Source organism: Cellulosimicrobium sp. I38E, from assembly GCF_001647255.1.
Lineage (GTDB): Bacteria > Actinomycetota > Actinomycetes > Actinomycetales > Cellulomonadaceae > Cellulosimicrobium > Cellulosimicrobium cellulans_E.
The window spans coordinates 1-57328 of sequence record NZ_LUAZ01000027.1; the positions used below are offsets into that span (position 1 = coordinate 1).

Genomic DNA, 57328 nt, shown 5'->3' on the forward strand with positions numbered 1-57328 from the left:
GCCGTGGACGCTCCAGGTGCGTCAGGGGCTCGGACCGGGGACGGAGCCGGGCGAGGGCTGCCGCGGGGCGCGGTGGCGAGACCCGTCAGGGCGAGGGGTCGGTCGTGACGTCCGCTCCGATGCCACCCAGGATCAGGTCGGCGAGCTGCACGGCGTCGAGCCTGTCACCGCCCGAGAGGTGCGGCAAGGCGTTTCCGAAGACGAGGGAGAACACGGCGCGGGCCGCGAGCCCGGGTTCTACGCGCAGCTCCGCGCCGTGAGCGGAGAGCTTGCGCTCGATCGCGCCGACGATCTCGCGCGCGGAGCGCTCGCGCGCGTCGAAGCCCGCCCGGCGGGCGTCCGGGCCGTCCCCGGCCCGCATGCGGCGTACCGCCTCGGCGCGGTCCGCGGTCGCGCGGTCGGGCACCGCGTCCCCGTTCGGGCCGGCCGCGCGCCCTGCGGAGTGACGGTGCGGGTCGAGCACCTGGTGCGCGGCGGCGAAGATCCGCATGCCGACGCGCTGCGCCTCGAGCAGGAACTCGACGATGCTCACCACGAGCGGGCGCAGACCGTCGTCGTCCGGGAGCAGGCCGATCGCCGCGACCGCGGGCGCCGGGTCGAGCGAGCGCACGACGGCGGCGTGCAGGATCTCGTCCTTGTCCGCGAACGCGCGGAACAGCGTGCCCTCCGCGACGCCCGCGGCGTCGGCGATCTGGCGCGTCGTCACGGCGGCGCCGTGCTCGACGAGCAACGGGATCGTCGCGGCTGCGATCGCGTCGCGACGCTCCTCGCGCGACAGCGGACGGGCGCGCGTGCGCTCAGGGGCAGGCACGCCGGGCGCTGCCTCGGAAGGCGCGTCGGGCGCCGCCTCGGGCGGTGCGTCGGACGGGAGGGAGACCGGTGCCACGACCTCGACGCTAACTGAGTGAGCACTCACTCTCAACCTCGTCCGCTCACGGCGAACCGCTCGCGGCCTGTGGGAGCGTGGCGCCCCTCAGGGTCCAACGGACCGGGAGGGCCGGGCGCTGCGGAACTGGCCGCGCACGACGAAGCCCCCGCACCCGGGTGGGTGCGGAGGCTGCGTCGTGCGTCCCAGCCGGGCTGCACTGCGGGTCGCGGACGCGGTACCGCGATCCGTCGGTGCTGCGGTCCGTCAGTGGCGCGGCGGGAACGACGGCGGTCCGCCCGCGGGCGGCTCGTCGGCGGGCGGCTCGTCCGTCGCCGGAGCGTCCTCCACGATCGGCTGCGGGGGCGGCGCGTACTGCGAAGCTCCGCCCAGCGGGCGCGGCGTCGCGGCACCCGGCTCCGGCGGGCCCGCGCGGTGCTCGCCGGAGCCGCCCGGGTGCTGACCGCGCTCCGTCTGCGGGTCGAACGGGAGGCCGGACCGCGTCCCCGCGCTCGTCGCGTCGGCGGTGGCCGCCTCGGCCTGCCGCCGCGCCTCCGCCAGCGCCTCCGACGGGTCGGTGAGCGACGGCACGCCGAACTTCACGCGGTCGCGCTCCCGCTCGCGGCGCGCCTCGGCGCTCGCCTCGGCCGCCTCCGCGTCCTGGGCGGGCGTCGCGCCCGGCACGCCCCCGCCGTCGATCCCCGGCACGCCGCCGAAGCCCTTGGCGATGGACCCGAGCGCGGCCGTGAACTCCGTCGGCACGACCCACAGCTTGCTGGCGCTGCCGTTCGCGATCTGCGGGAGCATCTGGAGGTACTGGTACGCGAGCAGCTTGGGGTCGGCGTCGCCCTCGTGGATGGCGTCGAACACCTGGAGGATCGCGCGCGCCTCGCCCTCCGCGGTGAGGATCTTCGACTGCGCGTCACCCTCGGCCCGGAGGATCGCCGCCTGCTTCTCACCCTCGGCCGTGAGGATCTGCGACTGCTTGACGCCCTCGGCGGTGAGGATGGCGGCTCGGCGGTCACGCTCGGCGCGCATCTGCTGCTCCATCGAGCCCTGCACGCTGGGCGGCGGGTCGATCGACTTGAGCTCGACGCGGTTGACACGGATGCCCCAGCGACCGGTCGCCTCGTCGAGGACGCCGCGGAGCTGGCCGTTGATCTGGTCACGGCTCGTGAGCGTCTGCTCGAGGTCCATCGAGCCGATGACGTTGCGGAGCGTCGTGACGGTGAGCTGCTCGATCGCGGTGATGTAGTTCGCGATCTCGTAGACCGCCGACTTGGGCTCCGTGACCTGGAAGTAGATCACCGTGTCGATGCTGACCACGAGGTTGTCCGACGTGATCACGGGCTGCGGCGGGAACGACACGACCTGCTCGCGCAGGTCGACCGAGGCGCGCACGCGGTCGATGAACGGCACCAGCAGGTGCAGGCCCGGCTCGAGCGTGCGCGAGTACCGGCCCAGGCGCTCGACGATGATCGCGACCGCCTGCGGCACGATGCGCACCGCCTTGACGAGCGCGACGATCACGAAGATCAGGATCAGCGCGAGGACGACGTACGCGAGGATCGTTCCGGGACTGGGGTCGTTCATCGACTACCTCCTGGTCGTCGGCGCGACCGGTCGCCCGGCGGCGCGTGCGGGTCGTGCCGGTCGGTCACGACCCGGTCGGGTGCTGCGCGGGCAGCGGCGCGACGACGGCCGTCGCGCCGTCGATCCGGACGACGCGCACCTCCGTCCCCACGGGGATCTGGGGGGCGTCCGGCTCGGTCCGCGCGGTCCAGACCTCGCCGACGAGCTTCACGCGACCGCCGAACTCGCTCACGCGGTCGACCGCGAGCGCCGTCCGGCCGACGTGAGCGGCGACGTTCGTCTCGGTGAGCGGGACCCTGGAGCGCAGGTGCCGCAGCAGCCACGGACGCAGCGTGAGCAGCAGGATGACGCTCACGACCGCGAACGTGACGATCTGGAGCCAGAGCGGCCCTCCGGCCGCGTTCACGCCCGCCGCGGCGAGCGAGCCGCCGGCCAGCATGATGAGCACGAGGTCGAGCGAGATGATCTCCACGAGACCGAGGAGCAGCGCCGCTCCGACCCACCACAGCCAGTCCATCTCGACCCCCGTTCCCACGTGCGCGCTTTACGTGTACTTTACCGAATTTCCGCCCGCGGTGCACGCATCCCGACGTACCTGGTCGACGACGGGTGCGTCACACCCGCGCGGCGCGCGCCATCCAGCGCCCGCCACCGTGCGCGACGAGGAGCGGCATGCCGAACGCGTCGCTGAGGTTCTCGGCCGTGAGAACCTCCTCGACCGGGCCGGCACTGTGCACCACCCCATCCTTGAGGAGGAGCAGGTGCGTGAACCCCGGCGGGATCTCCTCGACGTGGTGCGTGACGAGCACGAGCACGGGCGACGCGGGGTCGCCCGCGAGCTCGGACAGCGCGCCGACCAGCTCCTCGCGCCCGCCGAGGTCCAGGCCCGCGGCCGGCTCGTCGAGGAGCAGGAGCTCGGGGTCGGTCATGAGCGAGCGCGCGATCTGGGTGCGCTTGCGCTCGCCCTCCGAGAGGGTGCCGAACAGGCGGTCCGCCAGGTGGTCGACGCCGAACGCGGCGAGCAGGTCGCTCGCGCGCTCCGCGTCGAACTCCTCGTACTCCTCGCGCCAGCGGCCCGTGACGCCGTACGCGGCCGTCAGGACGACGTCGCGCACCGTCTCGTCGCCGGGGATCTGCTCCGCGAGCGCTGCGGACGCGAGCCCGATGCGCGGCCGGAGCTCGAAGACGTCGACGCGGCCCAGCCGCTCGCCGAGGATGTCGGCGGTGCCCGCCGTGGGGTGCATCCGCGCGGACGCGACCTGGAGGAGCGTCGTCTTGCCCGCGCCGTTGCGGCCCAGCACGACCCACCGCTCGCCCTCGTTCACCTGCCAGTCCACCGCATCGAGGATGGTCTTGGGGTGACGTCGGACGGTGACGCCCTTCAGGTCGAGAACCGCGCTCATGGTCACCGACCCTATAGGTTGGCCGTCGTGGTCTCACACTCGTCCGAAGGTCCGCACGACGCCTCCGGTCCCGGTCCCGGACCCGGCTCCGCCTCGAGCGCCGGCGCCCTCCCCCGCAGCGCGCTCCTCGCGCTCTGGCTGCGCGCGGTACGCCTCGGCGACGACGACGGTCTGGCCCGCCTGCTCCGCGCGGTGCAGCGCGACGACGAGCCGCACGTCGCGTCCGGGGCCCTGGGCGACCTCCGGCTGGAGGACCTGGCCGGCGCCTGGGCCGGCGACGCACGCGAGGTCGTGGCGCTCGCCCCGGTCCCCGGCGACGTCGCCGGCGTCCCGCCGGAGGCCGCGGCGCGCGCGACCGACGCCGGCGAGTGCGTCGTCGTCACCACGTCCTCCGGGTCGTGGGCGCTCGTGCCCGAGGTCACCGAGTTCGGCAGCGACCTCGAGCCCGGTCACCTCGTCACCTGGCACGTGTCCTCGGTCGGGCCCTGGAGCACGCGCGTGCTCGGCGCCCTCGGCACGCTCGCCGAGGCCGAGCGCGACCTGCGCACCGCCCTGCTCCTCGCGACCCGCGCCCTCGACGAGCTCGACGTCGCGCGCTGGCGCGACGACGCCGCGGGCGCCATCGCCGACCTGCGCGCGGGCGGCGCCCCGGCCTGGCAGCTCCCCGCGACCGTGCCGCCGCGCGCCGTCCAGGTGCTGACCCAGGCCGTCCGTCTGCGCGCCATCGTCGACCTCGCCACCGCCGACGACGGCGGGTCCGTCAACCTCTGGCAGGCCGACCAGCGCTCCACCGCCCTGCGCGAGGTCGACCGCGCCTCCCGCCACGCCGTCGGCGCCGCCACCCTCTGGATCGCTTCCTGACGCTCCGCGAGATCGACCCGTGCGTCGTGAGATCGACCTTCTGAGGGTCGATCTCGAACGCTGGGGTCGATCTCGCGAGGGGTGCCGTGCTCAGGCACGAGGCGTCCCGCCTGCCGGTCGCCGGGGCGCCTCACGCGGAGGTGGACGTCGGGCTGCGGGAGGTGGGTGGCGATGGCAGGAGAGAGGACGACGCGCGCATCGACCTCGGGTGCGTTGATCAAGGTGGCGCTGCGGGGCCGAAGGTGTTGCGGTCCATCCCGATAGATTGAGGGCGTGCGCGAGGAGCATCTGTTCGGTATCCACCTGTACCCGGCGACAGCGGGAGCGGACGTCGTTTCCGGGACTCGCGAGATCGGCAGCGTCCACGATGGAGAGTTCCTGGTCATGGAGGACAGCGACGGGACGACATCGGTGTGGGACGTCGCAACAGGCGAACGTTCACCGCTCAACCGCGACCGGAGGGCCACCGAGGGCTTCCTCGAGGCCTTCGCGGAGTATCTGAGCTCCGGGCCGCCTGCCCCGACACCGGTGACGATGACGGCTGGGCAGGCCGCGGAGCGTCTTCGTGCTTTCCGGGAGGGGCAGGTTCGACCTCGCGTCCTCCCGGCAGGCAAAGGGCTCTCTCACCGCACACGGCTGAGGAAGCTCCGCAAGCGGCTCCACGCGATCGATCGCACCGCGACCGGGCCGGACTCATGGTGGAGCAGCCTCATCGAAGAGGCGGAGAACGACCTGCTCTGAGGGCGCGGTAGCGGATCTGCTGCTGGGCGCCGAAGACGATCGGCTGTCCGGGCCTTCTGCGGTTGGTCCGGCCCCGGGTGGTTGGCCGCGTCAGTCGGGCAGGTTGTCGGTGACGAGGCGGGATCGGGCTTCGTAGACGCGCAGGGGGTCGGCGGTGCTGGTGGTGGTGGCGGTGCCGGTGACGTCGGTCCAGGTGGGGGTGCCGGTGATACGGAACTGCCCTGACCAGGTCGTGGTGAGCGCGATCTGGACCTGGTCGGCGGGCTGGTCGTACGTGTGCGCGACGGTGTGGTGGGGGTAGGCCGCTCCCGGGTCGGTCGTGGTGAGCGGGGCGGTGCCGTCGCCGTAGTCCCAGGTGAACGAGCGCGGAGTAGCGCGGATCTGGACCGCGATGCCGAGAAGCGTCGTTTCCAGCGTCTGCTCGGTGGGCTGCGTGTAGGTGATGGTGGGGACGTTGACCAGGGTCCACCCGTCCGGGGGCTGCACGATCACCGGGGACGGCGCGATCGTCAATGTCGCAAGCGCGCGGGCGGCTTCGTCGGCCAAGTCGGCGGGGGTGACGCACGACTGGTCCGCGATGGGCTCGCCGGTCGCAGACCACGCACCCGGCGTACCGTCGGCGCCGATCTCACGGGTCTGACGGTACAGAGCGCCGAGATAGAACGAGTCTGTCTCGCACTCGAGTTGCTCTCCCTCCACGAGCCTTTGGGAGTCTGCGCAGCCCTGCGAGAGATCAGACGTCGGGTCGTCCAGCCCGTCGAACAGGTCGCACAATCTCTGCGTCGAGCGGAAGTATCGCTCCGTCGCCGGGCCTCCGGTCCCGTCACCGGCCTCAAACGTGCCACCACCCCGCGTCGCGCGTTCCGCTTCGATATTGATCGAATCACCCTTGGACTGGCCGACGATGCCTCCGTAACCGGGGTCGGACGCATACCGCACTGCATGACTAACCGCATTTGGGACCGATGCGAGTCCCACTGCTAGTGCCACGGTCAGCGCGGCATGGGCGCGAACTCGATGGCGAATCACTGGTCTAGCTCAGCGATCGCGACGACGACCCACGCTTTGTCGTTCCTGCCCATCTCGACACGCCGTACAACGCTCTGGTCCTCCCCGGCGTGAATTTCCTCGCCTTCAGGACTCAAGATTGCGAATTCCGCCTGATTCAGGGTGACGTCAAGGGGGAAGATCCCAGTTGCTTCGTCGCGAGCGTAGAGCTCCGGCCTTTCGACGGTGGCCTCAACGCCCCCGCCTGCGAATCTGTCTCCACGTTGTTTGATCGTCCTGGCCTGAGCGACAAAGTCCGCGCACGATTGGCAAGTGGGATGAGACATGGCTTCCCACTCGGTGGTGTCGCCGGTCGCCATGACGTACGGGTACAGCTCGAGGAAGTACTCCGCCGCTGCCGCTGCGCCCTCGGCGTCGTCACGCTCCATCGCCGCGGGACGTTCCGGCTTCACCGGGCCGGTCTCGGTCGGCGTGGGCTCGGGCGTCTCCGACGGCGAGGCCACGACCGGCTCCTCGACCGTCGGCGACGGACCGGGATCGCCGCCCCCGGTGCACCCGGCGACCACCCACCCCAGGGCGACGACGGCACCCACGGCGAGCGACCGCCGTCGGGCACGGGACAGCACACGAGAACGACGCACGAGACCCCCTGCAGATCGATGCGAACCACCGCACGCCACGGCCATGAGGCGTGCGGGCTGCCAGCAACCTAGCGAAACCGCGCGCCGGGCGAAACCCGCACGTCCTGCCTTGTGGACAACCCGCCGCACGCCCCGGCGCGGCTCAGGAGCGCGACGTCACGTACGCGTCGAGGTGCGCGAGCGACGACGCCATGCCGGCGGCGTGGTCCTCCGGCGAGATGCCCGACGGCACGCCCGTGGCGCGGACGGTGACGCGCGCCCCGTCCCCAGCGGGCTCGACGGTCCAGGTCATCGTCATGGTCCCGGCGAACGCCGGGTCGTCGGACGGGAAGTCGACCTCCTGCACGACGCTCCGGCCGGGCACGAGGTCGACGATCGCGACGTCCACGACGTCCGTCCCCTCGCCCGTCTTGCCAGGATCGGCGTGCGGGTCGTCGTAGGCGAGGACCATGCGGTAGCTACCGCCGGGGCGCAGGTCGAACCGCTCGAAGCGGCCGGTCATGCCCTCGGGAGGGAGCCACGCGACGAGCGCGTCCCGGTCGACGAAGGCCTGGTAGACGTCGCTGGGCGCGGCGGCGACGAGGCGCGACGCCTCGTCGACCCGGCCGGATCCCGCGGCGGTCACGACTGCCCCAGCACCGTCCGGTAGACCTCGAGGGTGCGGTCCCCGATCGCGTCCCACGCGAAGTGGTCCTCGACGCGCTGCCGAGCGGCGCGGCCCATCGCGGCGGCGCGCTCGGGGTCGCTCACGACCTGGGTCAGCGCGGTCGCGAGGTCCGCGACGAACCGGTCGGCGTCGAGCGGGGTGCCAGTGCCGTCGTCCGCCTGGTCGATGGGCACGAGGAGGCCGGTGACGCCGTCGTCGACGACCTCCGGGATGCCGCCGGTCGCGGTCCCGACAACGGGCAGGCCGACGGCCATGGCCTCGAGGTTGACGATGCCGAGCGGCTCGTACACGGACGGGCACACGAACACCGTGGACGCGGCGAGCACGGCGACGAGCTCGGCGCGCGGGAGCATCTGCTCGATCCAGACGACGCCGCTGCGCTCGGCCTGGAGCTCGGCGACGGCGCCGCTCACCTCGGCGGCGATCTCCGGCGTGTCGGGTGCGCCGGCGCACAGCACGAGCTGGACGTCGTCGGGCAGCGAGCGCGCCGCGCGCAGCAGGTAGGGCAGGCCCTTCTGCCGCGTGATCCGGCCGACGAACACGACCGCGGGGCGGTCGGGGTCGATCCCGAGGTCGCGCACGACCCGCGCGGCGACGTCGGTCTGCGTCCCCGGCTCGGGGCGCCGCCAGCCGTCGAGGTCGATGCCGTTGTGCACCACGTGGACCTTCGCCGGGTCGACCTGGGGGTAGACCCGCAGGATGTCGTCGCGCATCCCGCCCGACACGGCGACGATCCCGGCCGCGCCCTCGTACGCGGTGCGCTCGGCCCAGGAGGACAGCGCGTACCCGCCGCCGAGCTGCTCGGCCTTCCACGGTCGCAGCGGCTCGAGCGAGTGCGCGGACAGCACGTGCGGGACGCCGTGCAGCAGCCCGGCCAGGTGGCCGCCGAGGTTGGCGTACCAGGTGTGGGAGTGGACGAGGTCGGCGCCCGCGACGTCGTCGGCCATCTGGAGGTCGACGCCGAACGTGCCGAGCGCGGCGTTCGCCCCCGAGAGCACGCCCGGGACGGAGTAGCCGGTCACGCCGTCCTCGCCGCGCGGGCCGTCGAAGCAGCGCACGCGCACGTCGACGTGGCGGCGCAGGACCGCGGACAGCTCGGCGACGTGCACGCCGGCGCCGCCGTAGACGTGCGGCGGGTACTCACGGGTCAGCAGGTCCACTCTCACGCGCCACACCGTAGCCGAGTCGCCCGCCGCGGTCCCGCGATGACCGTCGGCGGGCCCGTCTCGCTGCGGGCGCGAGGGCGCGCGCCGACGCCACGAGCGAGCGCGCGGACGCGCCGCGCCCAGGATGCGGCTCCCTGCTGCGTGGCACCGCCCCGAGGGGCTACGGTCTGGGCATGGCCGCCGCACCACGAGTCCTCGCCATCGTCCTCGCCGGGGGCGAGGGCAAGCGCCTCATGCCGCTGACCGCCTCGCGGGCCAAGCCCGCGGTGCCGTTCGGAGGCATCTACCGCCTGGTGGACTTCGCGCTGTCCAACCTCGTGAACTCGCACTACCTGCACATCATCGTGCTCACGCAGTACAAGTCGCACAGCCTCGACCGTCACATCACCAAGACGTGGCGCATGTCGTCGCTCCTCGGCAACTACGTGGCCCCGGTGCCCGCGCAGCAGCGCGTCGGCAAGCACTGGTACCTCGGCAGCGCCGACGCGATCTACCAGTGCCTCAACATCATCGACGACGAGCGGCCGGACATCGTCGTCGTGGTCGGCGCCGACCACGTGTACCGCATGGACTTCTCCCAGATGGTCGACGCGCACGTCGAGTCGGGCGCGCAGCTCACCGTCGCGGGCATCCGCCAGCCGATCTCCATGGCGGACCAGTTCGGCGTCATCGAGACCGACCCGAAGGACCCGACGAAGATCGCGGCGTTCCGCGAGAAGCCCAAGGACCCGGTCGGCCTCGCGGACTCGCCCGACGAGGTGCTCGCGTCGATGGGCAACTACGTCATCGACACCGACGCGCTCATCGACGCCGTGACGTCGGACGCGGCGAACGCGGACTCGCGCCACGACATGGGCGGCGACATCGTGCCCGCGTTCGTCGAGAAGGGCACGGCCGCGGTCTACGACTTCATCCGCAACGACGTCCCGGGCTCGACGGACCGCGACCGCGACTACTGGCGCGACGTGGGGACGATCGACTCGTACTACGACGCGAACAAGGACCTCATCGCCGTCACGCCGGTCTTCAACCTCTACAACGAGGAGTGGCCGCTGCACACGGGCTACACGGGCCTGCCGCCCGCGAAGTTCGTGCACGCGGGCCGCGGCCGCCTCGGGCACGCCGCGGACTCGATCGTCTCCCCCGGCGTGATCATCTCGGGCGCGACGGCGGTCGGCTCGGTCCTCTCCCCCGGCACCTACCTGCACTCGTGGTCGTCCGTGTCCGACTCCGTGCTCATGGACGGCGTGCAGGTGCACCGCCACGCCCAGGTCCACCGCGCGATCATCGACAAGAACGTCGTCGTGGGCGAGCAGGCACGCATCGGCCTCGATCCCGAGCAGGACCGTGCCCGCGGGTTCACGGTCACCGAGTCCGGCATCACGGTCGTCCCCAAGGGGACGGTCGTCGAGTGACGCCCCTCCCCGCCGGCGTCGTGCCCGACGCCGTCCGCGTCGCGCTGCCCGTCGACGCGCCCGCCGAGGTGCCCGGCCCGGGCACCGACGAGACCGACACCGCGAGGAGCCCCCGCGTGACCCCCGACCCCCCGAGCGGCCCCGTCCGGCTCCTCGTCATGGACGTGGACTCGACGCTCATCGAGCAGGAGGTCATCGAGCTCCTCGCCGACCACGCGGGCACGCGCGCCGAGGTCACCGAGGTGACCGAGCGCGCGATGCGCGGCGAGATCGACTTCGGCGCCTCGCTGCGCGAGCGCGTCGCGACCCTCGCCGGCGTGCCCGTCGAGGCGTTCGCCGACGTCCGGGCGCGCGCGACGTTCACGCCGGGCGTGCGCGAGCTCGTCGCCGAGGCGCACCGCCGCGGGTGGGAGGTCGGTCTCGTGTCGGGCGGCTTCGAGGAGATCGTCGCGGACCTCGCGGCCGAGCTGGGGATCACCCGCTTCCGCGCGAACCGGCTCGAGGTCTCCGACGGCCGGCTCACCGGTCGCACGACGGGCCCGGTGGTGGATCGCGCCGCGAAGGAGGTCGCGTTGCGCGAGTTCGCGGCCGAGCTCGGCCTGCCGATGAGCGCGACGATCGCCGTGGGCGACGGCGCGAACGACCTCGACATGATCGGCGCCGCGGGCATCGGCGTCGCGTTCGCCGCGAAGCCGGTCGTCCGGGCCCAGGCGCCCTACGGCGTCGACGGGCCGCGCATCGACGCCGTCCTCGACGTCGTCGACCGGGTGGACGCCACCCGCTGAGGCGCGCCCCGCACGCGAGAGAGCCCTGGTCCGCACGGACCAGGGCTCTCTCGTGTCACGAGCAGGACGGGACCGTCAGGACGGGCGACCCACGTAGGTGAGCAGGGCCCCGCGAGGCACCCAGGAGTCCCAGGCCGTCGCGGACTCCAGGACGGAGTACGTCGCGGTCGGCACGCCGACGCGCACCTGGGCGAGCGCCCCGCCGTCGGAGGACGGGTCGGCCAGGTGCGACGCCGTCGCCGCCATCGTGGGCTCGTGCCCGACGACGAGCAGCGTGCGCACGCGCGAGTCCGTCGACCGGACGAGGTCCAGCACGTCGGTCACGTCGGCCGCGTAGAGGTCGTCGCTCACGACGACGTCGGGGTCGACGTCGCCCAGGTGCGCGGACAGGAGCTCCCAGGTCTGACGCGTGCGGAGCGCCGACGAGCACAGCACGCGCTCGGGGACGAGCCCCGTCTCGCGCAGCGCGCCGCCGACGCGCACCGCCTGCCGGCGGCCGTTGAGGGCGAGGGGGCGCAGCACGTCGTCGACGCTCCCGCCGCCGGGTTCCGCCTTCGCGTGGCGCAGGAGGACGAGACGGCGCACGCCGCCGTCGGTGGTCTCCGCGCCCATGCGCTCCTCCTGAGTCACTGCCCCATGGCGTGCACGCCGCCGTCGACGTGCACGATCTCACCGGTCGTCGCCGGGAACCAGTCGGACAGGAGCGCCACGACCGCGCGCGCGGCGGGCTCCGCCGTCGTCTGGTCCCAGCCGAGGGGCGCGCGCTTGGGCCAGCCGTCCTCCATCTGCTCGAAGCCGGGGATGGACTTGGCGGCCGTCGTGCGGATCGGGCCCGCGGAGACGAGGTTGGCACGGATGCCGTCCGGGCCGAGGTCGCGCGCGAGGTAACGGTTCGCGGACTCGAGGCCGGCCTTCGCCACGCCCATCCAGTCGTAGACCGGCCACGCGAACTGCGCGTCGAACGTGAGACCCACGACGGCCCCGCCGTCGGTCATGAGCGGCTTCGCGGCGACCGCGAGCGACTTGTAGGAGAACGTCGAGACCTGGAGCGCGGTGGCCACGTCCTCCCAGGTGCCGGAGAGGAAGTTGCCGCCCATGACGCTCTGCGGGGCGAAGCCGATCGAGTGCACGACGCCGTCGAGGCGGTCCGTGTGCTCGCGGAGGGCGTCGGCCAGGCCGGCGAGGTCGTCGTCGTTCGTCACGTCGAGCTGCACGACGGGCGCCTCGACGGGCAGGCGCTTGGCGAAGGCCTGCGTGAGCTTCATCTGGCGGCCGAACGAGGAGAGCACGACCTCGGCCCCCTCCTCCTGCGCGAGACGCGCCGCGTGGAACGCGATCGAGGAGTCGGTGAGCACTCCGGTGATCAGGAGCTTCTTGCGGTCGAGCAGACCCATCGGTTTCCTTCCGTCGTGCACCCGCCGTGCGGGCGCGCTGAGGCTGAGCGTACTGAAAGAGAGGGGGCGCGGGCGCGCCGATGACCGTGCCCGTGACGAGGCCCACGTGCGGGCCGTGTCGCAGGTCCGCTCAGTGACCCATGCCGAGGCCGCCGTCCACGGGGATGACGGCCCCGGTGACGTACGCGGCGTCGTCGGACGCGAGGAACTGCACGACACCGGCGACCTCGTCGGCCTGCGCGAAGCGCCCGGCGGGGATCGCGGCCTTGTACGCGGCCTGGCGCTCCTCGGGGAGCTCGGCGGTCATCGCGGTGTCGATGAACCCGGGCGCCACGACGTTCGCCGTGATGTTGCGCGACCCGAGCTCGCGCGTGATCGAGCGCGCCATGCCGACGAGCGCGGCCTTGGAGGACGCGTAGTTGACCTGGCCGGCGCCCCCGTAGAGGCCGATCACGGACGACACGAGCACGATGCGGCCGCGGCGCAGGCGGATCATGCCCTTGCTCACCCGACGCACGCAGCGGAACGTGCCGGTCAGGTTGACGTCGATCACGGACTCGAAGTCCTCGTCGGTCATGCGCAGCAGGAGCTGGTCGTGCGTCACGCCCGCGTTCGCGACGAGCACCTCGACCGGCCCGAGCTCGTTCTCGATCTCGGTGAACGCGGCGTCGACCGCGGCGGTGTCGGTGATGTCCGCCACGGCGCCGAACACGCCCTCGGGCAGGTCGCCGCCGCGGTAGACGGTCGCGACGCGGTCGCCGTTCGCGACGAACCGCTCGGCGATCGCACGGCCGATCCCCCGGTTCGCGCCGGTGACGACGACGGTGCGCGGGGCGGGTGCGGGGGCTTCGGACACGGTGCGGCTCCTCGGGACGGTCGGGTCGGTCGGCGGGCCGGGGACGGGTCCCGCACGGCCGGTGCCGGGTAGGCCCGTTCGGGGCTCGTGACGGAGCCGCGCGATCGCGCCGCACCGACCGTACCCTGCACCGAGGCCGCCGTGCGCGGTGCGGCAGGGTCACAGCGCTCCCCCACACTTTGTGGGGTCCCGACAAACGTAGACTGGACGCGTGAGCACACGTCGCACGGCCCGCAGGTCGGCCGAGACGGTCCCGAGCATCACGTCGGCACCGGAACCGCTCGCCGCGGACCAGGCGCGCCGGGAGCGCAAGTACCTCATCCAGATGGGGATCCGCATCGTCTGCTTCGTGGCCGCGATCCTCGTCGCCCCGAGCTGGTTGACCTGGGTGTTCGCCGCCGCGGCGATCGTCCTGCCGTACAGCGCGGTGCTCATCGCGAACGCCGGCCGCGACCAGGCCCAGTACGACACCTCGCCGATGGAGCACCGCGCGCTGCCCGCCGCCGGGGTGCCGGGATCCCACGGGATCGCCGGCGGAGAGTCGCCCGACCCGCAGGACCACGAGGAGGACCACCGGTGACCGACGTCCTGGGCCTCGCCGACCCCGTCGGCGAGGAGGAGCTGGTGTGCAGCGCCAAGGGCTGCCGCGAGGCGGCCGTCTGGGGCCTGCTGTGGAACAACCCCAAGATCCACACGCCCGAGCGACGCAAGGTCTGGCTCGCGTGCGACGCGCACCGCGAGCACCTGGAGACGTTCCTCGGCGCCCGCTCGTTCTGGCGCTCGACTGTGCCCGTCGACGAGCTCGAGCGCCGGGCGGCCCCGTGACGCAGACCGCGCCGTCGAGCCCGGCGCCGGGCGCCCCAACAGGCCCGACGCCGGAGCGCGCCACCGCGGACGCGCACCAGCCGCGCACGCCGCGGCAGTGGGTCACCCTCGCGGTCGGGGTCCTCGTCCTCGTCGCGCTGTGCCTCGTGGCGGGACGCTGGCAGTGGAACCGCTACGTCGCGCGCGAGGCGGAGATCGAGCGCATCGAGACGAACTACGCGTCCGAGCCCGTCCCGGTCGACGCGGTCCTGGACCGTCCCGGTGCCACGCTGGACGAGGACGACCTCTGGCGCCCCGTGACGCTCGTCGGCCGCTACGAGACCGACGCGACCGTGCTCCTGCGCAACCGCCCCGTGGGCGGCAGCCCCGGCTTCCACGTGCTCGTCCCGTTCGTGACGAACCCCACGTCCTCCGCGCCCGACGGTCTCGTCGTGGTCGTCGACCGCGGTTTCGTCCCGCTCGGCAGCGACGCCGTCACGCCGGGCGACGTCCCGGCGCCCCCGGGGGGCGAGGTCGAGGCGACCGTGACGCTCCGGGGCGACGAGCCGCCGTCGGGCCGCGACGCTCCCGACGGGCAGGTCCAGGCGATCTCCACCGACCAGGTGCTCACTGCCGGGCCCGACGGCGCCACCTGGGCCGAGGGCCGGACGGTCGGCGCGTACGGGCAGCTCCGCACGGAGGTGCCGCCGGCCGACGAGCCGCTCGAGGCCCTGCCCAAGCCCGACACCGACCCCGGGTCGCACCTGTCGTACGCGTTCCAGTGGGCGGTGTTCGCGATCGGCGCGGTCGCCGGCTTCTGGCTCCTGGTCCGCCGTGACCGGCGCGACGCGCGCGGCGAGGAGACGACGCTCACCGCGGGCGACCTGCTCGCCGCCCAGGACCCGGATGCCGCCCGGGCGCGCCGTGAGCCGCGGTCCCGCCGGCCGAGCGCCGAGGACGAGGAGGACGCCCTCATCGACGCCCAGCTGGGCTCGCACCCCGGGCCGCCGACCGGTCGGGCCGACGAGACGAGCTCCGAGCGCGACCTGCAGCGCGAGCGCCCGCCGCTGCGGTAGCCGTACTCGCGCGCCGCCAGGGTCGCGGGTCCACCGAACGGTGGAGGCGCACGTCCACCTCGGCGGCGCCGAGACGGTCGATGTGGCCCGGTGACCGGCGACCGTAGCGTCGCCGCATGACCGCTCTGGAAGTCCGCAACCTGCACAAACGCTACGGGCACCGCGTCGTCGTCGACGACGTGTCCCTGACCGTCGAGGACGGCGAGATCTTCGGCATCATCGGGCCGAACGGCGCCGGGAAGACGACGACCGTGGAGTGCGTCGCCGGCCTGCGCACGCCCGACTCCGGGTCTATCTCGGTGCTGGGTCTCGACCCGACGACGGACCGTGCCGAGGTGCGGGAGCGGCTGGGCGTGCAGCTTCAGGAGAGCAGCTTCCCCGACGCGATCACGGTCTCCGAGGCGCTCGACCTCTACGGCTCGTTCTACCGGGACCCCGTCGACTGGCGCGAGCTCATGGAGCTCCTCGTCCTCACCGAGAAGCGCGACACGCGGTACAAGGCCCTGTCCGGCGGGCAGAAGCAGCGGCTGTCGATCGCGCTCGCGCTCGTCGGAGGCCCGAGGGTCGCGATCCTCGACGAGCTCACGACGGGACTGGACCCGCAGGCGAGGCGCGACACCTGGAGCCTCGTCGAGCGCGTCCGGGACACGGGCGTCACGATCGTCCTCGTCACGCACTTCATGGACGAGGCCGAGCGCCTCTGCGACCGGATCGCCGTCGTCAGCGGTGGGCGGGTCGCGGCGGTGGACACGCCCGCCGGCCTGGTCGCGCAGGCGAACGCGGCGCAGCAGGTCCGGTTCCGCGTGAGCCAGCCGCTGGACAGGAGCGTCCTGACCGGGCTTCCCGAGGTGACCGACGTCGAGAATACCGCGGACCGCTGGCGGGTCACGGGCCGCGGGCAGCTCCTGAGCAGCGTCGCCGGGGCTCTCGCCCGGGCGCACGTCGTGGCGGAGGACCTGCGCGTCGACCAGCGCACCCTCGACGACGCGTTCGTCGCCCTGACGGGGCGACCCCCAGGGTCCGGGGACGCCTCCGCGCGGAGGGCCGGCTGATGCCCGCGCTCCGGAAGCTGGTCCGGGTCGAGACGCGGCTCTTCCTCCGGGACTCCACGACCGTCGTCTTCGGCGTGCTGTTCCCGACGGCGCTCCTGCTCGGCCTCGGCACGATCCCGGCGCTCAGGGAACCGACGCCGGAGACCGGCGGTCTCCGGCCCCTCGACGTCTGGGCTCCGACCGCGCTGGTGTTCGGGATGGTGATGATCGCGGTGCAGCACGTCCCGGCGGTCATCGCGACGTACCGGGAGCGCGGCATCCTGCGCCGGCTGTCGACCACCCCCGCGCACCCGCGGAGCGTCCTGCTCGCGCAGGTGATCGTCGCGTTCGCCTCCGTGGTGGTCTCCGCGGCGCTCCTGGTCCTCGCCGCGTGGGCGGTCCTGGGCATCGCCCCGCCGGAGCGACCCCTGGAGTTCCTCGTCGCGTTCGTCGTCGGGTACGCGGCGCTGCTCGGGGTCGGCCTGGTCTTCGCGGCGGTGGTCCGCACGAGCAGCGCGGCGAACCAGGTCGGCACCCTCCTGTTCGTCGCGCTGATGTTCTTCGGCGGGGCGTTCCTGCCCCGCGTCCTCATGCCCGACCTGCTGCGCGCGGTCGGCGACGTGGTCCCACCGGGGCTGCAGGCCCTGACCACGGCGTGGTCCGCCGACGCGGGCGCGCTCACCGCCACGGCCGGCGGGCAGCCGTTCTGGCTGCAGATGGCCATAATGGCGGGCATCGCGCTGGTCGCGGGCGCGGTCGCCGCGAAGCTCTTCCGCTGGGAGTAGGACCGGGAGCCGGACCGGAACAGGAGTCGACCATGCAGGACGCCGGGGCCGTCGAGCGCCCGACCGCCGGGGTGCGCGGACCCGCCGTCGCCGAGGGTGCGCCGTCCTCGGACGCCACGACGCGGGCCTGGAAGGCGGACCAGCTCCGGGTCTGGGACCTCCTGCAGCTGTTCACCCCGTGGCTGCTCCTGACGGTCTCGACCGCGATCTACTTCGCGGGGGTGCTCCCGGCCTCCGGTGAACGCTTCTGGCCCGAGGGCGCCTCGGTCCTCGGGCTGGTCGCGGTCTCGGCGCTGTGGGTGCTGTGCGGGCACACGCTTCCCCTGCGGAGGGGGACGCTGCGGCCCGTCCCGGCCGGCATCTACTTCGTCGGCCTGCTGGTGCTGTGCGTCACCCTCATGACCTACTCCGAGATCTTCCTCGTCTTCACCGTCGCGGGATTCTTCCACGCGTACCTGCTCACGCCCTGGCCGCTCGGCGTGCTCGGCGTCCTCGTCACCTCCGTGGCCCTCAACGGCTCGGCGACGAGCGTGTGGGCCGACCCGACACCGGAGCTGCTCGCCGAGCTCGTGCTGGTCGTCGTCGTGCAGACGGCGGCGATCGGTGCGGGCATCCTGCTGGCGGCGCGCAGCGAGTCGGCGGAACGCAAGCGCGAGGAGCTGGTCGAGCGGCTCGAGGCCGCGCTGCACGAGAACGCCGGGCTCCATGCCCAGCTCGTCGTCCAGGCCCGGGAGTCCGGCGCCCAGGAGGAGCGGCAGCGCCTGGCCCGCGAGATCCACGACACCCTGGCCCAGGGCCTGGCGGGCATCATCACGCAGCTCCAGGCCGCGGAACGCTCCGCGCACGCGCCGGGCGAAACCGACGCCCACGTCGCGCGGGCGCTCCGGCTCGCGCGCAGCAGCCTGGCGGAGGCCCGACGGTCCGTGCAGGCGCTCGGACCCCAGGAGCTCGGGCGCGCGCACCTTCCCGACGCGCTACGCACCCTGACCGAGCGCTGGTCGCACGACCACGACGTCCGCGCTCACGTCGAGATCACCGGGGTCCGGGAGCCGCTGAGCCCGGCGATCGAGGTCTCGCTCTTCCGGGTCGTGCAGGAGTCCCTGACCAACGTGGCGAAGCACGCGGAGGCCTCGCGCGTCGGGGTCACGCTGTCGTACGCAGGCGCCGAGGTGCTGCTGGACGTGCGGGATGATGGGCGCGGGTTCGCCGCAGGGGTCGGCACCGGCTTCGGCCTGACGAGCATGCGCCAGCGGATCAGAGGGGTCGGCGGTCACCTCGAGGTGCAGAGCGCGCCCGGCGAGGGAACCTCCGTGAGCGCTCGCGTCCCGGCGATCACCCCCGGGGGAATGACGGAGAAGGAGTAGACCGGCCGATGCTTCGACTCGTGATCGTCGACGACCACCCGATCGTGCGGGGAGGCCTGCGCGACACCTTCGCGGACGTCGAGGACATCGTCGTCGTCGGCGAGGCCGGCGACGGCGCCGAGGGGGTCGACCGTGCGCGGTCGCTCGCGGCGGACGTCGTGCTCATGGACCTGCGCATGCCCGGGACGGACGGGGTCGCGGCGACGGCGGCCCTGCGCGAGCAGGTCCCGGACGCGCGGGTGCTGGTCCTGACCACCTTCGACGGCGAGAGCGACGTCCTCCCGGCGATCGAGGCGGGCGCGATCGGCTACCTCCTGAAGGACGCGCTGCCCGACGACCTGATCCGGGCCGTCCGCGCCGCCGGGCGGGGGGAGTCGGTGCTCGCGCCGTCGGTGACCCAGCACCTGATGGGACAGGTGCGCAGGCCCGGCGCCGGCTCGCTGACCGACCGGGAGAAGCAGGTGCTCCAGCTCGTGGCGAACGGCTGCTCGAACCGCGAGGCCGCCGCCGCGCTGTTCATCGGCGAGGCGAGCATCAAGACCCACCTGCAGCACGTCTACGACAAGCTCGGCGTCCGCGACCGCGCCTCGGCGGTGGCCGAGGGCTACCGGCGGCGCCTCCTCACCTGACGCCGCGCCGCCCGTCGCGCGTGGGCAGGACGTTCTCCGGCGGGCGCCTCAGGCGAGCGAGACGAGCTCCGCGTACTCGTCGCTCCACAGGTCCTCGTCACCGTCGGGAAGCAGCAGGACGCGCTCGGGCTCGAGCGCCTCGACCGCGCCGTCGTCGTGCGTGACCATGACGACCGCGCCCTCGTACGTCTTGAGCGCCCCGAGGATCTCGGCGCGCGACGCGGGGTCGAGGTTGTTCGTCGGCTCGTCGAGGAGCAGCACGTTCGCGGCCGAGACGACGAGCGTCGCGAGCGCGAGGCGCGTCTTCTCCCCGCCGGAGAGCACGTTCGTCGGCTTCTCCGCGTCGTCGCCGGAGAACAGGAACGACCCGAGCACGGAGCGCACCTGGGTGTCGGTGAGGTCGGGCGCGGCGTGGCGCAGGTTCTCGACGACCGTCGCGTCCATGTCGAGCGTGTCGTGCTCCTGGGCGTAGTAGCCGATCTTCAGGCCGTGCCCGGGGTGCACCTCGCCCGTGTCCGGCTCCTCGACGCCGCCGAGGATGCGCAGGAGCGTCGTCTTGCCCGCGCCGTTGAGGCCCAGGACGACGACGCGGCTCCCCCGGTCGATCGCGAGGTCGACGCCCGCGAAGACCTCCTGCGACCCGTACGCCTTGGACAGCCCGCTCGCGGTGAGCGGCGTGCGCCCGCACGGCGCGGGCTTGGGGAACCGCAGCTTGGCGACCTTGTCGCTCTGGCGCTCACCCTCGATGCCCGCGAGCATCTTCTCGGCGCGGCGCATCATCTGCTGCGCGGCGACGGCCTTGGTCGCCTTGGCGCGCATCTTCTCGCCCTGGGCGAGCAGCGCGCCCGCCTTCTTCTCGGCGTTCTGCCGCTCGCGACGGCGGCGGCGCTCGTCCGACTCGCGCTGCGCGAGGTAGGCGTCCCAACCGAGGTTGTACTGGTCGAGCTCGCCGCGGTTCGCGTCCAGGTGGAACACCTTGTTCACGGTCGCCCGCAGCAGCTCGACGTCGTGGGAGATCACGACGAACCCGCCGCTGTACGACTTGAGGTAGTCGCGCAGCCAGATGATCGAGTCCGCGTCGAGGTGGTTCGTCGGCTCGTCGAGGAGCAGCGTCTCGACCCCGGAGAACAGGATGCGCGCGAGCTCGATGCGGCGGCGCTGACCACCGGACAGCGTGCCCAGCGGCTGGCCGAGCACGCGGTCGTCGAGGCCGAGGTTGCTGGTGATGCGGTGCGCCTCGCTCTCGGCGGCGTACCCGCCGGCGGCGAGGAAGCGCGCCTCGAGCTTCGGGTACCGCTCCATGGCGGCCTCGTGCGTCTCCACGTCGGCGCTCGCCATCGCGCCCTCGGTCTCGCGCATCTGGCGCACGATCTTGTCGAGGCTGCGGGCCGAGAGCACCCGGTCCATCGCGATGACGTCGAGGTCGCCCGTGCGCGGGTCCTGCGGCAGGTAGCCGATGTCGTTGCCGCGCGTGATCTTCCCCGCCGTCGGCTGGGTCTCCCCCGCGAGCGTCTTGGTCAGGGTCGTCTTGCCGGCGCCGTTGCGCCCGACGAGACCGATCCGGTCGCCCGAGGCGATCTGGAAGGTCGCCTCGTGCAGCAGGACGCGGGCGCCGACGCGCAGCTCGACGCCGTGAGCGGTGATCACGGGAGGGTCCTCTCGGGTGGTGCGGGTGCCCGACGACGGCCCTCTCCCGGCCGGTCGGCCGGCGGCTCGTCGTGGGGCCGGGTGCGTGCGCCCCGGCGTCCGGGCCTCGTCGATTCTACGGGCGCCCGGCGTCGCGTCCCACCCCATTCCGCCGGGGGGACGTGCGAGGCGGCTGCTCGACACCGGGATCGCGCTCGCGCGGCGGTCGGACACCCCACCAGGACGCCTGGTGCGCGGCCCGGCGGTAGCGTTGACCTGTGACTTTCCAGGAGGGTGGCTCGTTCGAGGGCGGACGCGTCCGCAAGGGCGGCGGTCGGCGCGGCACGATGATCGCGGGCGGCGGGATCGGGGCCGTGCTGGTCGCTCTGCTCATCGCGTTCGTGGGCAACCAGACCGGTGTCGACCTCAGCGCGCTCACGGGTGGCGACGGGTCCGACTCGGGCGCGTACGGCGAGGGCCAGCAGGAGTACATCGACACGTGCACGGCCGAGGAGGCGAACACGACGCGCGAGTGCCGCCTCAACGGCACGGTCCAGTCTCTCGACGCCTACTGGGCCGAGGCGCTCCCGCAGCAGGCGGGCGTCCAGTACGCGATCCCGGAGGTCGTGAGCTTCACCGGGCAGGTCTCGACGGGCTGCGGCGCGGCGACCAGCGCCGTCGGGCCGTTCTACTGCCCGCCCGACCAGACCGTCTACATCGACCTCGGTTTCTACGACGACCTCACGAGCCGGTTCGGCGCGAACGACGGCGGCCTCGCGGAGATGTACGTCGTGGCGCACGAGTTCGGGCACCACATCGAGCAGCTCGTCGGTGCGATGGACGCGGCGGACCGCCAGGGCACGGGCCCCGAGTCCGACTCCGTCCGCATCGAGCTCATGGCCGACTGCCTCGCCGGCATGTGGGCCGGCCACGCCGCGAGCACCGTCGACCCGGACACCGGCGTGACGTTCCTCGCACCGATCACGGACCAGGAGCTGAACGATGCGCTGTCCGCCGCGTCCGCCGTCGGCGACGACCGCATCCAGGAGGCCGCCACCGGCCAGGTGAACCCCGAGGGCTGGACCCACGGCTCGAGCGAGCAGCGCCAGCGCTGGTTCACCATCGGCTACAACGGCGGCACCCTCCAGGACTGCAACGCGCTCTCCGCCGCGACGCTCTGACCGCTCCCGCCGAGATCGACCCGGCCGCCACGAGATCGGCCCTCCCGGGGTCGATCTCGGACGTGCAGGTTGATCTCGCGGCCGTCGTCACAGCTCGATCGAGTACATCCGCGAGCCGGTGACCTTCTCGTAGCCCAGGCTCGCGTAGAGGCCGTGCGCGCCGGACGGGTTCTCGGTGTCGACGTCGAGCGCGGCGTACTGCATGCCGTCGGCGGCGAAGGCGCGCATCCCGGCCGCGAGCGCCGCGACGGCGACGCGACGTCCCCGGTACGCGCTGCGCACGCCGAGGAGCTCGGTGTAGCCGAACGTGTAGCCGCGCACGGGGAAGTCCTCGTCGTAGCGGCCCGCCATCTCGTAGCCGACGACGAGCGGCTCGCCCGCGCGGAGCGCTGCCGCCGTCTCGGGGTCCGTCGTCGGGTCCGCGAGCAGCGCGTCGACGTCGGGCGCGTCGTCGACCACGAGGAACGACCACTGCGGCGCGAACTCGCTGCGCCCGTGCGTCCACGCCTCGGAGGTGCGGGGCTCGCTCCCCCAGTGGTCGCGGAACGCGTCGTTGTGCGCGAGGCGGGTCGCCTCGTCGAGCTCTGCCGACCACGGGACGAGCCGCAGCGACCCGTCGAGCGGCACCTCGGGGATGGGCGTGGAGAGGTCGCGACGCAGGTCGGAGTAGAAGCGGCGGGTCTCGAGCCCGAACCGCGCGTAGAGCCGCGCCTTCGCCGGCGGGTCCGTGTCCTCGCCGTAGGTGAGCAGACGCGCGGGCAGCTCCTTGCCGCTCGCCGCGAGGAGCTGGCGTCCGCGCGCGATCTCCCACGCGAACAGCTCACGCCCGACGCCGCGCCCTCGGTGGGTGGGGTGGACGCCGCCCCAGAGGAACGCGCGCACGGTGTTCGCGTCCCCCGGGTTGGTGTCGACCAGGGCGTACGCGCGCAGCGTCCCGTCGGTGTCGACGCCGACGAGCGAGTCGGCCGCGAGGTCGCGCCACGGCGCGGTGAACAGCTCCTCGATCTCGCCGATCGTCTCGCGGTACGGCTCCTGGTCCGCCTCGGCGATGCCGTTGCGCAGGGCGAGCAGCGCGGGGGCGTCGGCCGGCTCGGCGGGGCGCCAGGTCAGGTCGCCCGCGGTCACCGGCGGGAGGGTCGACGGCGCGGCGGCGCGCTCGGCGATCGGGGCGAGCGTCGTGGGGGCCGGGTTCTCGACCTGGTCGGTCGCGGGAGAGGACATGCCGACCACGGTAGGTGCGCGCGCGCCGTCGGGCACGCGCTTTTCCCGCCCACCCCGGACGCCGAGCAATGCGTCCGGTGGCGATCTGGTCCCGCTGAGACGGCATCCCACGACCGGGCGTTCGCGATCTACGCTGCGAGCATGCCGATCGTCGTCCCCCAGGATCTTGCCGACGCCCGTTCCCGGGCTCTTGCCGACGCGCTGCGCACCCGCGTCGTCGTCGCCGACGGCGCGATGGGCACGATGATCCAGGAGCAGGACCCGACCCTCGAGGACTACCAGGGGCTCGAGGGCTGCAACGAGATCCTCAACGTCTCACGGCCCGACATCATCGCCGCGGTGCACGACGCGTACCTCGAGGTCGGGGTCGACGCGATCGAGACGAACACGTTCGGGGCCAACTGGTCCAACCTGTCGGACTACGACATCGACGACCGGATCCGCGAGCTCGCCGCGGCCGGGGCGCGGATCGCGCGCGAGCGCGCGGACGCCCACGCGACCGCCGACCACCCGCGCTGGGTGCTCGGCTCGATGGGTCCGGGGACCAAGCTGCCGAGCCTCGGGCACACGACGTACGCGCACCTGCGCGACACGTTCGCCGAGCAGGCCGCGGGCCTGCTCGAGGGCGGGGCCGACGCGATCCTCGTCGAGACGAGCCAGGACCTGCTCCAGGCGAAGGCCGCGGTGACGGGGTCGCGGAGCGCGATGCGCGACGTCGGGCGCGAGGTCCCCGTGATCGTCCAGGTGACGGTCGAGACCACGGGCACGATGCTTATGGGCTCCGAGATCGGGGCCGCGCTGACCACGCTCCAGGCGCTCGGCGTCGACGCGATCGGTCTCAACTGCGCAACCGGCCCGGCCGAGATGAGCGAGCACCTGCGGCACCTGTCGCGGCACGCAGAGATCCCCGTGACGTGCATGCCCAACGCGGGGCTGCCTGTGCTCGGCGCGAACGGCGCGTCGTACCCCCTCACGCCCGACGAGCTCGCCGCCGCGCACACGCAGTTCGTCACCGAGTTCGGCCTGGGGCTCGTCGGAGGCTGCTGCGGCACCACGCCCGAGCACCTGCGCCGCGTCGTCGAGGCTGTGCGTGCGCGGCCCGTCGTCGAGCGGCACCCGGAGCGGGAGAACGGCGTCGCGAGCCTGTACTCGCACACCGACCTGCACCAGGACGCGTCGTTCCTCGCGATCGGCGAGCGCACGAACGCCAACGGTTCGAAGGCGTTCCGCGAGGCGATGCTCGCGGAGAACTGGGACGAGTGCGTCGAGATCGCGCGGGCGCAGACCCGCGACGGAGCGCACCTGCTCGACGTGTGCATCGACTACGTGGGGCGCGACGGCGTCGCGGACGTGAAGCAGGTCGTCTCCCGCCTCGCGAGCGCGTCGACGCTGCCGCTCGTCATCGACTCGACCGAGCCCGAGGTCATCGCGGCGGGCCTTGAGCTCGTGGGCGGGCGCGCCGTCGTGAACTCGGTGAACTTCGAGGACGGCGACGGGCCGACGTCGCGGTTCGCACGGATCATGCCGCACGTGGTCGAGCACGGGGCGGCCGTCGTCGCGCTGACGATCGACGAGGAGGGCCAGGCGCGGACCGCGTCGGGCAAGGTGGAGATCGCGACCCGGCTCGTCGAGACGCTCACGCGCGACTGGGGCATGCGGGTCGACGACATCATCGTCGACGCCCTGACGTTCCCCATCGCCACAGGCCAGGAGGAGACCCGGCGCGACGCGATCGAGACGATCGAGGCGATCCGCGAGATCACGCGCCGCTACCCCGGCATCCACACGACACTCGGCGTCTCGAACGTGTCGTTCGGACTCAACCCCGCGGCGCGCACCGTGCTCAACTCCGTGTTCCTCCACGAAGCGGTCGAGGCCGGGCTCGACTCCGCGATCGTGCACGCCGCGAAGATCCTGCCGCTCGCGCAGATCCCCGACGAGCAGCGCGAGGCCGCGCTCGACCTCGTGTGGGACCGGCGGCGGTACGACGACGAGGGGAACCTCGTGCACGACCCGCTCGCCCGGTTGCTCGAGCTGTTCGAGGGCGTGGACTCGGCGGCGCTCAAGGACCAGCGCGCCGCGGAGCTCGCGGCGCTGCCCGTGGGCGAACGGCTCGAGCGACGGATCGTCGACGGCGCGCGCAAGGGTCTCGAGGAGGACCTCGACACCGCGATGGCGTCCGGGCTCAAGGCGCTCGACATCGTCAACGACCACCTGCTCGAGGGCATGAAGGTCGTGGGCGACCTGTTCGGGCGCGGCGAGATGCAGCTCCCGTTCGTGCTCCAGTCCGCCGAGGTCATGAAGACGGCGGTCGCCTACCTAGAGCCGCACATGGAGAAGATCGAGGGCTCGAGCGGGTCCAAGGGCACGATCGTGCTCGCCACCGTGCGCGGCGACGTGCACGACATCGGCAAGAACCTCGTCGACATCATCCTCACCAACAACGGCTACACGGTCGTGAACATCGGCATCAAGCAGCCGATCTCCGCGATGATCGAGGCCGCCGAGGAGCACGACGCCGACGTCATCGGCATGTCGGGGCTGCTCGTGAAGTCCACCGTCGTGATGAAGGAGAACCTCGCGGAGCTCGCGTCGCGCGGCCTCGCCGGCCGCTGGCCCGTGCTGCTCGGCGGCGCGGCGCTCACGCGCACGTACGTCGAGGACGACCTCGCGGGCCAGTTCCCCGGCGTCGTCCGGTACGCGCGCGACGCGTTCGAGGGCCTGCGCCTCATGGAGCCGCTCGTGCGCGTGGCGCGCGGCGAGTCGCCCGACGCCGTCGGGCTGCCCGCGCTCAAGAAGCGGCGGCATGCGGTGGTCACCGTGACCGAGACGCCCGTCGAGGACCTGCCCGCGCGGTCCGACGTCGCGGCCGACAACCCGGTGCCCGCTCCCCCGTTCTGGGGCACGCGCCTCGTCAAGGGCGTCCAGCTCGCCGAGTACGCGGCGTTCCTCGACGAGCGCGCGACGTTCATGGGCCAGTGGGGCCTCAAGCCGGGTCGTGGCGACGACGGGGCGTCGTACGAGGAGCTCGTCGAGACCGAGGGCCGCCCGCGGCTCAACGCCTGGTACGAGCGGATCCGCACCGACGGCGTCGTCGACCCGTCGGTCGTGTACGGGTACTTCCCGGTGTGGTCGGAGGGCGACGACGTCGTCGTCGCGCACCACGGTGCCGGGCTCGCGGGCATCGGCGCGCCCGACGGCGGGTCGGGCGGCGGGCCCGGGACCGAGCGGCTGCGCTTCACGTTCCCGCGCCAGCGCCGCGACCGGCACCTGTGCCTCGCCGACTTCGTCAAGCCGTGGTCGTGGGTCGAGGAGACGGGCCGGTACGACGTGCTGCCCGTCCAGCTCGTCACCATGGGCGCGAGCGTCGACGAGCACACCGCGAAGCTGTTCGCCGGGAACCACTACCGCGAGTACATGGAGCTCCACGGCCTGTCCGTGCAGCTCACCGAGGCGCTGGCGGAGATGTGGCACTCGCGCGTGCGCGCCGAGCTCGGGTTCGCCGACGAGGACCCGACCGAGGTCGAGGGCATGTTCAAGCTCGAGTACCGCGGGGCGCGCTTCTCGCTCGGATACCCCGCCTGCCCGGACATGGAGGACCGCACCAAGGTCGTCGAGCTCCTGCGGCCCGAGCGCGTAGGCGTCGAGCTCTCCGCGGAGCTCCAGCTCCACCCCGAGCAGTCGACCGATTGCTTCGTGTTTCATCACCCCGAAGCGAAGTACTTCTCCGTCTGACGTTTTGCCGGTGACGTTTGATCGGCGTGGCTCTCGGTAGCCGTGACCTGCGGCAATGCTTACGCTTGCGCGTCGCGGATTCAGCGGTCGCTCGACGAATCTGACCGTACCAAAGCGTGTCGCAAGCGTGTCGCCGCGGGGCTGAAGCGGACTCCTCGCTGGCCGACGACACGAATTGGGTCCGACCTGCGCGGGTAGCGATCGGCCACGCGAGCGCGTTCCCTGCGGCACCGAGTCCGTGAGGCAAGTGGCGCCACCGGTTCCATGGCATAAACCAGTAAAGAAAGGGCTCTAAACGTTGGACTGTGCAAATGCACTCTGACCAGCTCTTCCAACCTTATCCGGGCAGCCGTGGGGGTTCTGCTGGACGAATAGGTGTGGCAGTCGGCCTCAGCCACGAGGGCGACATCAGTGGCCATGATGGCCTCGAGCTCGACAGGCGCAACGCTACCGAGCCGGTGCTGGCGCCGGCGGCGATGGTAGGTCCGCTCGAACTAATCCTTCCAGCACGCCTCCCGGCGCCACGGATCAGATGTCACATATCCATCCGGCAGACCCGTGTTCCGTCGTCATGGCTCGCTAGCATCTGGAGAACTGGGACCAGCCAGAGACGGAGGTTCCGCTGACCGCCGGCTTCCGGTCGACGTCTTGGACCTTACCTTGCCGGGTTGGGACGCCAGGGCGACCTGGCATCGATTGAAAGGACACCTGTGGGTATCGGACTAGCTGACCGGAAGGCACTGTGGGTCCAGTCGGGAAACGCATGCGCGTTTCCCGACTGCCGTCGCTCGCTCTTCGAGGTCGAGGACGAGGTGTCGGGCAGTCCCCTGATTGGTGCGGGCATCGTCGTCGGGGAGGAGGCGCACATCCGTGCGCAGTCTCCGGGCGGACCGCGATACGACCCTGACTACCCAAATGTGGACTCCTACGCCAACCTCGTGTTGCTCTGCCCGACCCACCACACGATCATCGACAAGTCCGAACCCGAGAACTGGCCTGTCAAGCGGCTCGAGAAACTCAAGACAGATCATGAGATGTGGGTTCGTGGACGACGATCAGCGGCAGCGGAGCGGACGTCAAAGACCGAGATCCTCGTGGCTGCTGACGTCCAGCGAATCGAAGACCACCTGTTCGCCCGGTGGCCTGCGGTCCACTGGCAACTGAACCGCCCCATCCCCACGTTGAGCAAGACCCACTTCGAGGCAGTCGCCCAGGCGGGCCGATTCCTCCTCGCAAAGGACTGGCCCTCGGAGTTCCCCGCCGTCGCGCAAATGGCCGAACGGTTGCGCCACCTTATCGCAATGCTCTGCGAGCACATCACGAACGAGTTCGAGCAGACTCACGAACCAGACGGGCCGCTCAAGCTGTTCAGGGCCGAGAAGCAGCTCCGAACCTGGGATCCTCCGACGTACAAGCACCTTTTCCACGAGACCCAGGTGAACATGGTGACCTCGTGGTGGCTCGGCGACAGATTGACTTACGAGCTCAACCAGTGGATTCGGGCGGTGCGGGATGAACTCGATGTCCACTACCGGTTTGCCGAGGGCGTGATTCTCGTCCCTGTCGGCGACGGGATCATTGAACCTGTGGCGGACACCAGGTACGACTACGACCTGTCCACGCCACTTCCAGCGCTGCCAACAGGCCTGACTCAACTCAAGGACGCTGTCGAGCAAACGGCGGAAGAACGCGGGGTCGAGCCACAGAGGGTCCATCCGAGCGAGTTGACGTTCCCAATCGAGGACGACTAGGGCGTGTCTCCCAACTCTTAGTTGGTGCGGGCGTCAGACTCGAGGCCGTGAGTCGGTTCCAGGTTCTTACGGACGAGCAGTGGGAGCGGATCGAGCCGTTGCTGCCGTCGAACGCGGGCAAGGTCGGTCGCCCGTTCGGTGATCACCGCACTGTGGTCGAGGGCATCGCCTACCGGGATCGGACCGGGATTCCTTGGCGGGACCTGCCTCGGGAGGCGTTCGGGCCGTGGCAGAGGTGTGGAAGCGGCATAAGAGGTTCTCCGACGACGGCACCTGGGACAGCATTCTGGCGCACCCGATGGCCGAGGCTGACGCGGCCGGTGAGATCGACTGGAAGGTGTCGGTGGACTCGACGATCAACCGCGCGCACCAGCACGCAACGAACACGAGGCGCGCAGAGCAGGACACAGGGGGCGACGTCGAATCACAAGAGGCTTCGCGAGGGCGTCGTCCACAGTGAACCCGAAGGTCATGGCAATGGGCGGTCTCGTGGCGGGTTGACGAGCAAGATTCACCACGCTGTCGACGGGCGTGGCCGCCCGCTGGCGGTGGTGGTGACTCCAGGGCAGTCTCACGACGGGCGCGCGCTCGAGCTCGTGCTGGCAGACATCAGCGTCCCACGCCTCGGTGCGGGCCGGCCGCGGACCACGCCGGACGCGGTGCTCGGGGACAAGGCGTACTCCTCGCGCGGGAACCGGGCGATGCTGCGTCGGCGCGGGATCAGGGCCGTGGTCCCTGAGCCGTCCGACCAGCAGGCCAACCGCAAGCGGCGTGGGGCAAGAGGCGGTCGCCCGCCGAAGCTCGACCGGGAGACGTACAAGCGGAGGAACGTCGTCGAGCGGTCCTTCAACCTGCTCAAGCAATGGCGCGGCCTCGCCACCCGCTACGACAAGCACGCCGCTGTGTACCGGGCCGGAGCAGTACTGGCGGCGATCATCAGTTGGTTGCGATCCCGGTAGATTGGCGGCGTGTTCGATCAGGCTGCGGTGCGCATTCCCGCTTCGACCGGCTTGACGCTGGAGTTCGAACAGTCGTTTCCATACGGTCCCGACGACCCGTACGTGTCTGGGATGCTCGTTCGGGCAGTCGGAGACCATCTGCAAGTCGAGCAGCGGATCATTCTCTCCCTGGGAAGCGGCGGACTCTCGGCGTTTCTGTACGGCCTGTACGACGAGTTCCGAGGGTGGACAGGCGAACGTACCTGGCAGTCGCTTGAGGACGAGTTGCGTGTTGTCGCGCGTCACGACGGTCATGTTCACCTCCGGTGGGAGGTCACGAACAGGCCGTACAACGACGACTCCTGGACCTTCTCGACGACGACGCACCACGGAGCAGGTGAGGACGTGCGCCGCATAGCAGATGCGTTTCACGCCCTTCTCGACACCTCGACCTGATCCCCGAGGTCCGCGTAATCAGCGGTCAAGAGGTCAACTGCACTGTCGCTCCGTGCCTTCCTTTAGGAGACACGTCCTAGTCGACCAGGTAGTGCGCCTCGACGTACTCCACCGTCGAGTCGTACGGCTCGCCGACAGGCTTGAGTTGGTAACGCCGGAACACCGCCGCCGCGGACCGGCGCACCGCCTTGTTCCGCTCCTCGGCGTTGTCGTACGAGTGGGTGAGCACCTTGGTGACGACCTCGTCGATCTCCTCGGCCAGGCGCCTTTCCGTGATGGAGAGGCCCGTCGGCGAGTGCTCCTCGATGATCCGGGAGAGCACGCCGATGTGGTCGTCGTCGACGACGAGCGCAGCTTCCGGAGTCTCGGCCGCCTCGACGACGGCTTTGGCGACCTTGAGCGCGTCGGCCAGGAACTCCAGGGCGTCGTTCGCCCCCTGGATGATGCGCTCGCGCAGTTCGCGGATCCGCTTGGCGAGCGCGACGTACTTGCCTGACTGCTCGTCGACGCCCGCGTCGAGCGCAGCCTTGATCCGGTCGAGAATGTCGGATGCGGAGGGCGCCTTCCGTCCCTCGTCGTCGCCGCCGGGGCAGGCGGGCACGATCGCCATGAGTTCCTTGAGGATCGCGATGCCGAATGCGTCCAGGACGAGGGACTCCTCCTGTGCCGCGCGCACCTCGAAGGAGTGGATGTTGGCGTTGATGATGTCGAGCACCATCGGCCCGAGCTCGCCGAGTCGCTCCCTGCGCTCCTCGTCCGTGGACTGCTTGTAGAGGGTGATGTACACCGACCCGAACAGCCGGAACGTCTCGTGGAACTTGCGGAGCCGCTTGTCTTCATGGACGTACGGGTAGACCTTCGCCAGGAGGCGGTAGTCCCGCTTGAACGGCACCTCCAGGCCGGGATTCTCGTCGAGGTGCGTCGAGATCGCCCGGACTGTCCCGTAGTCGTTGCGGAAGTCGATGACGTCGTCGGCATCGGCGAACAGGTCTTCGAGCCGTGCGACAGCGGCGCGGAACTCGTCGACCATCTCCGTGATGTCGAGGACGAATCCGCCGCCGGTCTTCGCCGCGGGCGGGTCCGCGACGGCCTTCTGGACCTCTTCGGCGAGGCCGATGTAGTCGACGACGGCTCCCTGCGTCTTGGTGAACCCGGAGGGCGAGACCCATGTGCGGTTGGGGCGCGTGATCGTCTGGAACAGGTTGTGTGCCTTGAGCGGCTTGTCGAGGTAGAGAACGCCCTCGTTCGGCGCGTCGAACCCGGTCATGAGTTTCGCGGTCACGACCAGGAAGCACAGCGGGTCGTCAGGTGTCAGGAACCGGAGCTTCTGCTCCTCCTCGTCCGCCTCGGAGAGCCGGTGCGCCCGCAATGCGGGGTCCTCGTCCTTCGAGTCCGCCACGGAGATGTTCACCTCGGCGGTGATCGCCTCATGCCGGCCGACGTCGGCGAGCGCCTGCTTCGCGTCAAAGGCGCCGAGCAGCTCGTTGATCTTCGCCGTGTACGCGACGGCGAGTTCCCGGTTGTAGGCAACAACCTGCGCCTTCATCCCGTTGCGGTAGGCCCCGCCGAGGTAGTGGTCGACGATGTCCTGGCAGACGGCGTCGATTCGGTCCGGGTTCGTGAACACCGACGTGAGTCGTCCGAACTTCCGCGTCAGGGTCGCCTTGTCCGCCTCATCGAGGTTGTTGGTCGCCGCGAACTCGTCGAACTGCCGCTGAAGCTCCTCGTCGTCCGCTTCGAACCCGACCGGCCGCGGTTCGAGCAGCACCGGGACCGTCGCCTCGTCGCGCAGCGACCGGGTCACTGAGTAGTGGTGCATCACCATGCCGCGATCGGACGGGTCACCGAACAGCGCGAATGTGTCCCGGGTCAGGTCCCGGATCGGGGTGCCCGTCATACCGAAGTACTTCGCGTTCGGCAGCGCCGCGCGCATCTTCGCGCCGAGCGACCCCTCCTGGGTGCGGTGTGCCTCGTCAATCATCACGACGACGTTGGACCTGTCGGTGAGGTTCGGGCCGGCGTCCGCGAACTTGTGTACCGTCGTGGAGATGACGCCGCGTACGTCGCGTTCGAGCAGGTCGTGCAGCTCGGCGCCGGACGCCGGTTCGTGGAAGAACTGGCTACCCATCGCGGAGGTGAACACACCGGCGGTCTGTCGCACGAGCTGCGTACGGTCTGAGAGCAGAATGATCGTCGGCGAGTCCGTGCGGGCGTCGTTGAGCAGCAGCGACGCGGCGAACACCATGAGCAGCGTCTTGCCGGACCCCTGGTGGTGCCAGATCAGGCCACGCTCACCCCCGGCGACGACGCGCTCGTGGATGAGGTGCGCCGCCTCCTTCTGGGGGTATCGGGGCAGGTACTTCCTGTCCACTCCCCCACCCGCCGTGTCAAAGAGGCAGAAGTTAACAAGCAGGTCGAGCACGGTCGCCGGGTGCAACAGCAGTTCGACGCTACGCTGCACGTCCGCCATCCCGCCCAGATCCTCTGGGTCGAGCGTCGAGCGGAACGGCTGCCACAGGTTCGTCGGCGTCCGCGCCCCACCGAACCGCAACCTGACCCCGTCCGACGCCAGGCAGAACACGTTCGGCGTGAAGAACCACGGGTACTCCGCCGCATACACGTCGTTGATCTCCGTCGCGGCAGTCCGCCACGTCGAGTCCGACGTCGGCGCCTTGATCTCCGTGACGACGACCGGCAGCCCGTTGACCCAGTGCACGACATCGAACCGCCGCGGCTTCTGCCCCGGCACCGAGATCGTCACCTCATCCGAGACCAACAGGGTGTTCGACGCCGGATCGTCCAGATCGACGAACCGCAGCGGCACCCACCGACCGTCGGCGCTGCGGAACTCCTCGCTGCCGCCTAGCAGGCGCAGCACCCGCTCGTTCGCTGCGACCAGCCCGCCCTCGACGGCGTTGACCGTGGCGACGACCTTCCCGACGACCTCGTCGACGTCGAATTCGTCGATCACGTCCGCGTTGAGCCTCACAACGGCATCGCGCAGGTACGGCTCAAGAACCGTCTGCGTGTTCGCGCGCGGCAGCTTCCGGCCTGGCGTGTACTGCCACCCGAGCGGCAGCGACCATTCGATGAGCCGGTTCTGAAACTCGCGCTCCCGGATGCCCTTGGCCATCAGACAACCTCCTCTGCCACGTTGATCTCGATCTCACGGCTCAACAGGGCCGACAGGAGCGACGAGCGCACGGCACGGAGGCCCTCTGACTCCGCACGAGCAGCGACCTGGACGTCGGCGAACGCGTCGAGTTCTCTGACGATCAGTTCCTGTTGCGAGATGTCAGGAAGTCGAACAGGCATGGCGCCAGCGCGGGTAGACCCGATGTGCTTGATGTTCGTCCCACCCGCAGCATCACGGAACCTGCCCGCCTCGTATGCCCAGAGGCACCAGTGGTGTGTGAACCCAGAACTGCTGACGCCATCAATCGCACGGTAACGCAGCAACGTGTTCTGGAAACAGACGGGGCCCGTAAGCTCAGCCCGCCACATCGCGGGCATGCCAACTGCCTTCTCGCTGGCGCTGCCTTCGGAAACCAGGACGTCGCCGTCCCGAAGCCCGAATGTCTCTTGCTCACGCTGGTCAAAGTCCATCTGCATGACATCGTCAAGGTCCAGAGTCCCGTAGCCAACGTTGGCCGAACGCAGGTACTTAGTCATCGACGGACCACTCGCGCGCTGCGGCGATCGCTGGCGTCCCAATAGGATGGCGAACGCAGCATCGGCTCGGACTTCCGGGACGCCCGGATCCGCCATCACCTCAGCCCGACGAGCCCGCAGCACGTCCGAGAGCCGAGCGGCCTCGGCATCGAGTGCGGCGATCTGATCGTCGACTGTGCCGACGACGTCGGCTATCCGCTGCTGCACCGACAAGGGCGGCACCGGGAGCTCGATCGCCAGAAGTTGGTCCGGGTTGAGGCGTTTGCGGCGCTGGACCGTTCCGACGACGCGGCTCTTCATCTGGGCCCAGAGGCGCGGCGACTGGCACACCAGCCGAAACCACTCCGGCGCGATGTCATTCCTGAGAGTAAACGTCGGGAACTCGCCGCTCACCACGAACCCGTCGTACTCGGCGGGCACCACCGTGATCGGACCTTCCCACGCGGTGAGCTTTCGCATGACCACCTGGCCTTCACGGAGCACGTTCATGGCGGCGTACTCCGTGTCGCCGCCATCGAACTCCCCCTTGCCGACAAGGCCCTGTCCCGCGTTCAGCACGCCCGCGAGACGGTAGGTGCGACCACCAGTCATTGGCTCACGCTCAACGTCGAGGTACATCAGGTCGGCGAGCAGTCGAGTCGCGTAGCCCTTACTCATCGAAACCGCCGATCCCCGCCTCCGCGAGCACCGCGAGCATCCGCTCCTCCGCCTTCTGCCTCTCGGCGCGGGCGAGGTTGTACGCCTCGATGACCGTGCCGAGGTCGGCCTGTTCGGCGGCGGCCTGCTTGAGGTAGCGTCCGATGTTGAGGTCGAACCCGTTGCCCTTGATCTCCCCGGCCGGCACGAACCGGGCCTGGACACCGCCCTCACCGTCGGGGTCGACGGGCTGCCCGTCGTCGTCGAACGCGGAGTGGTACGTGGTGACGATGTCAGCGACGTCAGCGGCGGTGAGGCTGTTGCGGTTCTTGCCCTTGACGAACCGCTCGGACGCGTCGACGAACAGGGCGCCGTTGCGGCGCTCCTCCGCTTTGGTGCCGGGGGCGCGGAAGACGAGGATGCAGGTCGGGATCGACGTCGAGTAGAAGAGGTTCGCGGGCAGGCCGATGACTGCCTCGAGCAGGTCGTCCTCGACGACCCGCTGCCGGATCGCGGCCTCCTGGCCACCGCGGAACAGCACGCCGTGCGGGAGCACGACGCCCGCGCGCCCCGAGTGCGGCTTCATGGACGCGATCATGTGCTGCACGAACGCCCAGTCCGCCGTCGAACGCGGTGCGACGCCACCGAGCGCGCGCACGTCGCGGGTCCACGGGGTCCATTTGAGCGAGTAGGGCGGGTTGGCGACGATCACATCGAACTTCGCGACGGACCCGTCGGGCTGCTTGAACACCGGGTTCTTCAGGGTGTCGCCGACCTCGACGTCGAACTGCGTGAGGTTGTGCATGAACAGATTCATGCGGGCCACACCGGCGGTGTCGGCGACAGCCTCCTGCCCGTACAAATGCAGGGTGTAGCCGCGGCCGCCGTGCTCCTTGAGCAGGTTCGCCGCCGCGATGAGCATGCCGCCCGACCCGCACGTCGGGTCGTACACCGACTCGAAGTTGCGCGGGTCGAGCAGGGCGACGATGAGTTCGACGACCTCGCGTGGCGTGAAGAACTGCCCTGCCCGCGTGCCGGACCCGTCAGAGAACCGCTTGAGCAGGTACTCGTACGCTCCGCCGAGGACGTCGTGCGACATGTTGCCCTCGTGCATCGCCGGCACGCGATCCATCGCCTGCATCACGCCGGTCAGGACCTCGGCGCTCAGCACCTCCGCGGACGTCCACGTCATCGACCCGAAGATCTTCGAGAACCGGGACGGGTTCGCCGTCTCGATCGCCTGGAGGGACGCGCGCACCCGGGCGCCGAGGCCCGGCTGGGTGACCGTCGCGAGGATCGCCGACCACGATGCGCGCACCTCGCCGACCTTGCCCCGGTTGATCAACGGGATCTCGAAGGACTGGTAATCGCGGTACTCGATCTCCCGCGCCTCGTCCTCCGTCAGACCTTCAAGCCCTTCGTTCTCGGCGAGGAACAGTTCGTGCTGGTGATCCCACGTGTCCGAGAGGTACTTCCAGAACATCAACGGGAAGATCACCGAGGAGTACTGCGCCTCCGGCATCGCCACCCGCAACTCGTCCGCGGCGTCCCACAGTCGGTTCTCGATCTCTTGCTGCGTGATGCGCGCGCTCATGCCGTCCTCGGTCGTTGCGGTGATTTCTCGTGTCCGAGGCTATCTGTCGCGCCCCGGGTCGGATGGAGGCTCTGGTGTGCCCCGGCTTCCGTGGAGTCGGATTGCTGGAATCTAGGCCACGGTGATCGTTACTGTGTTCTCGAACTCTACGGGCGTCAGCCATCCGAGCGCGGAGTGGCGGCGCTGGCGGTTGTGGAAGAAATCGAGGTACTCGAAGATCGCGTTCGCTAGTTCCAGGCGGGTACGCCATCGACGCCGGTCCAGGAGTTCGACCTGCATGCTCGACCAGAAGCTCTCGATGACGGCGTTGTCGTAGCAGTGGCCGATCGATCCCATAGAGGGCACGAGGCCAGATGCCTTCGCTCGCGTGGTGAAGGCTCAGCAACCGAACTGGACTCCGTGTCGGAATGAATGATCGTCCCGGCCGGTGGCCGGCGGTTCTCGATGGCCATGCCGAGCGCGTTGGTGACCAGGGCTGCGGTCGGCGCTGAGTCGATCGACCACCCGACCACGCGCCGCGAGCAGAAGTCGAGCACGACGGTGCAGTATACCTTGCCCTCACGGGTGGGGTGCTCGGTGATGTCAGTCCCACGACTCGTTCACGCCATCGCGGGCGAATTGCCGATCGACGAGGTCGGTGGAGATGAGGTCGGGCCGGGCGCGACACCACTTCGGACCCCCGCCCACGCCCTTGAGGCCAGCACGGGCCATGAGCATCTCCACCGTGCCGTGCCAGACCTGGATGCCGTGGCCCTTGGTCAGCTCGGCGTGCACCCGCCGGGCGCCGTAGACGCCGCGCGAGGCGGTGTGGATGGTGCGGATGGTCTCGGTCAGCAGGGCGCGTCGCGCGTGTCGGACCGAGGGGGCCCGGCACCAGGGAGGCGTAGTAGCCGGACTCCGAGCAGCCAAGGACCTGTACTGCCGGCCGAACCGGCAGCCCTTCACTGGCCACCACCACGATCGCTTCGAACCGCCTCTTGAGGGCACCACTGTCCCCAAAACTCGCTCGCGCGCCGGTGGACCGCCAGCTCGGTTTCAAGCTCGGCGATCCGCTTCCTGGCCGCAACCAGCTCTGCCTCCTCACCGCTGGTCAGGCCCGGCTCTGGACCATTGTCGATGCGGTCCCGTCGCCGCCAGGCGTAGATCGTCTGGTCGCTGATCTCGAGATCGCGAGCGATGTCCGCGACCTTGCGGCCCGACTCGAGCAGGTACAACACCTTGCGCCGGAACTCCGGCGGATATCCACGACGTCCCACGAGGCCCTCCTACAGGGTCAGGTGGCACAAGAATCCAGTAATCCGACTCCACGGAACGCGGGACACACCACCTCCACTGCACCCGGGGACAACACACCAGCGTCAAGCGGCCGTGCCGCCGTAGTGCGCGGCCAGGCGCCGCAGCCCTTCGTCGACGCTCACGGCGGGGCACCAGCGCAGGTCGCGGCGGGTGGCCCGCTGATCGAACCAGTGCGCGGTCGACAGCTGCTCGGCGAGGAACCGCGTCATCGGTGGCTCGTCGGCGCCCGGACGTACACGCCAGACGGCCTCGACCAGGCTGCCCGCGGCGCGCGCGACCCCGGCCGGTACGCGCCACCGCGGTGGCTCGACGCCGCCCGCCCGGCAGATGCCCGTGAGCAGGTCGGCGACGGTGCGCGGCTCGCCGTTGGTCAGCACGTACGCGCGGCCGTGCACGTGGTGGGCACGGTCGAGCGCGGCGAGGATGCCGTCCGCGGCGTTGTCCACGTAGAGCGTGTCGATGAGCGCCGCGCCGTGCCCCAGCAGGGGCAGGCGCCCGCCTGCGGCCCGCTCGAGCACCCGCTCGACGAGCTGGGTGTCGCCTGGCCCCCAGACGATGTGCGGGCGCACGGCGACGACGCTCGGCCCGGTCCCGCCCGACCCGTCCGGCCGCCGACGGCGGTCCCGGCCTAGCGCGAGCAGCTCGGCCGCCGCCTTCGTGCGCGCGTACTCGCCGCGCGCGTGCCGGGGGTCGGCCGGCGTCGTGCCCGCCCCGACCAGGGACGAGCCCAGGTGGGCCACGGACGGCGAGGACACCTGCACGAACCGCTCGACCCCGGCGCTCTCGGCCGCGTCGAGGAGCGCGCCCGTGCCCTCGACGTTCACGGCGCGGAACTCCGCGGGCTCGCCCGCGAGCGACACCTTGGCCGCGAGGTGCACGACCGCCTCGACGCCCTCGACGGCGCGCGCGACGGCGGACGGATCGGTCACGGACCCTTGGACGTCCTTCGCGCCCGGCACGCCGGAGGCTCGACGCTGGAGCGTGCGGACTTCGTCGCCGCGAGCCACGAGCGCACGGGCGACGGCGCCTCCGAGCAGTCCCGACGCCCCGGTCACGAGCACGGTCACGGCTGCCCCACCCGCCCGCCGGCGAGGACGCCGTCCGCCCAGGCGGCGAGGCGCGTCCGGTCGATCTTGGAGTTGTGCCGCACGTCGGTGGGCATGCGCGGCACGACGAGCACGGCTGCGAGCGCCACAGGCGACGCAGCGCGCACGGCGGCGGTCAGCGCCTCGGGCGCCAGCCCGGGTCGCCGGGTGCCGGGCACGGTCTCGACCACCGCGACCGTCTGCTGCCGGCCCGCGGGTCCGACGCCGACGACGGCGGCCCGCCGCACCTGCTCCGCCCGCTCCACGTGCTGCTCCGGACCCACGGGTGCCAACGGACCGTCGGTAGTGCGGAGCACGTGCCCGAGCCGCCCCTCGATCCACAGGCGACCCTCCGCGTCGAGGTGCCCGACGTCGCCGGTGCGGTGCCAGTGCCCGGGCGGGGTGCCGCGTTCGGCGGCCAGGTCGGTGAGCCACAGGCGGTCGTAGCGCTCCTTGAGGTGCCCGGCCCGCACGAGGACCTCCCCGAGCACGCCGGGCGCGGCCGACGGCGTGCCGGTCGCGGCGCCGTCGTCGTCGAGCGCGCTGACGAGCACCTCCGCGCCGGGCACGGGGCGACCGACGCACACTCCGGCGTCGGGGGCCGCGGCGGCGTCGCGGATGCCGTCGAGCGTGACGTCCGTGACCAGGAGGCACTCCGTCATCCCGTACGGGGTGTGCGGGGTGGCGGCGGGCATGAGCTCGGCGGCGGAGCCGAGCAGCTCGGCCGAGATCGGCGCGCCCGTGGAGAGGAACGTGCGCACGCGCGCGAGGGCGGTGCGGTCGGCGGCGTCGAGCGCGTCGGCGGTCGCGACCACGTTGAGGATCGCGGCGGGCGAGAGGAACACGATGCGCGCGTCCGACGCGCGCACGGCGTCGGCGACGGCCCGGGCGGTGAGCGTGCGCGGCGAGGAGACGTCCATGCGCGGCGTCACCGACCGGGTGCCGAGCGCGGGGCCGAGCAGCGCGAACGGGGCGAAGCCCGTGACGAGCCCGGTGTCGGGGCCGACGTCGAAGTGCTCGGCGAGCGTGTCCCGCAGCGCGGAGAGGCGGGCGTGGGAGTACACGACGCCCTTCGCCGGGCCCGTGGACCCGGACGTGAACAGCACGGCGGCCTCGTCGTCGGGGCCGGGCTCGGGCGGCAGCGTCGCGCCCTCCCCGGCGCGCGCGACGTCGACGAGCTCGTGCGTCACGCCCAGCGCACGACGGACCGCGGGCGCGAGCGGGTCGGCCGAGATCCGCACGCCGGGCCAGCCTAGCGCGCGTGCCGCGGCCAGTCCCTTGGTCTGCGCGACGACGAACCGCGGCCACGCCCCGCGCTGGGCGCGGGTGAGCCCGCGGACCCCCAGCCCGGCGTCGGCGACCACCACGACGGCCCCGATCCGCAGGCACGCGTAGACCAGCGCGGTCAGCGTGGGACCAGGTTCCACCAGCAGCGACACCCGGTCGCCCCGGCGCACCCCGATCGCGTGCAGCCCTGCCGCCACCCGCCGCACCTGCCGGTCCAGCGCCCGCCAGCTCACGACCCGGGCAGACCCGTCGGCATCGGTCGCCGCCATGTCCAGCACCGCGGGCGCGTCGTCCCCCGCGCGCGCGTCGAGCCCCGCCCACAGCGGCACGAACGGCGCGGCGGTACCCCGCTCAGCACCGTCGGCAACGACACCGGACAGCACGTCGTCCCCGAGCCACCCGAGAACGGCAGGCGTCCAGTCGGCGTCCTCGGCGACGAGATGGCCCGCGTCCGCGAACCGGTGCACGTGCGCGTGCGGCAGCCGGCGCACGAGGTCGTCGAGATAGCGGTCGGAGAACACCGGGTCGTGCGGTCCCCACAGCAGCACGGCGGGCACGCGGAGCCGCGTGACGCCGGCGGCGATGCGGTCGAGCTCGGGCGCGCTGGGGTGCGCGGCGTTCACAGGGATGTCGGCGACGAAGCCCTCGATCCCGTCGCGGTCGTGCGCGGCGCGGTAGGGCAGCCGGTAGGCCTTGGCGACGTCGGCTGGCAGGCGCGGGCGCGCCAGGGCGAGCGTCGTGTCGAGGAAGGCGGGCGTCGTGCGGGTGCCGAGCCGGTGCACGGGTCCGGCGAGCGCGAGGCGCAGTGGCGCGGGCACCGGGGCGCCGTCGGGCTGGTGCACGGCCGTGTTGAGCAGCGCGACGCCGGCGAGGAGGTCGGGGTGGTCGACGGCCCAGCCGAGGGAGACGACGCCGCCCCAGTCGTGGCCGAGGGTGACGACGGGCCCGACGAGACCCAGGGCGTCGGTAAAGGCGCCCAGGTCGGCGACGCGGCGGGCGAGCGGGCGGTGCTCGCCCGTGCGGGCGGAGAACCCCATCTCGAGCTGGTCGACGGCGACGACGCGCCACGCCACTCCGCCACCCTGGGCGGCGGCCACGGAGTCGGTGACGAGACCCCGCCACAGGTAGGACCACGTGGGGTTGCCGTGCACGGCCAGCACCGTGCCGACGGGTGCGACGCCGTGCCGAGCGAGCTCAGGACCCGTGTCAAGGTAGTGCCAGGTCGCGCCCCGGGCGTCGCGCAGCACGTGGCTGTACCGCGGGTCCAGGCCCGGCAGCCCGTGCGGGACGGTGCCGGCGGGGCGCAGGAGGGGATCGGTCGCGGGCGTGAGGGCGGGCCCGCTCACCAGGCCAGCTCCAGCATCGCCGTGTTGATGCCGGAGCCCACGCCCATGAGCAGCACGCGGTCGCCAGCCCTGAGCGTGTCCTGCTCCTCGACGAGCGTGATCGGCACGGACGCCGGCCCCACGTTGCCGAGCCGGTCGTAGGTGACGGGCACGCGGGAGGGGTTCAGGCCCACCGCCTCGACGATCGCGTCCGTGTGCACGCGCGAGACCTGGTGCGTGACGTACCGGTCCATGGACGACCAGTCCCAGTCGGCGACGGCGTCCTTCCAGGCGTCCACGACGAGCTCGAGGCCGCCCTCGAGCAGCGCCTTGGCGTCGGTGAACATGCCCTCGGTGCTGCCCACGCACAGGTCGTGGAACCGCGTGGCGGCGCGGGTGACGCCCCCGAGCACGCGGTGGGCGCGCGGGTGCTCGTCGGCGCGGCCCAGCACGGCGGCGGCCGAGCCGGAGCCGAGTGTGAGCGAGGCGAACTCCTGCATGAAGTCGTCGCGGTCGCGGTCGTCGCGCAGCAGCCGCTCGATCGTGCGGTCATGGATGACGTCGGCATCCTCGCCGTCCACGACGACCGCGTAGCGGATCTGGCCGGACTCGATCATGCCCGCGGCGAGGCTCATGCCGTTGATGAAGCCGAGGCACGCGTTGGCGACGTCGAAGTTGGTGGCGGACGACGGCAGGTCGAGCCCGTGGTGCAGCCGCACCGCGACCGACGGCTCGAGGTGCTTGCGCGTGACCGACGTGTTGATCAGGAGCCCGACGTCGCTCGGGTCCACCCCGGCGGCGCGCAGCGCCTCCTGCCCCGCGGCGACCGTGGCGGCGTCGACGTCCTCCTGCGCGGTCCAGGCGCGCCGCTCGTGCACGCCCGCCACGCGTTGCAGCAGCGTGCACGGCAGGCGCAGCCGTCGCAGGGCCGGAGCGAGACGCTCCTGCACCTCGGCAGACGTCCGCACGCCGGCGGGAAGCCGGCTGGTGACGGACAGCAGCGCGACGTTGGTGAACCTGACGGTGGCGTTACCTGACACACGAGCTCCAGACGGCCGGACGCGCGAGCGCCCGGCTCAGCGACGAGACGACCGGGGGACGTGACCGCCGGTGCGACCGCGCCGGGCAGGGGCGACGGCTGGTGCCGCCCACTCCCGCGTCCTTGAGCGTAGGACGCTCGGCGGATGCCCGCCGTTCCAACCGGGCGTTGTGGGGTGCGCCACGTCGGCGCAGCCGTCGCTCGCTCTCCTGCTCGATGACTTCCGCGGCGCCCCGCGGTCTACCCCTGGACCGAGACGGCGAGCCGACCTGGAGACGACCATGGGATCCATCGAGATCGAGCTGTTCACGACCCTCGACCTCGTCGGGCAGGCGCCCGGCGGGCCGGAGGAGGACCCGGAGGGCGGGTTCGCGTTCGGCGGGTGGCAGGCACCGTTGCTCGACGACGTCGCGGGGGCGCAGATCGCCGCGGCGTACGAGGGCACGGACGCGCTGCTGCTCGGTCGGCGCACGTACGACATCTTCGCGTCGTACTGGCCGTTCCAGGAGGGCGGGCAGGACGACGACTTCGCAACGCTGTTCAATCGCATACCCAAGTACGTGGCGTCGCGCGGCACGCCGGACCTGTCGTGGGCCGGGTCGACGTTGCTCGGCCCGGACCTGCCTGCGGCGGTGCGCGAGGTGCGCGACCGGCACGAGCACGTCAAGGTCGTCGGCAGCCTCGACCTGGTGCAGACGCTGCTGCGGGAGAGGCTGTTCGACCGGCTCGACCTGTGGGTGCACCCCATCGTGCTCGGGACGGGCAAGACCGTGTTCGACGGCGGTGCCGTCCCCACCAAACTCACGCTCCTCGAGCCGCCCGCGCCCAGCCCGACGGGCACGGTCCTGCTGCGCTACGGCCTCGCCGACGGCATGCCCGGGACGGGCGACATGAGCGAGCCGGGACGCGGTGTCGAGCGCGACGCGTGACCCGGCGACAGGACGCCACCGTCCCCACGAACAGAGGAAGCACCGCATGACGATCCAGCGACTCGACAACGTGGCCGTCGTGGTCGACGACCTCGACGCGGCCATCGCGTTCTTCGCCGAGCTCGGCATGGAGCTCGAGGACCGGATGACGATCGAGGGGCGGTGGGCGGAGCGCGTCGTCGGGCTCGACGGCCTGCGCTCGGAGATCGCGATGATGCGCGTCCCCGACAGCCACGGGCGCCTCGAGCTCACGCGGTACCACGCGCCCGCGCCGCTCGACCTCGGCCTGCGCACCGCCCCGCCGAACGTGCTGGGCCTGCACCGAGTGATGTTCGCCGTCGACGACATCCACGACACGGTGCGGCGCCTCGGGCCGCACGGCGGGGAGGTGATGGGAGAGATCGTCCAGTACGAGGACGTCTACCGGCTCTGCTACCTGCGCGGCCCGGGCGGGATCATCGTCGGGATCGCCGAGCAGCTCGACTGAGCGCGGCCGCCTAGGAGGCGGCCGCCGTCTCGCCGCGCAGGATCGACGTCATCTTCTTGCCCCGTGCGACCTCGTCGACGAGCTTGTCGAGGTAGCGGACCTTCTGCATGAGCGGGTCCTCGATGTCTTCGACGCGGACGCCGCAGATCACCCCGGTGATGAGCGAGGCGTTCGGGTTCCACGCAGGCGCCCGGTCGAAGAACTCCTCGAGCGTGATCTCGTCCGCGATCGCTTGCGCCAGCCCGGCGTCGTCGTAGCCGGTGAGCCAGCGGATGACCTGGTCGAGCTCGTCCGTCGTGCGCCCCTTGCGCTCCACCTTGGTCACGTAGAGCGGGTAGATGCTCGCGAAGCTCATCCCGAAGATCCGGTGTCCCGCCATGGGTGTCCTCCTCCTGCCCGGCCGAGCCGGTCGCCGGTTCAGCCCGTGCGGCCAGCCGGCACGACCACGCTACCGCGCGGCTCAGGCGGGTCGGGCTGCGACCATCCCGTGCGAGGCCTCGAGCCGGTCCACGAGCAGCGTGCCCGCCGCGACGAGCGGCACCAGCACGAGATTGCCCACGAGCATGGTGCGCAGGAACGGCAGGCCCGCGACATAGCTCGCGACGAGACCGTCGACGCCGGCCGGGTACCAGACGCCGCGACCCTGGAGCCAGACGCCGAAGTTGGTCCACGCGAAGAACCACAGCGAGCCCGCGACCCCGAACGCCGCGCCCGCGCCGACGCGGCGCCAGCCGGTCGTGTTCCGTGCGAGCAGCGAGCCCAGCCCGACGACGAGCCACGCGCTCCAGGTGAACAGCGCGATCGCCGTGTTGCCGAGCACGACGTCGGACACGACCGTCACGGCGAGCGGCACGACGAAGGCCCAGCGCGAGCGCAGCAGGATCGTCGCCGCGAACGTCGCCGCGGTGACGAGCTCGAGGTTCGGCGGCGCGCCGAGGTCGGCGCGCACGAGCCGCCAGACGACGGCGAGCGCCGCGAGCGCGACGACGAGCGCGGGGCGCCACCAGCGCAGCGCCGTGCTCTCCGAGCGCGTCACGAGGTGAAGGTCTCGAGCTTCCACGTGATCTCGTCCCCGTCCTCGGTCTCGAGGGATCCTGCTCCCACCGTAGCCATCTCGCCGTTGACGTACAGCGCCCAGAACTCGCTGTCCGGGTCGGCGGCGACGCCGTCGATCGCCGTGACGAACGCGTTCTCGCCCTCGCCGGTCACCTGGGCGGACGGGTCGGCCTCGAGCAGCAGGTCGAGCGCGGTCGTGCCGGCGCGGCCCTCGTAGGAGAGCTCCGGAGCGTCGTCGGTGTCGCCGGACTCGTCGTCGGACGCCTCGTCCGTCACGTCGTCCGTCGCGTCGTCGGCGGGCGCGCTCGTCTCCTCGCTCGCGGTCGACGTCGTGGCGTCGGTCTCGGGCTCGTCGGTCGACGAGCACCCGGCCAGCAGGCCCGCGGTGAGCAGGACGGCGGTCAGTGCGGTGCGCGGGCGTGCGGGGGTCCCGCGGAATGTTCGGAGGGTCACGACGCCAGCGTACGGAGCGCCCGGTGGGGCGCGCCCGGGCGCCCGCCTGTCGGACGACGCGACGTCACCCGATCTCCTCCCCGGCGACGGCCTTGGCGGCGAGCCGTTCCTCCTCGCTGACCTCCCAGACCTCGTAGGCGGAGTGGAAGGCGAGGAGGATGATGCCGCACCCGAGCACGAGGTCCGGCCAGCCCGAGCCCGTCCAGGCGGTCACGAGGCCCATCGCGATGACGGCGACGTTCACGAGGACGTCGTTGCGCGCCGAGAGGAACGCGGCCCGGCTGAGCGACCCGCCGTGGTGCCGCACACGCACCAGGAGCCACGCGCACACGCCGTTGACGACGATCGCCCCGAGCGAGGCGAGGACGAGCGGCACGACCTGGGGCGCCGTCGGGTCGCCGAAGCGCTGCACGGCCTCCCAGGCCGCGAAGAGGGCGGGTCCGAGGATGAGCAGCGCCATGACCTTGCCCAGCACGGCGCGCCGCGCGAGGGGGAAGCCCAGCGCGACGGCGATGAGCAGGTTGATCGCCGTGTCCTCGAGGAAGTCCACGCTGTCGGCGAGCAGCGACACCGATCCGGCCGCGAGCGCGACGGACAGCTCGACGACGAAGTACGCCAGGTTGAGCGCCGCGACGACCAGGACCACACGACGCAGACGGCGCGCGACGTCGGCCTCGTCGGGCCGGCGCGCGTCCTGTCCGGTGGTCACCGTCAGACGTCGATGCGGGCGTGGTCCAGCTCGGCCGCCCCCGCGACGATGAACTCCTTGCGCGGCGCGACGTCGCTGCCCATGAGCAGCTCGAACACGCGCTCCGCCGCCTCGGCGTGCTCGGCCGTGACGCGGCGCAGGGTGCGGTGGCGCGGGTCCATCGTCGTCTCGGCGAGCTGGTCCGCGTCCATCTCCCCCAGGCCCTTGTACCGCTGGATGTCGTCCTTGTAGCGGCGCCCGGCCTTGTCGAGCTTCTTGAGGGTCGCGGCGAGCTCGGCCTCGGAGTACGTGTAGATGTACTCGTTCTTGCGGCGGCCGGCGCCGATGACCTCGATGCGGTGCAGCGGCGGCACCGCCGCGAACACGCGACCCGCCTCGACGAGCGGCTTCATGTACCGGTAGAAGAGCGTGAGCAGCAGCGTACGGATGTGGGCGCCGTCGACGTCGGCGTCCGTCATGAGCACGATCTTGCCGTAGCGCGCGGCCTCCAGGTCGAACGACCGCCCGGAACCGGCGCCGAGCACCTGGATGATCGCGGTGCACTCGGCGTTGCGGAGCATGTCGCTCACGGACGCCTTCTGCACGTTGAGGATCTTGCCGCGGATGGGCAGGAGCGCCTGGAAGTCGGAGCTGCGCGCGAGGCGCGCGGTGCCGAGCGCGCTGTCGCCCTCGACGATGAACAGCTCGCTGCGCTCGACGTCGTCGCTGCGGCAGTCGACGAGCTTGGCCGGCAGGGACGACGTCTCGAGCGCGTTCTTGCGGCGCGAGATCTCCTTCTGCTTGCGCGCGGTGATGCGCGCCCGCATCTCCGCCACGACCTTGTCGAGCAGCAGCGCGGCCTGCGTCTTCTCGTCGCGCTTGGTCGACGTGAGGAGCGCGTTCAGCTCCTTCTCCACCACGCGCGACACGATGCCGCGCACGGGCGCGGTGCCGAGGACCTCCTTGGTCTGGCCCTCGAACTGCGGCTCCGCGAGGCGGACGGTCACGACAGCGGTCAGGCCCGCGAGGACGTCGTCCTTCTCGATGCGCTCGGACGCGTCCTTGGTCGAGACCTTGAGGCGGCGCGCGTTCGTCTCGACGGACTTGCGCAGCACCTTGAGCAGGCCCTGCTCGAACCCACCGAGGTGGGAGCCGCCCTTGGGCGTCGCGATGATGTTGACGAAGCTGCGGACCTCGGTCTCGTACCCCGTGCCCCAGCGCAGCGCGACGTCGACCTCGCAGTCGCGCTGCACGGCCTGCGGCGTCATGTGGCCACGGTCGTCGAGCACCGGCACGGTCTCCGTGAACGACCCCGAGCCCGTGAGGTGCCACGTCGCGGTGACGGGCGTGTCGGGCGCGAGGAAGTCGACGAAGTCGACCGACCCGCCTGTGTGCACGAACGTCTCCTCGTGCGGCCCGGACTCCCCCGGTGTGCCGGGCACGCCGCGCTCGTCGCGCACGGTGATCTCGAGGCCGGGGACGAGGAACGTCGTCTGGCGCACGCGCGTGACGAGCTCGTCGTAGGAGAAGACGGCGGTCTTGAGGAAGATCTGGCGGTCCGCCCAGTAGCGCACGCGCGTGCCGGTGACGCCGCGCTTCGTCTTGCCCACGACCGCGAGCTCGGAACCCGACACGAACGGCTCGAACGGGGCGTCCGGCGTCGGGCCCGTCTTCGGGTCCGTGAAGATGCCGGGCTCGCCCCGGTGGAACGTCATGCGGTGCGTCTTTCCGCCGCGGTCCACCTCGACGTCGAGGCGCGAGGACAGCGCGTTCACGACGGAGGCCCCGACGCCGTGGAGGCCGCCCGACGCGGTGTACGAGCCTCCGCCGAACTTGCCGCCCGCGTGCAGCTTGGTGAAGACGACCTCGACGCCCGACAGGCCGGTCTTGGGCTCGATGTCCACGGGGATGCCGCGGCCGTCGTCCTCGACCGTCACGGAGGTGTCGGCGTGGAGCACCACCCGGATCTTCGAGCAGTTGCCCGCGAGCGCCTCGTCGACCGAGTTGTCGATGATCTCCCACAGGCAGTGCATGAGGCCGCGCGAGTCGGTGGTCCCGATGTACATGCCGGGGCGCTTGCGCACGGCCTCGAGACCCTCGAGCACGGACAGGTGCCGAGCGGTGTAGCTGGACTCAGCGGAGGTGGTCGTCACGGCCGCAAGCCTAGACGAGCGCGCCCACACCCTTGCGCTCCCCCGCCGCGGGCGCGCAGCTCCGGCCCCGGGCGCGGGGCGGCACGGACCGCGCGGGCCTGGCACGACCCGAGGCGCTTCGCGGGTAGCGAACCAGGGGCCCGCGGGGGACGAATCTTCAGGAGCGGATGGTTTGATGTTCATGTGACTGCTACGACGACCACCACCGAACCGCTGACCGCGGCCGATCGCTGCGACCGCTGCGGGGCCCAGGCGTACGTCCGCGTGGTCCTGCCGAGCGGTGAGCTGCTGTTCTGCGGCCACCACGCGCGGGCGCACGCCGACGCCTACACCGACCTCGCGACGTCCATCCAGGACGAGACCGACAAGCTGCTCGCGGAGCACGGCGCGCGCTGACGCGCCGCTCGCACCGCCGCCCCGAGCGGGGGCAGGAGGACCGGCTCCACCGCCCGGTCCGGCGGCCGACAGACGACGACACGACGAAGGCCCCGAGGAGATCTCCTCGGGGCCTTCGTGCGTCTCGACGGCTCCCGCCAGGGGCGGCCGGGCCGCTGGGGGCCGGCCGCCCGAGGGCGGGACGTCAGTCGAGGTAGTCGCGCAGGACCTGCGAGCGGCTCGGGTGCCGCAGCTTCGACATGGTCTTCGACTCGATCTGCCGGATGCGCTCGCGCGTCACGCCGTAGACCTTGCCGATCTCGTCGAGCGTCTTGGGCTGCCCGTCGGACAGGCCGAACCGCATCGAGACGACGCCCGCCTCGCGCTCGCTGAGGGTGTCGAGCACCTGGTGGAGCTGCTCCTGGAGGAGCGTGAAGCTCACGGCGTCGGCCGGGACGATCGCCTCGGAGTCCTCGATGAGGTCGCCGAACTCGCTGTCGCCGTCCTCGCCGAGGGGCGTGTGCAGCGAGATGGGCTCGCGACCGTACTTCTGGACCTCGACGACCTTCTCCGGGGTCATGTCAAGCTCCTTGGCGAGCTCCTCGGGCGTGGGCTCACGGCCCAGGTCCTGCAGCATCTGGCGCTGCACGCGCGCGAGCTTGTTGATGACCTCGACCATGTGCACCGGGATACGGATGGTGCGCGCCTGGTCCGCCATCGCGCGCGTGATCGCCTGCCGGATCCACCACGTCGCGTACGTCGAGAACTTGTAGCCCTTGGTGTAGTCGAACTTCTCGACCGCACGGATCAGACCGAGGTTGCCCTCCTGGATCAGGTCCAGGAACAGCATGCCGCGGCCCGTGTACCGCTTGGCCAGCGACACCACCAGACGCAGGTTCGCCTCGAGCAGGTGGTTCTTCGCGCGCTTGCCGTCGTGCGCGATCCACTGCAGCTCACGCTTGAGCTTGCGGTCCAGGTCGTCACCCTCGGCCGCGAGCTTCTCCTCCGCGAACAGGCCGGCCTCGATCCGCTTCGCGAGCTCGACCTCCTGCTCCGCGTTCAGGAGCGCGACCTTGCCGATCTGCTTGAGGTAGTCCTTGACCGGGTCGGCCGTCGCACCGGCGGTGACGACCTGCTGGACCGGCGCGTCGTCCTCGTCGGCGTCCGACACGACGAAGCCCGTCTCCTCGGGCTCCTCGGCCGCGGCGCCGGCGGCGGGCTTCTTCGCGCCCGAGTCCGCGGCCGCGTCCTCCTCGTCATCGGTCACGTCGATCTCGAGGTCCTCGACCTCGACCTCGGCGTCGTCCTCGTCGTCGTCCTTCTTCTTGGCGCGCGCGGGCGTCGCCTTCGCCTTGGCCGGGGCCTTCGCCGCGGTCTTGCGGGCGGCGGGCTTCGCGGGTCCGGTGGACGGCGCGGCCTCGGCGGCGTCGCCCTCGGCCGCCGGGGCGGCCTGGGTGGCGGTCGTCGCGCGACGCGTCGTCGACTTCGCCGCTGCGGGCTTGGTGCGCGCCGTCGTCGTGCTGCGCGGCGACGCCGCCGCGGCGACCTTCGTCGTGGTCGGGATGTCGACCTCGACGCCGGCGCCTGCGAGCGCGCGGAAGACCGCCTTCAGCCGCTTGGCGTCGTTGACGGCGGCCTGCTCGCACGCGGTGCGGAAGCTCTCGGCGTCGACGCGACCGTTCGCGCTGCCGCGCCGCAGGAGCTCCTGCAGGGCGGGGTGCTCGAACTCTCGCGGGAGTGCGGAAATCGGGGTTGAGGGCGCCACAAACCGACCTTTCGGCAATCATGGGGGGCGGTAGGGCCGCCGGAGCGGGGACGTGAACCGTGAAGTGCGGGCTTCTCGTGGACTCTCACGGTGAGTCGTCGGGCTCTAGCGGATACCTATATTGTACCGGCGATCCGTGCACCGGACGCCGCGACACGGGGTGAGGTCGGACCTGACCGCCGCTCGGCGGTCCCGCACACCACGTCTCGGCGACGTCCGTCACCCGGGTCCTGGCCTGTACAACGGCCGGGCACCCGCGAAGATTCCCTGCTCAGGCCCCCGCGGCGCGCTCGGGCTTGACGGCCAGCACCGGGCAGGGCGCGTCGAGCAGGATGCGCTGCGCGTTCGACCCGAGGATGAGCTTGCCGACCGGGCTGCGGCGGCGCAGGCCGATGACGATGAGGTCCGCGGAGGCGCGCTCGGCCGCGCTCACGAGGTCGTCGGCGAGGTCGGACGTCCCCTGCTCACGCCGCAGCGTCGTCCCCGTCCCCTCGAGCCGCTCCTCGACCCGGCGCAGGTCGTCCTCGTGCGCGGCGGCGAGCTCGGGCGTCGACGTCGAGCCCTCCGTGACCACGACCACGAGCTCGGTGCCGCGCCGGACCGCCTCGGTGGCCGCGCTGTCGAGAGCCTCGCGACCCTCGGGCGTGCTCAGGTGCGCGACGACGACGCTCATGTGTCCTCCGGAACGGCTCGTGGGCGCGGCCGGCCGCGGGCGGCGACCGCAGGTCGTGTTGCGGTCGAACCTACCCGAACCCGCGCGCCGCGGCTCACACGTCGGCGCGGATCCAGCCCGGCGGCACACCGGCGTCGAGCGCGCTCGACAGCAGGAGGGCGAGCCGGTACGTCGGGTCCTCCGCGAGCGCCTCGTCGAGCCGGCGTCCCGCCCGGCCGCCGTCCCCGTGCCACCAGGCGATCAGCGCGAGGAGCGTGAGCGCCGGCGCGGTGCTCCCGCGCGGGGCGTGCGCCACGACTGCCTCCAGCACGGCGCGGGCCGGTCCCGTGACGGCCGGGTCGGGCGCCAGACCCGTTGCCGGGTCGACGATCGACGCGATCGCGCGTGCCGTCCCGGCGTCGACGTCGCCGCCGCGCACCGTGTGGTCCGCGAGGTCGCCCGTCGCGGGCACGAGCGAGACGAGCACGGCGTCGCGCACCGGGACGGCCTCGAGCCCGGCCGCGAGCCGGCCCAGGACCGTGGCCGGAGGCAGTCCCGCCCCGGTCTGCGCCTGGGGCGCCTGGCCCCCTGCACGGTCCCGTTCGTGCTGCGCCGCGCGGGCGACCGCCGCGTTCCACTCGGCCAGGCTCTCGACCCGGCGGGCGACGGGGTCCAGGCCGGCCCAGGCGTCGGTCGGGCCGCCCCCGCGGGCGCGGTCCCGGACCCGCCGCGCGGCACGCGCCGCACGCCGCCGCTCGTCGGCACCCGCGCGCGGGATCCGCAGCGCCTCCTCCCGCGAGTCCGCGAGCGCCGCCCCGGCGAGGACCATGTGCGCGCCCACCTCGCTCGACTCGAGCTCGCGCAGCGGGCGCCCGCCCGGCGGGCAGCACTCGTCCTCGACGCAGTCGAGCGCGTACCAGCCGCTCGGCGCCACGACCCAGACGTCCACCGGGCCGTGGTGCGGCTCGACGGCCTCGCGGCAGTGCTCGACCGCGGCCCTCGCGACGGCGGCCTCGGCGCCGCCGGACCGCAGCGGGGCGTCCGTGTAGACGACGAGGACGACCCGTTCCGCGCCGTCCGCGGCGAGGTGTCCGACGACGGACCGCGCGAGCTGCGGGCCGTGCTCGAGGTCGGCGACGTCGGTCACGTCGACCCGGACGACGAGGCCGATCCGGCCGCGCGGCGGGCGCAGCCCGACGAGGACGACGCTGTCCTGCGGCCGGTAGCCGAGCCGGTAGGGGACGAAGGCGAGGAGCTCGCGCGGGCCCTGGGCCCGGATCAGGGTGGTCATGCGCCCATCCCAGCCCGTCCCGGGGCCGCGCGGGGAGAGCGCGCGGACGCCTGTGGACGCCCGTCGTCCGGCGACGCCCCGGAACGCGCCCTGTGGTCCACCCCCGGGGGCGGTGGTGGCTCGCGGACGCCCGGGTGACTACGGTGTGCGCGTGCCACCACGAAACCGAGCCCGCGCGCGTCGAGCGGACCCGTCCGCTCGTGCTGCTGCCGTCGTCCTCGTCGTGGCGATGCTCGGCACGACGCTCGCGGGCTGCCGGTCCGACCTGGACGACGTCCAGGGGGCCGCCGGGCCTCGCGGCACGCCGGAGTCCCCCGCGTCCGAGGCGGCCGGGGTCCCGGGCACGCCGCTGCCCGACTACGACGCCGCGTCGGCGGTCGGCGACCTCGTGGAGGGCTTCCCGGCGGAGCTCGTCACGGTCCCCCCGGGCGCCCAGGTGCTCGCGAGCTCGGCCAGGCCAACGGAGGACGGCACGCTCGTCGACGTCACCCTCAACCTGCGCTCGGAGGAGCCCGTCGAGGCCCTCACCGCCTACTACACCGACGCGCTCGGCGCCGCCGGGTTCGAGGTGTCGCCCTCCAGCGTCCCGAGCGCGCTCACGTCCCTCACGACGTTCGTCCGGACACCGGCGCCCGAGTCCCCCACCGAGTCGCTGGCCGTCGGCGTGTTCGACGACGAGACCGAGCGCCTGGTGACGATCAGCGGGCAGGTCGCGGCCGGCTGAGGGCTCAGACCGTGGTACGACGCCCCGGGGCGACCGCACCGCATAGGCTGCCCCCGTGCCGAACCCGTCGCTGCCGACCTCGTCCTCGCCCGAGCCCCTCGCCCCGGAGGCCACCCCGAGCGTCTCCGACCCGAGCCCGATCGCCCTCGTCGACCGGGAGGGCGTGCGCGCCGGGGTCGACGAGGCCCTGCACGTCACGACCGCCGCGCTGCGCGACGAGCTCACCTCCACGCACCCCGACGCGGACCCGCTCGCCGACGCGACGGACGAGCTGGTCGCCGGGGGCAAGCGCCTGCGCGCCGCCTTCTGCTACTGGTCCTGGCGTGCGCACGGCGGCGACCCGGACGGCCCGCATCGCGACGTCGTGCTCCGCGCAGGTGCGGCGCTCGAGCTGTTCCAGGCCGCGGCGCTCTTCCACGACGACGTCATGGACGCGTCCGACACGCGGCGCGGGCACCCGACCGCGCACCGCGCGTTCGGGGCACGGCACCGCGCGCTCGGCTGGTCGGGCGACGCCGACCGGTACGGCGAGAACACGGCGATCCTGCTCGGAGACCTCGCGCTCATCGCGAGCCACCGCGAGCTGGGCGACGCGCTCGACGCCCTCCCCGCCGACGTCGCGACGCGGTCGCGCGTCGTGTTCGGGCGCATGCAGACCGAGGTGATCGTGGGGCAGTACCTCGACGTGCAGGCGCAGGTGCTGCCGTGGGGCGACGACCCCGCGGCCGACGAGCAGCGCGCGCGGGCCGTGATCCGGTCGAAGTCGGCGCGCTACAGCGTCGAGCACCCGATCGCGCTCGGCGCCGCGCTCGCCGGGGCTGACGAGGCCGCCGTCGCCGCGACGAGCGCGTTCGGGCTGCCCGTGGGCGAGGCGTTCCAGCTCCGCGACGACGTGCTCGGCGTGTTCGGGGATGCGCGCGTCACGGGCAAGCCCGCGGGCGACGACCTGCGCGAGGGCAAGCGCACGGTGCTCGTCGTGCGCGCGCTCGCCGCGGCGACGCCCGCGCAGCGCGACCTCCTGCTCACGCACCTGGGCGACCCGGACCTCGACGCGGGCACGGTCGAGGAGCTGCGCGCCGTGCTCGTCGAGACCGGTGCGCGCGACGCCGTGGAGTCGCTCATCGCCGAGCTCACCGACCGGGCGTCGTCGGCCCTCGCCGGTGCGGGGCTCGACGAGCCCGGGGCCGCGATGCTCGGGCTGCTCGCGCGGGCCGCCGTCGAGCGCACCGCCTGACGCCGGGTGGGGCAGGTCGGCCGAGCGCGTCGGACGAGCGGGTCAGAGCTCGGACTGCGCGACGCGCCGCACGCGCGCCTTGTGGCCGCTCAGGAGCGTGTCGAACGGCGGCTCCCCCAGCTCGGCGTGCGGCGCGAACAGCCACTCGAGGATCTCGGCGTCGTCGAAGCCGGCGTCGGTGAGCACGACGATCGTGCCCTGGAGGCTCGACAGGACGCCGACGCGGCCGCTCTCGTCCGGACGGCCGGCGTTCGCCGGGTCGACGAGGTGCAGCGGCACGAGGAACCGAGCGGGGATCTGGAACGTCGTCCGCTCGCCGCGCTTCACGCCGACGACGCGGCGCTCCTGGACGATCCGGCGCACCTTGCCGACGTCCGTGCCGAGCGCCTCGGCGACGTCGGGGAGGGTCAGCCACTCGCCGACCAGGTCGTCGAGGGTCGGGCGGGGGCTGGGGTCACGGTCGGTCACCGGGCAAGCCTACGGCGTGCCTCCACACGACGACCACGCCGTGCGCGCCCGCGCTCACCGGATCGCGACGCCCGGCCACCTAGACTCTCCCCGTGGCCACCGTGACGACCGATCCCCTCGTCGGCCGCCTGGTCGACGGGCGGTACGAGGTCGTCTCGCGCATCGCGCGAGGCGGCATGGCGACGGTCTACCTGGCCGTCGACCGGCGGCTCGAGCGCGAGGTCGCGCTCAAGGTCATGCACGCCCACCTCGCCGAGGGCGCGTCGGGCGCCGACTTCGTCTCGCGCTTCCGCCGTGAGGCGCGCGCGGCGGCCCGCCTCACGCACCCCGGTCTCGTCGCCGTGTACGACCAGGGGCTCGACGGCGACACGAGCTACCTCACGATGGAGTACGTGGCGGGCTCGAACCTGCGCCGCGCGATGCTCACGGAGCGCACGCTGCCGCTCGGCCGCACGCTCGACGTGCTCGAGGACGTCCTCGACGCTCTCGCCGCCGCCCACCGCGCCGGGCTGGTGCACCGCGACATCAAGCCGGAGAACGTGCTGGTCGACACCGAGGGGCGGCTCAAGGTCACCGACTTCGGGCTCGCGCGCGCGGTCAACGAGGTCACGGCGACGACGACCGGCACCATCCTCGGGACCGTCGCCTACCTCTCCCCCGAGCTCATCGCGACGGGCGCGTGCGACGCGCGGACCGACGTCTACGCCGTGGGGATCCTCGCCTACGAGATGCTGCTGGGCACGGTCCCGCACACCGGCACGACGCCCATCCAGGTCGCGTTCCAGCACGTCAACAACGACGTGCCGCCGCCCTCGGACGTCGCCCCGTGGATCCCGCCGGAGGTCGACGACCTGCTGTGCGCGCTCGCCGCGCGCGACCCCGCGGACCGCCCGGCCGACGCCGGCGCCGCCCTCGCGCTCGTCCGCTCGGTCCGGGCGGCGCTCGACCCGGCCGACCTCGAGCGGCGCGTCGAGCCGCCCGCGGCCGCGGGCGTCGTCCACCCCGCCCGAGGCGCGGAACCCGGCCCGACGGCGGAGCACCGTGCGGCGGCGACGGCGCCCCTCGCCGCGCTCAGCCTCCAGGACCGTGAGGCCGCCGGCCTCACGGAGCCGCTCGCCGTGGGGCACGTCGTCGCCCCGACGACACGGCCGGGCCCGCCACCGCCTCCGACTCCCCCGGCCACGGCCCGAGGCCGCGGCCGGGGCCGTGCCCTCGTCTGGTCGCTGGTCGTGCTGCTCGTCCTCGCGGGCGTCGGTGGCGGCGCGGCCTGGTGGTTCTCGTCCGGCCCGGGCGCGTACACGCAGGTCCCCGACGGCCTCGTCGAGGTGTCCCGCACCGAGGCCGCAGCGATCCTCGACGGCGCGAACCTCGACCACACGGTCGAGGAGCGCTACGACGACACCGTGCCCGAGGGCGCCGTCGTCGAGACCGACCCTCCGTCCGGCGAGCCGGTGCGCAAGGACGGGAGCGTCCAGCTCGTCGTCTCGAAGGGCGTCCGGATGCTCACGGTGCCGACCGGCCTCGTGGGCGCCACGCAGGTGGACGCCACGTCCGCGCTGGAGGGCGCGGACCTGACGGTCGGCGATCCCGTCGCGAAGGCGCACGACGAGGTCCCGGAGGGCCAGGTCATGGCGGTCACGGACGGCGACGGCAACCCGATCGAGGAGGGCGCCACGATCCGGCACGACGTTCCCGTCGTGCTCACGGTCTCGTCCGGCCCGGCGCCCGTCGTCGTCCCGCAGGTCACAGGCTCCCAGAAGGACGCCGCGATCAAGGCCCTGGAGGACCAGGGCCTCGAGCCCGCGGTCACCGAGGAGTACTCCGAGTCCGTCGCCGCGGGTCTCGTGATCCGCCAGGACCCCGAGCAGGGCAGCGACGCGCACCGGACGGACACGGTGAACGTCGTCGTCTCGCTCGGCCCCCCGCTCGTCGAGGTGCCCGACACCTACGGCACCAACGTCAAGGCGGCCGAGAAGGCCCTGCGCGACGCGGGCTTCGAGGTCGAGGTCCGCCACCCGCAGGGCATCAGCCCGCTCAACATCGTCTACGCCCAGGACCCGCCGGGCGGGGACGGCCGCACCGCGCCCAAGGGCTCGACGATCGTCATCAACGTCTTCTGACGCGACGGCGACCGGCAGCGGCGTCCTCAGCTGCGGTCCTCAGCGGCAGTCCCTCAGCGGCAGTCCCTCAACGGCGCAGCATCTCCGCGACCTGGAAGGCCATCTCCAGCGACTGCTGGTGGTTGAGCCGCGGGTCGACGAGCGTCTCGTAACGCAGGGCCAGGCCTGCGTCGTCGATCTCCTCGCTGCCACCCAGCACCTCGGTGACGTCGTCGCCCGTGAGCTCGACGTGCAGCCCGCCCGGGACGGTGCCCGCGGCACGGTGCACCTCGAAGAACCCGCGGACCTCGTCGAGCACGTCGTCGAAGCGGCGCGTCTTGTAGCCGCTCGCGGACGTGATGGTGTTGCCGTGCATCGGGTCGGTGACCCACGTGACGGGCACGCCGGCCTGGGACACGGCCTCGACGAGCGGCGGCAGCGCGTCGCGGACGTTCCCCGCGCCCATGCGCGTGACGAACGTGAGGCGACCCTCGACGTCGTCGGGGTTGAGCCGGCGCGCGAGCTCGAGCGCGACGTCGGGCGTCGTGGTCGGCCCGAGCTTGACGCCGATCGGGTTCGCGACGCGCGACAGGAAGTCGACGTGCGCGCCGTCGAGCTGGCGCGTGCGCTCGCCGATCCACAGGAAGTGGGCCGACGTGTCGTACGCGTCGCCCGTGCGCGTGTCGCGGCGCGTGAGCGCGCGCTCGTAGTCCAGGACGAGGGCCTCGTGGCTCACGAAGAACTCGACCGTGCGCAGGGCGTCGAAGTCGGCGCCGCACGCGTCCATGAAGCGGATCGCGCGGTCGATCTCCGACGCCGTCTGCTCGTAGCGCGCGTAGGCGGGATTGCGCATGAACCCGCGGTTCCACTCGTGGACCTGGCGCAGGTCGGCGAACCCGCCGGTCGTGAAGGCCCGCACGACGTTCCACGTGGCCGACGAGATCTGGTACGCCTGGACGAGGCGCTCCGGGTCGGGCACACGCGCCTCGGGGGTGAACGCGTGGCCGTTGATCATGTCGCCGCGGTAC

General features: G+C 72.1%; 55 protein-coding genes (1 of these 55 cut by a window edge). 22 read left to right on the forward strand and 33 right to left on the reverse strand.

The features are described 5' to 3' along the window. Positions 1–85: 85 nt before the first annotated feature. The 4 genes from A0J59_RS21960 to A0J59_RS09580 form a co-directional block, all read right to left on the reverse strand. A complete protein-coding gene (locus tag A0J59_RS21960; RefSeq protein WP_255365118.1) occupies positions 86–811 on the reverse strand; it encodes a TetR/AcrR family transcriptional regulator in 726 nt (241 codons plus the stop codon). A 321-nt stretch (positions 812–1132) separates the two neighbouring features. Continuing rightward, positions 1133–2458 (reverse strand): SPFH domain-containing protein, encoded by a 1326-nt coding sequence (locus A0J59_RS09570; RefSeq protein ID WP_047233134.1) that lies wholly within the window; start codon positions 2456–2458, stop codon positions 1133–1135. A 64-nt stretch (positions 2459–2522) separates the two neighbouring features. Continuing rightward, positions 2523–2993, reverse strand: a complete 471-nt coding sequence (locus tag A0J59_RS09575; RefSeq protein WP_308463674.1) for an NfeD family protein — start codon at positions 2991–2993, stop codon at positions 2523–2525. Between the two features lie 79 nt (positions 2994–3072). Continuing rightward, complete coding sequence (locus tag A0J59_RS09580) at positions 3073–3861, reverse strand: ABC transporter ATP-binding protein (RefSeq protein ID WP_047233136.1); 789 nt, start codon at positions 3859–3861, stop codon at positions 3073–3075. Between the two features lie 27 nt (positions 3862–3888). On the opposite strand from A0J59_RS09580, the gene A0J59_RS09585 reads away from it, so the two are divergent. Then, on the forward strand, positions 3889–4722 hold the full coding sequence (locus A0J59_RS09585; RefSeq protein ID WP_255365119.1) for a hypothetical protein: 834 nt from the start codon (positions 3889–3891) through the stop codon (positions 4720–4722). Between the two features lie 273 nt (positions 4723–4995). Then, entirely contained in the window at positions 4996–5463 is a 468-nt protein-coding gene (locus tag A0J59_RS09595; protein WP_064315961.1) for a hypothetical protein, read from the forward strand. A gap of 90 nt (positions 5464–5553) precedes the next feature. Here the strand turns inward: A0J59_RS09595 and A0J59_RS21175 are convergent, their stop codons facing one another. The 4 genes from A0J59_RS21175 to glgA all read right to left on the reverse strand — a co-directional run bounded on the left by A0J59_RS21175 (position 5554) and on the right by glgA (position 8945). Next, positions 5554–6402, reverse strand: coding sequence for a hypothetical protein (locus A0J59_RS21175; RefSeq protein WP_082918889.1), 849 nt, complete (start codon positions 6400–6402; stop codon positions 5554–5556). A gap of 86 nt (positions 6403–6488) precedes the next feature. Beyond that, complete coding sequence (locus A0J59_RS09605) at positions 6489–7064, reverse strand: DUF6318 family protein (protein WP_064315962.1); 576 nt, start codon at positions 7062–7064, stop codon at positions 6489–6491. A 190-nt stretch (positions 7065–7254) separates the two neighbouring features. Next, the gene (locus A0J59_RS09610; protein WP_064315963.1) at positions 7255–7737 is read right to left on the reverse strand and encodes an SRPBCC family protein; all 483 of its coding nucleotides are present in this window, start codon (positions 7735–7737) and stop codon (positions 7255–7257) included. After that, complete coding sequence (glgA, locus tag A0J59_RS09615; RefSeq protein ID WP_064315999.1) at positions 7734–8945, reverse strand: glycogen synthase; 1212 nt, start codon at positions 8943–8945, stop codon at positions 7734–7736. Before glgA ends, A0J59_RS09610 begins: the two co-directional genes overlap by 4 nt. Before the next feature lie 173 nt (positions 8946–9118). On the opposite strand from glgA, the gene glgC reads away from it, so the two are divergent. Both glgC and serB read left to right on the forward strand, forming a co-directional pair. Then, a complete protein-coding gene (gene glgC, locus A0J59_RS09620; RefSeq protein WP_047233139.1) occupies positions 9119–10360 on the forward strand; it encodes a glucose-1-phosphate adenylyltransferase in 1242 nt (413 codons plus the stop codon). Between the two features lie 116 nt (positions 10361–10476). Next, entirely contained in the window at positions 10477–11145 is a 669-nt protein-coding gene (serB, locus tag A0J59_RS09625) for a phosphoserine phosphatase SerB (protein WP_255365124.1), read from the forward strand. A gap of 75 nt (positions 11146–11220) precedes the next feature. Here serB and A0J59_RS09630 read toward each other — a convergent pair whose 3' ends face one another. The 3 genes from A0J59_RS09630 to fabG all read right to left on the reverse strand — a co-directional run bounded on the left by A0J59_RS09630 (position 11221) and on the right by fabG (position 13395). Beyond that, complete coding sequence (locus tag A0J59_RS09630) at positions 11221–11757, reverse strand: histidine phosphatase family protein (RefSeq protein ID WP_047233140.1); 537 nt, start codon at positions 11755–11757, stop codon at positions 11221–11223. Between the two features lie 14 nt (positions 11758–11771). Next, positions 11772–12539, reverse strand: coding sequence for an enoyl-ACP reductase FabI (gene fabI / locus A0J59_RS09635; RefSeq protein ID WP_064315964.1), 768 nt, complete (start codon positions 12537–12539; stop codon positions 11772–11774). Between the two features lie 130 nt (positions 12540–12669). Next, positions 12670–13395, reverse strand: a complete 726-nt coding sequence (gene fabG, locus A0J59_RS09640; RefSeq protein ID WP_064315965.1) for a 3-oxoacyl-ACP reductase FabG — start codon at positions 13393–13395, stop codon at positions 12670–12672. A 211-nt stretch (positions 13396–13606) separates the two neighbouring features. Here fabG and A0J59_RS09645 point away from each other — a divergent pair, with 211 nt between their 5' ends. The 7 genes from A0J59_RS09645 to A0J59_RS09675 all read left to right on the forward strand — a co-directional run bounded on the left by A0J59_RS09645 (position 13607) and on the right by A0J59_RS09675 (position 19084). Beyond that, a complete protein-coding gene (locus tag A0J59_RS09645) occupies positions 13607–13975 on the forward strand; it encodes a DUF3099 domain-containing protein (RefSeq protein WP_064315966.1) in 369 nt (122 codons plus the stop codon). Next, positions 13972–14220, forward strand: coding sequence for a hypothetical protein (locus tag A0J59_RS09650; RefSeq protein ID WP_064315967.1), 249 nt, complete (start codon positions 13972–13974; stop codon positions 14218–14220). The genes A0J59_RS09645 and A0J59_RS09650 overlap by 4 nt, the downstream gene beginning before the upstream one ends. Beyond that, a complete protein-coding gene (locus tag A0J59_RS09655; RefSeq protein ID WP_064315968.1) occupies positions 14217–15275 on the forward strand; it encodes an SURF1 family protein in 1059 nt (352 codons plus the stop codon). Before A0J59_RS09650 ends, A0J59_RS09655 begins: the two co-directional genes overlap by 4 nt. Before the next feature lie 116 nt (positions 15276–15391). After that, complete coding sequence (locus A0J59_RS09660; protein ID WP_064315969.1) at positions 15392–16327, forward strand: ABC transporter ATP-binding protein; 936 nt, start codon at positions 15392–15394, stop codon at positions 16325–16327. Beyond that, positions 16327–17091 (forward strand): ABC transporter permease, encoded by a 765-nt coding sequence (locus A0J59_RS09665; RefSeq protein WP_064315970.1) that lies wholly within the window; start codon positions 16327–16329, stop codon positions 17089–17091. Before A0J59_RS09660 ends, A0J59_RS09665 begins: the two co-directional genes overlap by 1 nt. Positions 17092–17123: 32 nt before the next feature. Beyond that, positions 17124–18455 (forward strand): sensor histidine kinase, encoded by a 1332-nt coding sequence (locus A0J59_RS09670; RefSeq protein WP_082918890.1) that lies wholly within the window; start codon positions 17124–17126, stop codon positions 18453–18455. Positions 18456–18463: 8 nt separating this feature from the next. Next, entirely contained in the window at positions 18464–19084 is a 621-nt protein-coding gene (locus A0J59_RS09675; RefSeq protein ID WP_064315971.1) for a response regulator transcription factor, read from the forward strand. A gap of 48 nt (positions 19085–19132) precedes the next feature. On the opposite strand, the gene A0J59_RS09680 is transcribed toward A0J59_RS09675, so the two are convergent. Further along, positions 19133–20731, reverse strand: coding sequence for an ABC-F family ATP-binding cassette domain-containing protein (locus tag A0J59_RS09680; protein WP_064315972.1), 1599 nt, complete (start codon positions 20729–20731; stop codon positions 19133–19135). Between the two features lie 257 nt (positions 20732–20988). Here A0J59_RS09680 and A0J59_RS09685 point away from each other — a divergent pair, with 257 nt between their 5' ends. After that, a complete protein-coding gene (locus A0J59_RS09685) occupies positions 20989–21891 on the forward strand; it encodes a neutral zinc metallopeptidase (RefSeq protein ID WP_064315973.1) in 903 nt (300 codons plus the stop codon). An 87-nt stretch (positions 21892–21978) separates the two neighbouring features. On the opposite strand, the gene A0J59_RS09690 is transcribed toward A0J59_RS09685, so the two are convergent. Beyond that, positions 21979–23112, reverse strand: a complete 1134-nt coding sequence (locus tag A0J59_RS09690) for a GNAT family N-acetyltransferase (protein WP_064316001.1) — start codon at positions 23110–23112, stop codon at positions 21979–21981. A gap of 141 nt (positions 23113–23253) precedes the next feature. Between A0J59_RS09690 and metH the strand changes: the two genes are divergently transcribed. The 4 genes from metH to A0J59_RS09715 all read left to right on the forward strand — a co-directional run bounded on the left by metH (position 23254) and on the right by A0J59_RS09715 (position 29992). After that, a complete protein-coding gene (gene metH / locus A0J59_RS09695; protein WP_064315974.1) occupies positions 23254–26847 on the forward strand; it encodes a methionine synthase in 3594 nt (1197 codons plus the stop codon). Between the two features lie 710 nt (positions 26848–27557). After that, positions 27558–28598 (forward strand): HNH endonuclease, encoded by a 1041-nt coding sequence (locus tag A0J59_RS09700; protein WP_064315975.1) that lies wholly within the window; start codon positions 27558–27560, stop codon positions 28596–28598. Positions 28599–28645: 47 nt separating this feature from the next. Beyond that, positions 28646–29557, forward strand: coding sequence for an IS5 family transposase (locus A0J59_RS21560; protein WP_255365120.1), 912 nt, complete (start codon positions 28646–28648; stop codon positions 29555–29557). A 9-nt stretch (positions 29558–29566) separates the two neighbouring features. After that, on the forward strand, positions 29567–29992 hold the full coding sequence (locus A0J59_RS09715; protein ID WP_220084462.1) for a DUF6228 family protein: 426 nt from the start codon (positions 29567–29569) through the stop codon (positions 29990–29992). Positions 29993–30068: 76 nt separating this feature from the next. Here the strand turns inward: A0J59_RS09715 and A0J59_RS09720 are convergent, their stop codons facing one another. The 10 genes from A0J59_RS09720 to A0J59_RS09755 form a co-directional block, all read right to left on the reverse strand. Then, positions 30069–33125: a type I restriction endonuclease subunit R gene (locus A0J59_RS09720; RefSeq protein WP_064315978.1), complete on the reverse strand. Its 3057-nt coding sequence runs from the start codon at positions 33123–33125 to the stop codon at positions 30069–30071. Further along, a complete protein-coding gene (locus tag A0J59_RS09725) occupies positions 33125–34321 on the reverse strand; it encodes a restriction endonuclease subunit S (RefSeq protein WP_220084463.1) in 1197 nt (398 codons plus the stop codon). Before A0J59_RS09725 ends, A0J59_RS09720 begins: the two co-directional genes overlap by 1 nt. Next, positions 34314–35894 (reverse strand): class I SAM-dependent DNA methyltransferase, encoded by a 1581-nt coding sequence (locus A0J59_RS09730; RefSeq protein ID WP_064315979.1) that lies wholly within the window; start codon positions 35892–35894, stop codon positions 34314–34316. The genes A0J59_RS09725 and A0J59_RS09730 overlap by 8 nt, the downstream gene beginning before the upstream one ends. A 111-nt stretch (positions 35895–36005) precedes the next feature. Next, on the reverse strand, positions 36006–36230 hold the full coding sequence (locus A0J59_RS21180; RefSeq protein ID WP_082918892.1) for an IS3 family transposase: 225 nt from the start codon (positions 36228–36230) through the stop codon (positions 36006–36008). Further along, on the reverse strand, positions 36122–36430 hold the full coding sequence (locus tag A0J59_RS22625; RefSeq protein WP_082918893.1) for a DDE-type integrase/transposase/recombinase: 309 nt from the start codon (positions 36428–36430) through the stop codon (positions 36122–36124). The genes A0J59_RS21180 and A0J59_RS22625 overlap by 109 nt, the downstream gene beginning before the upstream one ends. A 46-nt stretch (positions 36431–36476) precedes the next feature. After that, positions 36477–36884 carry an IS3 family transposase gene (locus A0J59_RS21190; RefSeq protein WP_369799763.1) on the reverse strand — a complete coding sequence of 136 codons (408 nt, stop codon included), beginning with the start codon at positions 36882–36884 and terminating at the stop codon, positions 36477–36479. Then, on the reverse strand, positions 36836–37150 hold the full coding sequence (locus tag A0J59_RS09740; protein ID WP_064315980.1) for a transposase: 315 nt from the start codon (positions 37148–37150) through the stop codon (positions 36836–36838). The genes A0J59_RS21190 and A0J59_RS09740 overlap by 49 nt, the downstream gene beginning before the upstream one ends. A 102-nt stretch (positions 37151–37252) precedes the next feature. Next, positions 37253–38257 carry an NAD(P)-dependent oxidoreductase gene (locus tag A0J59_RS09745; RefSeq protein WP_064315981.1) on the reverse strand — a complete coding sequence of 335 codons (1005 nt, stop codon included), beginning with the start codon at positions 38255–38257 and terminating at the stop codon, positions 37253–37255. Further along, on the reverse strand, positions 38254–40908 hold the full coding sequence (locus A0J59_RS09750) for an alpha/beta fold hydrolase (protein WP_156532934.1): 2655 nt from the start codon (positions 40906–40908) through the stop codon (positions 38254–38256). Before A0J59_RS09750 ends, A0J59_RS09745 begins: the two co-directional genes overlap by 4 nt. Then, complete coding sequence (locus A0J59_RS09755; protein ID WP_064315982.1) at positions 40905–41927, reverse strand: 3-oxoacyl-ACP synthase III; 1023 nt, start codon at positions 41925–41927, stop codon at positions 40905–40907. The genes A0J59_RS09750 and A0J59_RS09755 overlap by 4 nt, the downstream gene beginning before the upstream one ends. A gap of 280 nt (positions 41928–42207) precedes the next feature. Between A0J59_RS09755 and A0J59_RS09760 the strand changes: the two genes are divergently transcribed. Both A0J59_RS09760 and A0J59_RS09765 read left to right on the forward strand, forming a co-directional pair. Beyond that, positions 42208–42855: a dihydrofolate reductase family protein gene (locus A0J59_RS09760; protein ID WP_064315983.1), complete on the forward strand. Its 648-nt coding sequence runs from the start codon at positions 42208–42210 to the stop codon at positions 42853–42855. Positions 42856–42901: 46 nt separating this feature from the next. Then, positions 42902–43342 carry a VOC family protein gene (locus tag A0J59_RS09765; RefSeq protein ID WP_064315984.1) on the forward strand — a complete coding sequence of 147 codons (441 nt, stop codon included), beginning with the start codon at positions 42902–42904 and terminating at the stop codon, positions 43340–43342. 10 nt (positions 43343–43352) lie between these two features. Here A0J59_RS09765 and A0J59_RS09770 read toward each other — a convergent pair whose 3' ends face one another. The 5 genes from A0J59_RS09770 to A0J59_RS09790 all read right to left on the reverse strand — a co-directional run bounded on the left by A0J59_RS09770 (position 43353) and on the right by A0J59_RS09790 (position 47692). After that, positions 43353–43721, reverse strand: coding sequence for a DUF2200 domain-containing protein (locus A0J59_RS09770; protein WP_064315985.1), 369 nt, complete (start codon positions 43719–43721; stop codon positions 43353–43355). An 81-nt stretch (positions 43722–43802) separates the two neighbouring features. Further along, on the reverse strand, positions 43803–44378 hold the full coding sequence (locus A0J59_RS09775) for a DUF6580 family putative transport protein (RefSeq protein WP_064315986.1): 576 nt from the start codon (positions 44376–44378) through the stop codon (positions 43803–43805). Then, positions 44375–44851: a DUF4430 domain-containing protein gene (locus tag A0J59_RS09780; RefSeq protein ID WP_064315987.1), complete on the reverse strand. Its 477-nt coding sequence runs from the start codon at positions 44849–44851 to the stop codon at positions 44375–44377. Before A0J59_RS09780 ends, A0J59_RS09775 begins: the two co-directional genes overlap by 4 nt. A gap of 64 nt (positions 44852–44915) precedes the next feature. Beyond that, positions 44916–45560, reverse strand: a complete 645-nt coding sequence (locus A0J59_RS09785; protein WP_082141255.1) for a cation transporter — start codon at positions 45558–45560, stop codon at positions 44916–44918. Between the two features lie 2 nt (positions 45561–45562). Continuing rightward, positions 45563–47692: a type IIA DNA topoisomerase subunit B gene (locus tag A0J59_RS09790; protein WP_047233154.1), complete on the reverse strand. Its 2130-nt coding sequence runs from the start codon at positions 47690–47692 to the stop codon at positions 45563–45565. A 183-nt stretch (positions 47693–47875) separates the two neighbouring features. Here A0J59_RS09790 and A0J59_RS09795 point away from each other — a divergent pair, with 183 nt between their 5' ends. Beyond that, positions 47876–48088, forward strand: a complete 213-nt coding sequence (locus A0J59_RS09795; protein ID WP_021479923.1) for a hypothetical protein — start codon at positions 47876–47878, stop codon at positions 48086–48088. A 184-nt stretch (positions 48089–48272) separates the two neighbouring features. Here A0J59_RS09795 and A0J59_RS09800 read toward each other — a convergent pair whose 3' ends face one another. The 3 genes from A0J59_RS09800 to A0J59_RS09810 all read right to left on the reverse strand — a co-directional run bounded on the left by A0J59_RS09800 (position 48273) and on the right by A0J59_RS09810 (position 51775). Next, positions 48273–49832, reverse strand: coding sequence for an RNA polymerase sigma factor (locus tag A0J59_RS09800; protein ID WP_064315988.1), 1560 nt, complete (start codon positions 49830–49832; stop codon positions 48273–48275). 271 nt (positions 49833–50103) lie between these two features. Continuing rightward, positions 50104–50505, reverse strand: coding sequence for a universal stress protein (locus A0J59_RS09805; protein WP_047233156.1), 402 nt, complete (start codon positions 50503–50505; stop codon positions 50104–50106). Positions 50506–50599: 94 nt separating this feature from the next. Next, entirely contained in the window at positions 50600–51775 is a 1176-nt protein-coding gene (locus A0J59_RS09810) for a DUF4192 domain-containing protein (RefSeq protein ID WP_064315989.1), read from the reverse strand. A gap of 151 nt (positions 51776–51926) precedes the next feature. On the opposite strand from A0J59_RS09810, the gene A0J59_RS09815 reads away from it, so the two are divergent. Both A0J59_RS09815 and A0J59_RS09820 read left to right on the forward strand, forming a co-directional pair. After that, positions 51927–52499: a hypothetical protein gene (locus A0J59_RS09815; RefSeq protein ID WP_156532936.1), complete on the forward strand. Its 573-nt coding sequence runs from the start codon at positions 51927–51929 to the stop codon at positions 52497–52499. A gap of 55 nt (positions 52500–52554) precedes the next feature. Next, positions 52555–53733 (forward strand): polyprenyl synthetase family protein, encoded by a 1179-nt coding sequence (locus tag A0J59_RS09820; protein ID WP_255365123.1) that lies wholly within the window; start codon positions 52555–52557, stop codon positions 53731–53733. A gap of 42 nt (positions 53734–53775) precedes the next feature. On the opposite strand, the gene A0J59_RS09825 is transcribed toward A0J59_RS09820, so the two are convergent. Beyond that, positions 53776–54201, reverse strand: coding sequence for an Rv2175c family DNA-binding protein (locus A0J59_RS09825; protein WP_053371271.1), 426 nt, complete (start codon positions 54199–54201; stop codon positions 53776–53778). Positions 54202–54293: 92 nt separating this feature from the next. Between A0J59_RS09825 and pknB the strand changes: the two genes are divergently transcribed. Then, a complete protein-coding gene (pknB, locus tag A0J59_RS09830; protein WP_064315991.1) occupies positions 54294–56321 on the forward strand; it encodes a Stk1 family PASTA domain-containing Ser/Thr kinase in 2028 nt (675 codons plus the stop codon). Positions 56322–56388: 67 nt separating this feature from the next. Here pknB and A0J59_RS09835 read toward each other — a convergent pair whose 3' ends face one another. Next, on the reverse strand, positions 56389–57328 hold the 3' portion of the coding sequence (locus A0J59_RS09835; protein ID WP_064315992.1) for a class II 3-deoxy-7-phosphoheptulonate synthase. Its footprint extends 410 nt past the window's final position; 940 of the gene's 1350 nt are visible here — the last part of the coding sequence; its start codon lies beyond the right edge, outside the window; the stop codon is at positions 56389–56391.

Bases quoted from the DNA above. Each gene is read 5' to 3' on its own strand.
- A0J59_RS09570 (WP_047233134.1), bottom strand. From the start codon at position 2,458: ATGAACGACCCCAGTCCCGGAACGATCCTCGCGTACGTCGTCCTCGCG.
- A0J59_RS09580 (WP_047233136.1), bottom strand. From the start codon at position 3,861: ATGAGCGCGGTTCTCGACCTGAAGGGCGTCACCGTCCGACGTCACCCC.
- glgC (WP_047233139.1), top strand. From the start codon at position 9,119: ATGGCCGCCGCACCACGAGTCCTCGCCATCGTCCTCGCCGGGGGCGAG.
- A0J59_RS09630 (WP_047233140.1), bottom strand. From the start codon at position 11,757: ATGGGCGCGGAGACCACCGACGGCGGCGTGCGCCGTCTCGTCCTCCTG.
- fabI (WP_064315964.1), bottom strand. From the start codon at position 12,539: ATGGGTCTGCTCGACCGCAAGAAGCTCCTGATCACCGGAGTGCTCACC.
- A0J59_RS09660 (WP_064315969.1), top strand. From the start codon at position 15,392: ATGACCGCTCTGGAAGTCCGCAACCTGCACAAACGCTACGGGCACCGC.
- A0J59_RS09665 (WP_064315970.1), top strand. From the start codon at position 16,327: ATGCCCGCGCTCCGGAAGCTGGTCCGGGTCGAGACGCGGCTCTTCCTC.
- A0J59_RS09670 (WP_082918890.1), top strand. From the start codon at position 17,124: ATGCAGGACGCCGGGGCCGTCGAGCGCCCGACCGCCGGGGTGCGCGGA.
- A0J59_RS09675 (WP_064315971.1), top strand. From the start codon at position 18,464: ATGCTTCGACTCGTGATCGTCGACGACCACCCGATCGTGCGGGGAGGC.
- A0J59_RS09690 (WP_064316001.1), bottom strand. From the start codon at position 23,112: ATGTCCTCTCCCGCGACCGACCAGGTCGAGAACCCGGCCCCCACGACG.
- metH (WP_064315974.1), top strand. From the start codon at position 23,254: ATGCCGATCGTCGTCCCCCAGGATCTTGCCGACGCCCGTTCCCGGGCT.
- A0J59_RS09720 (WP_064315978.1), bottom strand. From the start codon at position 33,125: ATGGCCAAGGGCATCCGGGAGCGCGAGTTTCAGAACCGGCTCATCGAA.
- A0J59_RS09725 (WP_220084463.1), bottom strand. From the start codon at position 34,321: ATGAGTAAGGGCTACGCGACTCGACTGCTCGCCGACCTGATGTACCTC.
- A0J59_RS09730 (WP_064315979.1), bottom strand. From the start codon at position 35,894: ATGAGCGCGCGCATCACGCAGCAAGAGATCGAGAACCGACTGTGGGAC.
- A0J59_RS21180 (WP_082918892.1), bottom strand. From the start codon at position 36,230: ATGGGATCGATCGGCCACTGCTACGACAACGCCGTCATCGAGAGCTTC.
- A0J59_RS09760 (WP_064315983.1), top strand. From the start codon at position 42,208: ATGGGATCCATCGAGATCGAGCTGTTCACGACCCTCGACCTCGTCGGG.
- A0J59_RS09765 (WP_064315984.1), top strand. From the start codon at position 42,902: ATGACGATCCAGCGACTCGACAACGTGGCCGTCGTGGTCGACGACCTC.
- A0J59_RS09770 (WP_064315985.1), bottom strand. From the start codon at position 43,721: ATGGCGGGACACCGGATCTTCGGGATGAGCTTCGCGAGCATCTACCCG.
- A0J59_RS09805 (WP_047233156.1), bottom strand. From the start codon at position 50,505: ATGAGCGTCGTCGTCGCGCACCTGAGCACGCCCGAGGGTCGCGAGGCT.
- A0J59_RS09810 (WP_064315989.1), bottom strand. From the start codon at position 51,775: ATGACCACCCTGATCCGGGCCCAGGGCCCGCGCGAGCTCCTCGCCTTC.